The following is a 57671-nucleotide window of genomic DNA, read 5'->3' as shown; positions in this document are numbered from 1 at the left end:
AAGGGGTCCAGCAGTGCGCGAATATTCTGTGCCGGCGTCGTTCACCATTCCTGACGACGCATCCATGGCCGAAACCGTCTTCCGGTACGAGAAGGAATCGCCGAATCTCGTACCGTTCCAGCGACTCGTGAACGGCACCTGGACCGACGTGACGGCGGGCCAGTTCGCCCAGGAGGTCACCGCCGTCGCCAAGGGCCTGATCGCATCGGGCATCGAACTCGGTGACCGGGTCGCCATCCTCAGCGCGACGCGGTACGAGTGGGTCGTCTTCGACTACGCCATCTGGACCGCAGGCGGCTGCACCGTCGCGATCTACGAGACCTCCTCGGCCGATCAGGCCCAGTGGATTCTCGAGGACTCGGCGACGAAGATGCTCGTCGTCGAAACTGCGGCACATGCCTCGAACCTCAAGGAGGTCACCGAGGGTGCCCAGGATCTGCGCGAGGTGCTGCAGATCGACGCCGGGGCCATCGACGAGCTGACCACCCGTGGTGCGAGCGTCAGCGACGAGGACGTCCATGCCCGCCGACACCAGGTGACCGCGGCCTCGCCCGCCACCCTCATCTACACCTCGGGCACCACCGGACGCCCCAAGGGCGTGCAGTTGACCCACGCGAACTTCTACGCCGAAGTGCAGGCCACCCAGATCGCGCTGCACGACTCGATGAAGGAGGGCAATCGCACGTTGATGTTCCTCCCGATGGCGCACGTGTTCGCCCGCGCCGTGTCCTTCGGCTCCTTCGAGTCCAAGGTCACCGTCGGACACACTTCCGACGTGACGACGCTGGTGGACCAGTTCGCCGTCTTCAAGCCCGACTTCATCCTCTCGGTGCCGCGCGTGTTCGAAAAGGTCTACAACTCGGCCAAGCAGAAGGCGCACGACGGCGGCAAGGGCAGCATCTTCGACAAGGCCGCCGCGACGGCCATCGAGTGGAGCGAGGCCCAGGAGAAGGGCGGAGCCGGCCTGGCCCTCAAGCTCAAGCACACGGTGTTCGACAAGCTCGTCTACTCCAAGCTGCGCGCTGCTCTCGGCGGCAACTGCACTCGCGCAGTGTCCGGCGGCGGACCGCTCGGCGCGCGTCTGGGCCACTTCTTCCGCGGCGCAGGCGTCCCGGTCTACGAGGGCTACGGACTGACCGAGACCAGCGCGGCCGTCACCGTCAACACCACCAAGGAACAGCGCGTCGGTACCGTCGGCAAGCCCATCGACGGCCACTCGGTCAAGGTCGCCGAGGACGGCGAACTGCTGCTCAAGGGACCGGTTGTGTTCAGCGGATACTGGCACAACGAGAAGGCCACCGCCGAAGCCATCGTCGACGGCTGGTTCCACACCGGCGACCTCGGTGCCATCGACCAGGAAGGCTACGTCTCGATCACCGGCCGCAAGAAGGAAATCATCGTCACTGCGGGCGGCAAGAACGTCGCCCCCGCGGTACTCGAGGACGCCCTGCGCGCCAACGCGATCATCAGCCAGTGCCTCGTCGTCGGCGATGCCAAGCCGTTCATCGGTGCCCTGATCACCCTCGATCCCGAGGCGATGCCGGGCTGGCTCGAACGCCACAACCTCTCCAAGGACATCCCGTTCTCGGAGCTGTCGAAGAACGCCGACCTCGTCGCCGAGATCGACAAGGCCGTCGCCGAGGCCAACAAGAAGGTCTCGAACCCCGAGCAGATCAAGAAGTACACGATCCTCGAGAACGACTTCACCGTCGAGACCGGCGAGCTGACCCCGACGATGAAGCTCAAGCGCAACATCATCCACGCCGAGCGTGGCAGCGACATCGAGGCGATCTACTCGTAGATCGTTCGACGACAAAGGGCCCGGCGTGTACATCACGCCGGGCCCTTTCTCGATTCGCGAATCAGGCTCGGTTCACAAATCAGGACATGTGATCGTCGAGGAACTCCGCGACCGCCGTCGTCACCTGAAGGTGGATCTTCTCGTGCAGCAGGTCGTGGCCACCGTCGTCGAACTCGCGCAGGGACGCGTCGGGCACACTGCCGATCCACTCGCGCACCGCGTCGATGGGTGCCAAGCGGTCGTCGACACCGTGCACGGCGAGGATCGGAATCACGTTGTCGGAGAGGTCGTCGGACGCACCGGTCACGGACTTGGGGGTGCCGCACAGCACGGCGCACTGCACGGCCTGCGGATGGGCACCGAGTGCTGCGATGGCCGTCGCCGCACCGAGTGAGTGACCCATCAGCGCGAACGACAATTCGGGGTGCTCGGCCTCGGCGATGTCGAGCAGCTGCAGCGCATTCTGCGCGAGGCCCGGGATCTGAGCCGCGTCGGTCAACTCCCCTTCCGTCAAACCGTGACCGACATGATCGACCGCCCACACGTCCACTCCGCGTCCGTTCAGAACCCGGGCGAATCGGTGATAGTGACCGCTGTTCTGGCCGAGACCGTGCAGAAACACGAGACCGAAACGTGCGTCGGGAACGGTCCAGTTTCGGTAGTGGACCGCGCCGGTGGCTCCGTCGAAAAATGGCATTCGATCATTTTGCCTCCTCCCGTCGGCATCCGCGCGCAACGTGACCGGTGCCGCTGTCGTCGATGGCTAGGGTGGGCACTTGTGTTCCTCCTCGGCGACAGGGTCGTCTACAGCGCCAGCGACCTCGCAGCGGCGGCGGCCTGCGAATTCGCGCTGCTCCGCCGACTCGACGGATTGACCGGACTGGTCCCGCGCGCTGCTGCCGAACCGGACCCCATGCTCGACCGCACCTCCGCCCTCGGATTCGAGCACGAACGTCGCCAACTTCAGGCCTTCGAGCAGCGCTACCCCGGCGGCGTTCTGACCATGGATCGACCGGGACGCACCGCTCAGGAACTGGCGGACGCAGCCTGGGCAACTTTTACCGCGCTGACCGCGCGCACTCCGGTGGTGTACCAGGCAACCTTCTTCGACGGCCGGTTCCTGGGCTTCTGCGACTTTCTGGTGGCGGAAGGCAAGGGCTACGGCGTGTACGACACCAAGCTCTCGAGGCACGCGAAGGTGCCGGCCCTGCTGCAGTTGGCGGCGTACGCCGACGCTCTGAAAGCCGGCGGGGTGACACCGGCCGACCAGGTTCATCTGATGCTCGGCGACGGCAGCGACTCCGCGCACTCGCTCGCCGAGCTTCTTCCGGTCTATCGGCAGTCGCGCGCACATCTGCAGCACATTCTCGACGAGCACCAGGCGGAGGGCACCGTCGTCGATTGGTTCGATTCGCGATACTCCGGTTGCGGACAGTGCGAGGCCTGCACGGTCGAGGTGGAGCAGCACCGAGACCTGGTTCTCGTTGCCGGCATGCGTGCGAGCACCCGGGAGAAGCTACTCGACGCCGGCGTTTCCACGATCGACGAACTCGCGACATCGACAGTCCTCGTCGACGGCATGTCATCTCGCACGATGACGAACCTGCGGGCGCAAGCCGCACTCCAGGTTCGCCAGGAACAGAGTGGCGCAGCCGAATTCGAGATCTTCGACGCCGACGCTCTCGGGGTGATCCCCGAGCCCGACGAGGGCGACATCTTCTTCGACTTCGAGGGCGACCCGTTGTGGGCCGAGGCCGGAAGCACGGAATGGGGACTCGAGTACCTGTTCGGTGTCTACACCGCGGACGGCGACTTCCTGCCGTTCTGGGCGCACGATCGCGCGCAGGAACGACGTGCCCTGATCGACTTTCTCGACTACGTCTCCGCCCGCCGCGCCGCGTACCCGAACATGCACGTCTACCACTACGCGCCGTACGAGAAGACCGCGCTGCTGCGACTGGCCGGGCGGTACGGAGTGGGCGAGGACGCCGTCGACAATCTGTTGCGCGACAACGTGTTGGTGGACCTGCATCCCGTCGTGCGATCCGCCGTACGCATCGGGGCTCGGTCCTACAGCATCAAGAAGCTCGAACCGCTGTACATGCCGGCCGCCCGCGACGGGGACGTCACCGACGCCGCCGCGTCGATCGTCGAATACGCGAACTGGTGCGATCTGCGCGATCAGGGCCGAGACGTCGAGGCCGCCGCGCTCCTGGCGGACATTGCCGAGTACAACCGCACCGACTGCGAATCGACTCTGCGACTGCGTGATTGGTTGCTGGCACGAGCATCGGCCGCTGGTGTGACGCCGCGAGTGAACCCCGAGCTCGACCTCGACAAGAGCTCCTCCGACACCGCGAGTCCGCTCGAGCTCGAACTCGCCGAGTACGCCGGACTGCCCTGGGACCGCACCCCGACACAGCAGGCGGTCGCCCTGTTCTCGGGTTCGATCGGCTATCACCGACGCGAACGAAAGCCGTTCTGGTGGGCGCACTTCGATCGACTGACGCATCCGCTGGACGAGTGGCCCGATGCGGCGGACGTGCTTAAAGTCGAACGAGCCGAACTGGTGCACGACTGGATGAAAACCGCTCCCACCCAGCGAGTTCTACGCCGACAGCTCAAGCTCGTGGGACACCTGAGCAACGGCGTGCTCTCGGGCTCGAAAGTCAAGCTGCTCTACGGCGAACCGGGTCCGGACGGGCTGCCGAAACAGCAGCCCACCCACCGAGCGACCACGTCGGTCGAGATCGTGGCGGCGGGATACGAGGGCACCCTCGACATGGTGGTGGTGCAGGAGAACCTCCGCAAAGGTGTGGACGAATACCTCGATTTCCCCATCGCGACGGCGCCGGAACCACCGCCCGCGACGAAGTACCTCGAGGAGGCGATCGTCGCAGTTGCCACCGAGGTCTGCGCCGCGCTACCTCACCTGCCGCGAACGGCCGTCGCCGACCTGCTGACGCGCTCCGCACCCCGAACCCGCTCGGGCACAGGACTTCCCGCCGTGCGAGGCCACGACTATGCAACCGCCGTCACCGCAGCCCTGCTCGATCTGAGCAACTCCTATGTGGCCGTTCAGGGACCGCCGGGGACCGGGAAGACCTACACCGCTGCGCGGGTGATCGCCGAACTGATCGAGGTCCATCATTGGCGCATCGGCGTGGTGGGCCAGTCTCATCACGTGGTCAACAATCTCCTCGACACCATCGTGGCGGCCGGCGTGAGCCCCGCCCGGGTGGGCAAGAAGGCCCCAACCTCCCACACGATCGTGGAGCCCGCGGACTACGCCCGTTTCGTCACCGACGCCGAGGAGGGCTGCGTCATCGGCGGCACCGCGTGGGACTTCTCCAACCCCGGCCGCATCCCGCGCGGTGCCCTGGATCTGCTCGTTGTCGACGAGGCCGGGCAGTTCTCGCTGGCGAACACCATCGCCGTCTCGGTGTCCGCACGCAACCTGTTGCTGCTCGGCGACCCGGCCCAGCTGCCGCAGGTCAGCCAGGGCACCCACCCCGAACCCGTCGACGAATCGGCACTGGGCTGGATCACCGACGGCCACCCGACGCTCCCCACCGACCGCGGATACTTCCTGGCTACGACATGGCGGATGCATCCGGATCTGTGCACGCCGGTCTCGGCGCTGTCCTACGAGGGCAGACTGCAATCCAACAGCGCTGTGACGCAAGCGCGTTCGCTGTCAGGGCTGGATCCCGGCCTGCACGTCGTCTATCTGGACCATCACGGGAACTCGACCGACTCGACGGAGGAAGCCGACGAGGTCGTCGCGCGCGTGCAGGAACTCCTGGGCCGATCGTGGACCAACCCCGAGTCGTTCGACGGCGCGCGGCCGTTGGAGCAGTCCGACTTCCTGGTCGTTGCGGCCTACAACGCTCAGGTCGCCGTCATCCTCGAGCGGCTCGCAGCCGCCGGGCTCGGCGACGTCTCGGCGGGGACCGTCGACAAATTCCAGGGTCGGCAGGCACCGGTGGTGCTGATCTCCATGGCGGCATCGGCCATCGAGGACGTTCCCCGCGGCAGGGGGTTTCTGCTCTCGCGCAACCGACTCAACGTCGCCGTCTCGCGCGGTCAGTGGGCCGCCATCCTCATCCGATCGCGGGCACTGACTCGGTACCTGCCCTCGACACCCGCCGGGCTGGTCACACTGGGCACCTTCATGGCGTTGTGCGAGAACGGAATTCAGCCGAACGCCATGCCCTCGCCGCGGTAGGTGGGAACGGCCTCGACCGAGCCGTCGGCGTGCACCAGATGCAGGGTGTCGAATCGCTCGCAGAGCTCGCCCGCCTTGGCGTGTCGGAACCAGACGCGATCGCCGATGCGCACCTCGTCGGCCCCGCTCACCGGAGTCTGTACCTCACCGGCACCCTCGTTGCGCAACAGCTTCAACCCGGACGTCACCACTCCCGCGGCTCTTCTCGACCAGGCGACCGGCCGCGGGGACCTCGACCCGGACGCCGGACCCGACGCGATGTAGCCCCCTCCGAACAACGTTGCGATCTGCGGGGTGGGCTTGCGGACTGCAGGCAACGCGAAGAACAGCGACGGCTCGGCCGAGAACGAGCGGTAGCGATCGAACAGCGTGGGCGCGAACAGACCCGAGCCGGCGGTGACTTCCGTGACGACCGGATCAGCGGCCGAGAACTCGATCGACCCGGTGCCCCCACTGTTGACGATCTCGATGCAGCCCACCGCCTCGGTCACTGCCTCGACCACAGCCGTTCTGCGCGTGGAGATCTCACGGGCAGACAGCGATTTCATCCATTCCACCGCGGCGTTGAAATCGGGCACTCCGGCGATCTGCGCCTCGTAGAACATCAGGCCCACGACCCGGAACCCGCGCGACTGCGCCGACCGCGCGAAGGCGGCGACCTGCTCGGGATCGCGCAGCGGAGAACGCCTGACCCCGATGTGCAGCGGACCGAGGCGCAACGAGGCATCGACGTCGATGCAGATACGCGGCTTGAGAAGATCGCTGCGGGTGGCGTCGCGCACGATGTCCAACTGCGCGACGTCGTCGACCATCAACGTGATGCGACCCGACAGGACCCGGTCGTTGACGACCTCGGCGAGAGCGGTGCGGTCGACACTCGGATAGCCGAGGAGGATGTCCTCGACGCCGTGTCGCGCCAGCCACACCGCCTCACGCAGCGAGTACGCCATGACCCCGCTCACGCCGTCGGCCGCGAGCACCCGCTCGAGCACGGCCCGGCAGCGCACCGACTTGCTGGCGATCCTGATCGGCACCCCGTTCGCTCGCGCTCGCAGCGCCGCCGCATTGGCGTCGAGAGCAGCCGAATCGACTGCAGCCAAGGGAGATTCGAGTGTCTCGGTGGCTGCCGCGATACGGGACAGTGGTGTCGTGTCGGTGGTGGCGACACCGGCGATCGAACTCATACGTGCACATTCCTTCGTCGTCGTTGCCTGGCGCACACAGTCAAACACTCCGCAGCCGAGAAGTCCCGGCGAGCCCTCAGCGGTCCAGGGCCTTGCCCGCGATCAGACCCGACAGGTCGTCGATCTGCGCCAGCACCTCGAGGTCGTCACCGTCGACCAGCCACCGCAGGACCAGACCGTCCAGGGTCGCCATCGCGAAGCGGGCTATCGACTCCACCGGCTCGAGCCAGCGCGTCCCGGTGTGATCGGAACACTTCTCGAAGAACAACTGCGCCTCGGTATCCCGGATTCGGTACTGGCCGTTGGCAATCTCGGCGGCGGTGGCCGATCCCAGCGCGCGGTGCCGCAGTAGATAGGTCTTGATCTCGTACGCGAGCAGCTGCCGATCCGGCGACTTCTCGATCAACAACCACACCGCGCTCAGTCCGCCGTGTACCAGCTCGCGCAAACCCCGAACGCCAGGCAGTTCGCGCGTGTCGACGGCACTGTCCAACGCGGCGTGCAGTATCTCGGTGACGTCGACGATGAGGTGCTCCCCCATCGCGATCACCAGATCCTGCTTGGTCTCGAACTGGTACTGCACGATGCCCTTGGTGACGTCTCCGTACTCCGAGAGCGCACGCACTGTCAGGGACTCTATGCCGACCCGCTCGGCCACGTCGATCGCAGCCTGCACCAGTTGTGCGCGTCGCACATCAGCAGGCAGCCTCGATTGCATCACCCGATACTAGGGCGCGGTCGACATCTGTGCCGTGGATTGCCCCGCGGGAGCGAGCTGCGGGATAGTGATTCGATGGTCGAGCGGTCGTGGCGAAACTGGGCAGGCAACCAACATGCATTACCGGCGCATGTCGCCCAGCCCTCGTCGGTGGATGAGCTGAGCGCGATTCTGTGGGATGCCGCGGCACGGTCGCTGCCGGTTCGGTGTGTCGGGGCAGGACACTCGTTCACTCCGATAGCCGTTACCGATGGCGTCCAGATCGTCCTGGATACGCTGCGCGGGATCGAGTCCGTCGAACGCAACCACGATGGATCTGCCCAGGTGACGGTGCTGGCCGGCACTCGACTCCGCGAGCTGACCGCACGGCTGTGGGACCTCGGCCTGGCCATGACCAATCTGGGCGACATCGACGAGCAGTCCGTCGCCGGAGCCATCTCCACCGGCACCCACGGAACGGGAGTCCGCTTCGGTGGCATCGCCACTCAGGTGTCTGCCCTGGAACTGATGACCGCGGACGGGCAGTTGCTGCGGTGCTCTGGAAACGAGAACACAGAGCTGTTCGACGCCGCACGCGTCGGCCTGGGCGCGCTCGGCGTCATCACCCGGGTGACATTGAACTGCGTTGCAGCGTTCGCACTGCAGGCTGTCGAGATGCCGTCGACGCTGACGGCGACCTTGCGAGGTCTCGAGTCGACCGTCGCAGGCGTCGACCACTTCGAGTTCTACTGGTTTCCGCACACCGATCGGGTGCTCACCAAACGCAACACCCGCCTGCTTGGTGACTCGGTACTGAAGCCCTTGGGAAAGGTGCGCTCGTACCTCGACGACGAACTGCTGTCCAACACGGTCTTCGAAGGCCTCAACCGTGCGGTGACGCGAATGCCGGCCTTGATTCCCCGGCTGAACGCGGTCTCGGCCCGGGCGTTGTCGGCTCGCGAGTACACCGACCGCTCGTACCGGGTGTTCGCGTCGTCGCGGACGGTCAAGTTCGTCGAGATGGAGTACGCGGTGCCCGTTTCCGAGATCGCGTGGGTGCTGCGGGAGGTGGATCGCTGGCTCGAGCGATCCATGATCTCCGTCGCGTTCCCCGTCGAAGTGCGTTTCGCCGCGGGCGACGACATCTGGCTCTCCACCGCCTACGGACGCCCGACCGCGTACATCGCTGTGCACCAGTACCACCGACGCGATCACCGCGAGTACTTCGACGCGGTCGAAGCCATCTGCCGCAGCGTCGGCGGCAGGCCGCACTGGGGCAAGCTGCACTCCCTCGGCAGCGCCGAGCTGCGCGAGACCTATGAGCACTTCGACGACTTCCTACGTATTCGCGATTCGATGGACCCGACACGATTGTTCGACAGCGACTACCTCGACCACCTGCTGTCGTGAGCGGTAGCTCGTAGCAGGCTACGAAATACCGCGCACGACCGAATCGCTTACATTGGAGCGAGTGAGTACAGGAAAACGCGCGCTGTCCGGCATCATCGCCGCCGGAGTGGTCCTCGGCGTCGGTGAATTGATCGCCGTCCCGATCGGCCCGAACTCGTCGCCGCTGACCGCCGTCGGGTCCTCGGCCGTCGACAACAGCCCGGCCCCGGTGCGTGAATGGGCCATCGACACGTTCGGCACCTCCGACAAACTCGCCCTGTTCGTCGGCATGGCCGTCGTCATCGGTGCGATCGCGGCCGCAGCAGGCATCGCCCGCAAGCCGATCGGAGCAGTGGTGTTCGCCGCGCTGGGCGTGATCGGTGTACTCGCCGCAGTGACGCGACCCGACGCCACAGCCTTGTCCGCAGTTCCGACCATCGGCGGCGTCATCGTCGGCATAGTCGTGCTGCACGCCCTGATCGGTGCCGCCACTCCAGCCAGCGAAGGAATGAACCGACGCAGCTTCCTGACCCTCGCCGCCGGTGCCGCGGTATTAGGCGTCGTCGCCGGAACCGCCGGACGGATGCTGACCTCTGCTCGCGCCGTCACCGCCGACCGACTCGGCTTCATGCTGCCGACCCCGACGCCGCAAGCCCCCATTCCGGACGGCGCGGACCTGAAGATCGACGGCCTCGCGTCGTACATCACCCCGAACGAGGAGTTCTACCGCATCGACACCGCGCTCGTCGTGCCGCGCGTCGCGTCGGATACGTGGTCGTTGCGCATTCACGGCATGGTGGACCGCGAGATCGAGCTGACGTTCGCCGACCTCGCCGAGCGCCAGGCAGTGGAGAAGACGGTCACCCTGACCTGCGTGTCCAACATCGTCGGCGGCGACCTGGTGGGCAACGCGACGTGGATCGGCTACCCGCTCAAGGACATTCTCGAAGAAGCGGGCATCTCCCCCGACGCCGACATGGCCCTGTCGTCGAGCAGCGACGCCTTCACCGCGGGCACTCCCCTCGAAGTACTGCTCGACGGCCGGGACGCGCTACTGGCCGTCGGGATGAACGGCGCGCCGCTCCCCGTCGAGCACGGGTACCCGGCGCGGCTCGTCGTGCCCGGACTGTACGGATACGTCTCGGCGACCAAGTGGGTCACCGACATCGAGATCACCCGATTCGACCGCGTCACCGCGTACTGGACCGACCGGGGCTGGGGTGCGCTCGGGCCGATCAAGACCGCTTCACGGATAGACACTCCGCAGTCGGGCAGCTCCGTACCCGCTGGAAAGACCGTGTTCGCCGGCGTCGCCTGGGATCAGCACACCGGCATCGAGGCTGTGGAAGTACAAGTGGACGAGGGCAATTGGATGCCGGCAACCCTGTCGGAGGAGTACTCGGAGGACACGTGGCGGCAATGGGTGATCGAGCTCGATCTACCGGCCGGCCAACACGCGATCCGCGCCCGGGCTACCAACTCCACCGGGGAGCTGCAGACCAACAAGACTGCAGACACCGTCCCCGACGGAGCGACCGGCTACCCGAGGATCTCGGTGACGGCGAACTGATCTAGTTGATTGGGTCGTTCCTGCTGGCTCCACTCCTGCCAGTTGGGAAGCTGGCGCGAATCGAGTTCTCGGCCAATTGCTTTCGCTCGGTCGCGGTGAGACCCATGCCGGTTTCGAGGGCGGCAAAATTGTCGTCGACGTACCCGCCGAAGTAGGCTGGATCATCGGAATTGATCGACACCGACAAACCTCGCTCGAGCATCTGCCGTAGCGGCAACTGAGTGACGTCGTCGATCACCTTGAGCCGCACGTTGGACAACGGGCACACGGTGAGCGGAATCTGCTCGTCCACAAGCCGTTTCACCAGTGCCTCGTCTTCCAAGCAGCGCACCCCGTGGTCGATCCGCTCGACCTTCAGCAAATCCAACGCCTGCCAGATGTAGTCCGGCGGGCCCTCCTCACCTGCGTGGGCCACCACGTGCAAACCCTCGGCGCGGGCCTTGGCGAACACATCCACGAACAGTGACGGCGGGTAGCCGACCTCGGCGGAATCGAGGCCGAGGCCGATGATCGGCGCCTTCATCGCCAGCAGGTCGTCGAGCAATTGGTTCGCGTGCAACACCGGCTTGTCTCGCAGGATCGACGCGATCAACCCACTGGTGACCCCGAACTCTTGCTCACTCGACGCACAGGCGTCGGCCAATCCCTCGACGACGGCCTCGAGGGGTACCCCACGCTCGGTGTGCGCCTGTGGATCGAAGAAGATCTCCGCGTGCGTCACGCCGGCCTCCGCGGTGCGGCGGAAGTACGCGCGCGCCAGATCTCCAAAATCCTCGGCCGTGCGCAACACAGCCATGTTCGCGTAGTAGAGGTCGAGGAACGACTGCAGGTCGGTGAACTCGTACTTCGCCTGCAGTTCGTCGATATCCTTGTACGGCAACGTGATCGAGTTGCGCTCGGCAAGAGCGAAGATCAGCGGAGGCTCGAGCGACCCTTCGATGTGCAGGTGCAGTTCGGCCAGTTGGTCTTTACTCACTCATACGATGTTACTTGCCGGTGTACGTCGCCTTACCCGGGCCGACCTCGAGGAAGCTCTTCACCGCACCGCGCAGATCGTCGGTCTCGAACAACGCACCCGACACCTCCGACGTGATCTCGTCCGCGTGCGCCACGCCGCCCGAACGCCACGCTGCCACAATCTGTTTCGTCGCCGCATGCGCGACGGTGGGGCCGTCGGCCAGTCGGTGCGTCAGCGCGAGCGCCGCGGCGTCGACGTCGTCGTGGATCTGATTGACCACACCCCACTCCTTCAGCGTCTGGGCGTCGTAGAGATCTCCGGTCATGACGAGCTCACGGGCCCGACCCGAACCGGCCCGCTCGGCCAAACGCTGGGGTCCACCCATCGACGGCGTCAGCCCGACGACCGTCTCCACCAGACCGAACTTCGCCTTCGGCCCGGCGAGGATGATGTCGCAGGCCAGGGAGATCTCGAACGCCGCGGTGAGCGTCAGCCCGTGCGCGGCGTAGATCACCGGGCACGGCAGCGCCTCGAGTGGATGCGCGATGTCGGCGAACAGGCCTCGCCACAGATCGGCACCCTGGGCTGCGGTCAAGCCCTCGAAGACGTGGACGTCGACGCCTGCCGAGTTGACCTTGCCCTCGGACCGCAGCAGCACCGCTCGCGGCGGATTCGCGACCAGATCGGCGACGTTCGCGGCCACCGCATCGAACATGGCCTGATCGAAAAGGTTGAGCGGACCGTGATCGAAGGTGAGCACGGCGATCTCTGCGCCGGCATCGGTGGTGGATCGAACGAGCGAGGTGGGTGCGTCAGCCATGGTTCGCATAGTGCCACACGTGTTCCGAGACGTTGTTACCACCGAGTATTGTTCGCTCAACTAGCCGTTACCGAGAGGAACAAGTAAGTGAAGCGCAGCCTGTTCGAGTCCGACCACGACGACTTCCGCGCATCGGTACGCGAGTTCGTCACCAGGACCATAGCGCCGGTGGAAGAGAAGCTCGTCGAACAGCGATACATCGACCGCGACATCTGGCTCGAAGCCGGACGCAACGGATTCCTCGGGCTCGAAGTTCCGGAGGAATACGGCGGCAGCGGAGCCGAGGACTACCGGTTCAACGCCGTCCTCGCCGAGGAACTCGCCCGCTCGAGTGCCGCGGTGGCGTCGTGCTTCGGTATTCACGTCGATATCGTCGCGCCCTACCTCGTCAAGCTCACCACCGAGGAGCAGAAGAAGCGCTGGCTGCCCGGGTTCTGCAGCGGCGAGATCCTCACCGCGATCGCAATGACCGAGCCATCCGGCGGCTCGGACCTGGCTGCCCTGAAGACCACCGCAGTCAAGGACGGCGACGACTTCATCATCAACGGCTCCAAAACCTTCATCACCAACGGCAACTCCGCCGACCTCGTCATCGTCGCCACTCGCACGACGCCGGAGAAAAAGGCCAAGGGCATCACGCTCTTCGCCGTCGAGAACGGCACCGAAGGATTCTCCCGTGGCCGCAAGCTGGACAAGGTCGGCCAGCCCGAATCCGACACGGCCGAGCTGTTCTTCGAGAACGTACGCGTTCCGAGCTCGAACATGATCGGCGAATTCGACGGCGGCTTCATCCACATGATGCAGCTGCTCCCCCAGGAACGCATCAGTTGTTCGGTGGCCAACCTCGGACACGTCCGCCCCATCCTGGAAGAGACGCTGCAGTACGCCAAGGACCGCAAGGCCTTCGGCCAGCAGATCGGCTCACTGCAGTGGAACAAGTTCCTGCTCGCGGAGCTGGTTACGAAACTCGATGTGGCACAGGCCTACATCGACAACTGCATCGCCGCCCACGGCATCGGTGAGCTGACGGCTATCGACGCCGCCAAGGCCAAGTGGTGGAGTTCGCAGGTACAGAACGAGATCCTGGACCACTGCGTCCAGCTGCACGGCGGCTACGGATTCATGAACGAATACCGCGCCGCTCGCGCGTGGAAAGACGCTCGCGTGACCAAGATCTGGGCCGGCTCGAACGAAATCATGAAGGAACTGATCGGCCGGGATCTGGGGCTGTAGAGTGCGCTGCGCGCAGTGGTGTGGATAAGCGCCTCCCGCGGCACTTATCCACACCACTGCCGCAGGCACTTCGAACAGACGAAGGCCGGATACTCGGAATTTCTTCCGTGTATCCGGCCTTGTCACCGAGTTTCTGGTGGGGATTACTTCGAGACGGTCACTCCACCAGGAGAAGTCGGGTTACGAAGCTTGAATCAGATGGCGCGGACGCCGGTGGCCTGGGGGCCCTTCTGACCCTGGCCCACCTCGAACTCCACGCGCTGGCCCTCGTCGAGCGACTTGAAGCCGCTACCCTGAATCTCCGAGTAATGAACGAAAACGTCCGGTCCGCCACCATCCTGCTCGATGAAGCCGAAGCCCTTTTCGCCGTTGAACCACTTCACACTGCCCTGCGTCATTCTGTAAACCTTCTGTAAGCGAGCTAGATCTTCACGTCGAAGCTCTAATCTCGTTTGCGAGTCTGCCATCTATCGGCGCTGAGCGAAACACCGGGGGCAAAAAAGTTTCAAAGATTGCTTTTGCACCGTGAAACCGGAAAGTTGCCCAGGGGCGTGATGGCTAGTCTCGACGCGTGGATGTACCCCTCTTCGACATCGGCCGGTTCGACTCTCACAAACTCGACATCGTTCGCCTGGCCTGGTGTCGCCGGCTCGGACTGGACGACACAACCCTCGACACCGACGCGGACCGCGTCGACCATCTCGTCACGACCGATGACATCACCGTGCTGCACCTGGCCGGGACGACCGTGGTTGCGGGGCCGGACTGGGCGCTCGAGTCCTCTCGCTCCGTCCCAGGCATGCCGGGTACCGAACGCACCTGGCTGTCCGCACTGTTGGGCGATCGCTCCGAGCGCTACGAGATCGGCAGCCACACGCTTGCCTACGGCTCGGAGATCGGTCACTCCATCGATGTGCACGATCCGCTGATTTCTCACGATGCGGTGCACGCACGCAACCTGGCGGCGCAGTGCAGCGACGCCGACGTCGCCGAGGCATTCGGCGACGCGGTCTCGCGGGAATGGTTCACGCTCCTCGGCGACGACAGGCCCGCGGACTCGGCCCGATCCCTCGCCACCGCCGGCTACTCGGAGGAGCAGCTGATACTCGCCGACATGCGCGTGCTGACCGACCCGGATCATCGCCGACGGGGCCACGCTCAGGTGGTCGGCCGACTGGCGACCAACGACGCGATCGACGACGGCTTGATCCCGCAGTGGCGATCGCGCCCCGAGAATTCCATTGCCCGACGCCTCGCCGCGCGGCTGGGATACATCGAAATCGGCGCGTGCCACACAGCGGTGGCCCGAGCCTGATCCGGTTGAGGTGACTGCGAACTGGGTAGCGTCGGGAGACCGATCTATCTGAGGAGTTCGAGCATGGCCGACGATGCCGCATACGTGGAACCGGGCAAGGAATTCAAGCGCGATACCAACTACATACCGACGAGGATCACCGCCGACGGCCGAGACGGCTATCCGGTGGAGGCAGGACGGTATCGACTGATCGCTGCGCGCGCCTGCCCCTGGGCCCACCGGTCCATCATCGTTCGGCGACTGCTCGGCCTCGAAGATGTTCTGTCGCTCGGCATTCCAGGGCCCACCCACGATCAGCGCAGCTGGAACTTCCAGGAGGAGCCGGGCGGAGTCGATTCGGTTCTGAAGATCGAGAGGCTGCAGGACGCCTACTTCGCCCGATTCCCGGACTACGAGCGCGGCATCACCGTCCCCGCCATCGTCGACGTCCCGACCGGCGAGGTCGTGACCAACGACTACCCGCAGATCACCCTCGACCTCAGTACCGAGTGGACGCAGTACCACAGCGAGGGAGCCCCGGATCTGTACCCCGAGGCACTGCGACGCGAGATCGACGAAGTGGCCCAGTTGGTATTCGAGGACGTCAACAACGGCGTCTATCGCTGCGGGTTCGCCGGCTCTCAGGAGGCGTACGACAAGGCCTACGACCGACTTTTCGCCCGCCTCGACTGGCTCGTCGAGCGGCTGTCCACGCAGCGCTACCTCGTCGGAGACCACATCACCGAAGCCGACGTGCGCCTGTTCACCACCCTGGTGCGCTTCGATCCCGTCTATCACGGCCACTTCAAGTGCAATCGCAGCAAGCTCAGCGAGATGCCGGTGCTGTGGAACTACGCACGCGACCTCTTCCAGACCCCCGGCTTCGGCGACACGGTCGACTTCGACCACATCAAGCGGCACTACTACGAGGTGCACACCGACATCAATCCGTCGGGCATCGTGCCGAACGGCCCGGACCTACACGCCTGGCTCGAGCCGCACGGTCGGGAGTCACTGGGAGGATCACCCTTCGGTGACGGAACCGCTCCCCCGCCGCCGAAGCCGGACGAGCTCGTACCGACCGCTCACTGGGTGCACTGACTTACCGATCTCCCAAGAAAGAGGCACCGATGGCAGGCAAGAAGGACGACGCGCAGGTCGACATTTCCGAGGGCGGGAAGCTCGAACGCGCGCTGGTCAACATCCTCGACAACGCCAGCCGCCTGCAGGGGCCTGCCGTCGACAAGTACGTGGCGCATGTGCGTCGGGCACACCCGTACGACACCCCGGCCCAGATCATCGAACGGTTGGAAAAGCGATTTCTGCTCGCGGTGACCGGCAGCGGCTCGGCGGTGGGCGGCGCGGCGGCAATTCCCGGCGTCGGGACGGTCGCCTCGCTCGCCGCGGTGGGCGCCGAAACTGCGTTCTTCATCGAGTCCTCGGCCTTGCTGACGTTGTCGGTGGCGTCGGTACACGGCATTCCTGTCGAGAATCACCAGCAGCGACGCGCGTTGGTGCTGTCGGTGGCACTCGGCGAATCCGGCATGCAGATCGTGCAGCGCACGGTCGGCAAGACCGCCAAGAACTGGGGGCCGCTCATCACCTCCCGCATCCCCGGCGGCTCGATGGCGAGCATGAACAGGTCCCTGGTGAAGAAGTTCATCACCAAGTACCTCGCCAAGCGCAGCGCGCTGTTGGTCGGCAAGATGCTGCCTGCCGGAATCGGTGCAGCGATCGGCGGGGCCGGAAACCGCGCCGTCGGTAAGGGCGTCATCAAGAATGCCCGGGAGGCATTCGGTCCACCGCCCGCCCGTTTCCCGGAAAATCGCATCATCGAGCCGGACGAGTAGGAATCTTCGCGGCTGTGCTGCGTTGACTTCTGACATGACTTCCACACCTGAACTCGGCAAGTACGGCATCTGGCGAATGCACTCGGCGTTCACTCCGGAACTGTCGCGCGCCATCGAGTCCTTCGGCTACGGCACGATCTGGCTCGGCGGCTCGCCGCCCGCGGACCTGACCACCACCGAGGAGATTCTCGACGCCACCGAGACGGTCGTCGTCGCCACCGGCATCGTCAACATCTGGTCGGACGCCGCAGCCGACGTGGCCGCGTCGTACCACCGGTTGGAGAAGAAGCACCCGGGACGATTCGTCCTCGGGATCGGTGCCGGCCACCCGGAGGCGACGCAGGAATACACCAAGCCGTACGACGCTCTGGTGGCCTACCTCGACGCTCTGGATGACGCCGGAGTCCCGGTCGAGAGACGTGTGCTCGCTGCTCTCGGCCCGAAGGTGCTGGCGCTGGCCGCCGACCGCACCGCAGGTGCGCATCCGTACCTGACCACCCCGGAACACACCCGCGAGGCGCGAGAAAAACTGGGACCGAACAAGATCCTGGCACCTGAGCACAAGGTGGTCCTCGAGTCGGATCCGGAGAAAGCACGCTCGATCGGCCGGCCCCCGGTCAACAACCCTTACCTGCACCTACGCAACTACACCAACAACCTGAACCGACTCGGCTACTCCGACGAGGAGATCGGCGACGGCGGCAGCGACCGACTCATCGACGCGCTCGTCGCGCACGGCGATGCCGCCGCCATCGCTGCCCGGCTCGACGAGCACCTGGCCGCCGGTGCCTCGCACGTGACCCTGCATTCGCTTCCCGACGACTCCGATCCACTCGAGACGTACCGGGAAGTCGCCGCGGCACTGCATCGCTGAAACCGGGCTCGCCCGGCCGTCGGCCGCACCCCGTAACCTCGAGTACCGGTTGCCTCCGGAGCAACCGGCACACGAGGTGCACCGACGGCCAGGGAGGCACCGCACAGATGACCAGCTACTCGGCTCCGGCGCTGGAAGCGCAGGCGTTGACGAAACAGTTCGGCACCGTTCGCGCGGTATCGGACCTGAGCTTCGTCGTTCCGCGCGGAACCATCACCGGGTTCCTCGGACCGAACGGGTCGGGTAAGACCACCACACTGCGCATGCTGCTCGGGCTCGTGGCACCCACCTCGGGAATGGGCCTGGTGAACGGTGCTCCGTTCCGATCGGCGATACACCCGGCTCGTACCGTCGGTGCCGTCCTCGACTCGCTGAGCCTGCACCCCAAACGCACCGCTGCACACCATCTGAAGATCTACACCGCCGCGATCGGCGTGCCCGACAGCCGCGCGCTCGACGTTCTGCACCTGGTGGGACTTGCCGACGCCGCCGACCGCGCCGCAGGCGGCTTCTCCCTCGGCATGCGGCAACGCCTCACATTGGCGACGGCACTGCTGGGGGACCCGGACATTCTCGTGCTCGACGAACCCGCCAACGGTCTGGACCCCGAGGGAATCGCATGGCTCCGCGACTTCCTGAAGGCGTTCGCCGCGTCGGGGCGCACCGTGTTGGTATCGAGTCACATCCTGCGCGAGATCGAGCAGACCGTCGACAACCTGGTGATCGTGAGCGCAGGCACCCTGATGTACCAGGGGTCCATCGCGCAACTGCGATCGACGCGTCCGAGTCGCGTACTCGTGGCCGCATCGGACCCCGCGGCCCTTGCGCTCGCATTGGCATCGAACGGGTTCAACGACAGCCAACTGCTGCCCGACGGCCGCATCGGTGTTGCCGGTACCGACGCGGCCACGATAGCCCGCATCGCCGCCGACACGGGCGTCACGGTGTTCGGCACCACGAGCGAACACGTCGACCTCGAGCACGTGTTCCTGTCCATGACCGCCGGTCAGTACAGCGCAGTACCCGTACAACCCAGTGCCTACGGAACGCCCCCGGGTTACGGACCGCCGCCGGGTTACGGACCGCCCCCGGGTTACGGACCGCCGCAGAACTGGAACGGGGGGCCGAGATGAACGCGTTGCTGACGTCGGAGATCCGCAAGGTCACGACACTGAAGTTCTGGTGGGCACTGGCACTCGCACCGATCGTCGTCGGAGTTTTCGCATCCGTCATCACCTCGGTCATCGCGAACCAGCTGGGCGAATTCGAGGAGGACCTCGATATCTCGGGCGGGGTGGCCTCGATCGGCCTGTATGTGGCCGCCGGTGCCGCGATTCTGTTCGCCGGCATTTTCGGTGCCGTCAACGCCGGAACGGAGTTTCGCCACAAGACGCTCACCACCAGCTTCCTGACGGCTCGGGGCCGCGACGGGGTGATCGCAGCGAAACTCATCGTCACGGCCCTGTTCGGGCTCGGGTACGGCCTCGTCGTGCTCCTGGCCAGCCTGATCTGCCTCCTGATCTTCAACAGCCGAACGGTGCTGCTCGACGGCCCGTTCATCGGAGTGGTCGCCGCGTGCCTACTGGCAGTGGTGCTGTGGTCGATGATCGGGGCCGGCCTGGGTCTGCTGCTCAGATCTCCGACGTGGTCCGCCATCGTGCTCGTCGCGTGGCTGCCGTTCGGTGAGGGTCTGATCTCGCTGATCCTGTTCGGCGTGGGGCTGGGACCGGTTGCGACGGTGCTGCCGTCGAACCTGACACTGCCGACGATGGCCGCCACCCAGTTGGACGACGCGGGTGATCTGGCTACCTGGCCGTGGGCACCGCTCGGGCTCGCAGTGTGGGCCGCGATCCTCGTCGGCGGCGGCTGGTTTCTGGCCCGCACCCGCGACGTCGACTGAGGTCGTCACCGATACTCGCGATGGCCTGTCGGTGCTCGGGTCTACCTTGGTGAATCGATGGCACACAGTAATTCGGTGAGGAACCACGGCGCGGCAATCGACCGCGACGCGGCGAACATCGGCACCCTTGCCGAGCCGGTAGAGCCGGCTGATGTTGCCGCCCCGCGAGGCTGGATCCGACGGCTGACGGCGCAGTGCATGCTGCACCGGCGCACTGCGCTCGGCGCGTTGGGCGTGACGATGACCGCCGCGGTCATCGACATCTCGTTCCCGCTGCTCACCAGGGTGGCCATCGACGACGCGACTGCCGGCAAGGGCGAGGTGATCCTCACGATCGCCGTGGCCATCGCCCTGCTGGGTCTGGTGCGATTTGCGTGCCAATTCGGTAGGCGCATGCTCGCCGGCCGGCTCTCGATCGACGTTCAGCACGATCTCCGGCTGGATCTGCTGGCCTCGCTACAGCGGCTGGACGGTCGCAAGCAGGACGAAATTCGTACCGGACAAGTGGTGTCGAGATCGATCACCGACCTGCAGCTCGTACAGGGCCTACTGGCCATGGTGCCGCTGTCGGCCGGCGCGGTTCTGCAGTTCGTCCTCGCCCTGGCGGTGATGGCGTACCTGTCACCGGTGCTCACCGTCGTCGCGGTCCTCATCGTTCCCGCCGTCAGCATCGTCGTGTACCGCATTCGGCCGACGCTCTTCGCTGCCACCTGGTCGGCTCAACAACGCGCCGCCGATCTGGCGCAACATGTCGAGGAGACCGTCACCGGAGTCCGCGTGGTCAAGGGCTTCGGCCAGGAAGCCCGCGCGGTGGACCGCATCGAAACCCTCGGCCGCACACTGTTCGCCGAGCGCATGCGGTCGGCGCGGATCAATTCGCGGTTCGCACCATCGATGGCCACGATTCCTCAACTCGGTCTCGTCGGAGTCATCGCCCTCGGTGGGTGGCTCGCACTGCAGGGGCAGATCACCATCGGCACATTCCTGGCCTTCGCCACCTACGTCGCCACGCTGTCCGCCGTCACCCGGACGGTCTCGTCCGTCGTGATCATGGCCCAGCTCTCCCGCGCCGCCGTCGAACGTGTCTACGAAGTGATCGACACCGAACCGGTCGACCCGGAACCCGCGGTGCCCACGACACTGCCGGACGGCCCGCTGGGGGTACGAATCTCCGATGTGACCTTCGGCTTCGAGCCCGAACGAGACGTACTCACCGATCTGAACCTGACCATCGCGCCCGGGGAGACCGTTGCCGTCGTCGGGCATGCGGGCTCGGGTAAGACCGCGCTCGCCCTGCTGCTTCCTCGCTTCTACCGACCGTCCGCGGGCCGGATTGCGCTGACGTCGAGCGACTCGTCGATCGATATCGACGACCTCGACAGCACGGCGCTCCGCGAGGCAGTAGCGCTGGTGTTCGACGAGCCTTTCCTGTTCTCCGACACCATCGCCGCCAACATCGCCCTCGGCAGGCCGGACGCCTCGGCTGAGGACATCGAGCACGCCGCGAGCCTGGCGCAGGCCGCCACCTTCATCGAGGCCCTACCCGAGGGATACGACAGCCTGGTCGGCGAACGCGGACTCACCCTGTCCGGCGGCCAACGCCAGCGCATCGCCCTGGCACGCGCACTCCTCGTCGAACCACGAATACTGATCCTCGACGACGCAACCTCCGCCGTGGACGCAGAGACCGAAGCTGCAATATTCGACGCGTTGCGCGGCGTCCGAACTCGCGCGACGCTCGTTCTCGCACATCGCCGCTCCACCCTGACGCTGGCCGACCGCGTCGCAGTACTCGACAACGGGCGCATCGTCGACACCGGAACCGTCGACCAGCTCGATCGACGGTGTCCACTCTTCCGGGCGCTCCTGGCCGGGGGCGAGGACGAACCCGGCGGCTTCGCACCGAGCGGCAGCGAACCGGACCCGATCGCCGAGCCTTCGCCGGACGCTCTGTGGCCGGACACCACCCCGCGATCGCCGGGTGCGCCCGGTTCCGTTTCGTCGTCCGCGACCGGAGGCGGCGGCGGTCACGGAACTGCGATGGCGGGCGCATTCGGCGCGCTTGCACCCACACCGGCCATTTCCGCGGCCGTCGCGGCCTTGCCCGCGGCGACCGAGGACCCCGGCGCATCAGGATCCGAACTCCGTCGACCCGACCCTGGATTCCGGTTGTCGAGGTTGCTCGGTCCGGTCCGGATGTTGCTCGCCGCAGTCGTGGTGCTGCTCGCACTCGACTCTCTCGCGTCGATCGCTTTCCCCTCGCTCGTTCGGTACGCAGTGGACAGCGGGGTGGCACGTGGAGACTCGAACACCTTGTGGACAGCCACCTCGATCGGCGTCGCGTTGGCGGCAGCGAGCTGGTTCGTCGTCTGCGCGACGACGATCATCACCGCGCGGGCCGGCGAGCGCGTGTTGTTCGGTCTCCGAATCCGCAGCTACGCGCACATTCAGCGACTCGGCCTGGACTATTACGAGCGTGAGCTGTCGGGTCGGATCATGACGCGGATGACCACCGATGTCGACGCGCTCTCGTCGTTCATTCAGACCGGTGCCTCGACCGCGGTGGTGAGCGTACTGACCATCGTCGGCATCGCCGCCGCACTGCTCGTCACCGACGCCTCGCTCGGACTCGTGGCGCTGGCGGTTGTGCCGCCCCTGGCCGTGGCCACGGTGATCTTCCGGCGCATTTCTTCAGCGGCGTACTCCACGTCCCGCGAGCGCATCTCGATCGTCAACGCCGATTTCCAGGAAAACGTCACCGGCCTACGCGCCGCGCAGGCGTACCGGCGCGAGGAGTACGCGGCATCCCGGTTCGCTGAACGCTCGAACAGGTATCGGGCGAGCCGCATGCGATCGCAGACCGCGATCTCGGTGTTCTTCCCCCTCATCACCTTGCTGTCCGATATATCCCTTGCCGTCGTCGTGTTCGTCGGCGCACACCAGATCGCCACGGGAGCCACCACCGCGGGCACTCTGGTGGCTTTCGTGCTCTACCTCGGGTTGCTGTTCGGGCCGATTCAGCAGCTCTCGCAGGTGTTCGACGGCTATCAGCAGGCACGCGTCGGCATCGGTCGCATCGGCGACCTGCTGCGCACCACCAGTTCGATCGAAACCGCCACCACCACTGACACCACCCCGCTTCCCGGCGGACGCCTGCGCGCCGACATCGATCTCGTCGACGTGGGGTTTCGTTATGCCGGGGCTCACTCCGATGCGCTCAGTGAGGTATCTCTCACCATTCCCGCCGGTACCACGGTTGCGTTGGTCGGGCGCACCGGCGCGGGCAAATCGACAGTCGTGAAGCTACTGGCCCGGTTCTACGATCCGACGTCCGGATCGGTACGCGTCGGCGGCACCGATCTGCGCCAGTATCGACTGTCGGACTATCGGCAGCGGCTCGGCGTCGTACCGCAGGAAGCGCACCTGTTCACCGGAACCGTTGCGTCGAACATCGCCTACGGCAGGCCCGATGCCAGCCACGCCGACATCGAGAACGCGGCTCGCTCGGTAGGCGCTCTGAGCACCATCGCCGCACTTCGCGGCGGTATGAACCAACCCGTCGGCGAGCGCGGCCAGGGGCTGTCCGCCGGCCAACGGCAGCTGATCGCCCTCGCCCGAGCGGAACTGGTCGACCCCGATCTGCTGCTGCTCGACGAAGCCACCGCCACACTCGATCCGGCCACCGAACGCACCGTTCTCGCGGCCGGCAGCGCCGTTGCGCGCACCCGCACGGCAGTGGTGGTCGCGCACCGATTGGCGACCGCCGCGCGGGCAGATCTGATCGTCGTCGTCGACGGCGGACGTATCGTGGAAACCGGACGACATTCGGAGCTTCGCGCCCGGGGCGGTTTCTACGCTCAGTTGTGGACTGCAGCCGAAACGAACCGGGGCGATAATTCGATAGTCCAAGGAGTCATCGGCAACGAGGCCGATGGTTACCGGTGAGTACATATCACAGCTACGTCCCGGACGCACGCGCGCTCGGCCAGAGGTCTAGCCTGGACAAGTACGCGCGCTGAACGGGAACGAAGACAGAAACGAGGCGAACTACTGCCGTGAGCAGCAGCTCTACTACCCAATTCGGACAAAACCAATGGCTGGTCGACGAGATGTACCAGCGATTCAAGCAAGACCCGTCCTCCGTCGACGCGAGCTGGCACGAGTTCCTCACCGGTTACGACCCCGATGCCGCGAACGAAGAGAGTGCCGGCAGCTCGAACGGTGCGTCCGGTAACGGCAACGGCGGAGCCTCCAACGGTAGTTCGGCCAAGTCCGCTCCCCCCGCAGCACCCGCGCCCCCTGCCAAGCCTGCCGCCTCGGCTCCGCAGAAGGACAGTGCTCCCAAGGCAGCTGCTCCCAAGGCAGCTGCTCCCAAGGCGGAATCAGCCAAGCCTGCTGCCGCCGCAAAGCCTGCCGAGAAGAAGGCCGCTCCGGCGAAACCTGCTTCCGCGAAGCCCGCGGCGGCCGAGTTCGGCGAGGAGTCGAGCAAGGTTCTGCGCGGCGCAGCAGCAGCGGTAGCGAAGAACATGTCTGCTTCGTTGCAGATTCCCACCGCGACCAGTGTGCGTGCGATTCCGGCGAAGCTGATGGTGGACAACCGCCTCGTCATCAACAACCACCTCGCTCGTACTCGCGGCGGCAAGATTTCGTTCACTCACCTTCTCGGCTACGCCATCGTGCAGGCCGTCAAGGCGTTCCCGAACATGAACCGCCACTTCGCCGAGGTCGACGGCAAGCCGAACGCCATCACTCCGGCAGCGATCAACCTCGGCCTGGCGATCGACCTGCCCGGTAAGGACGGCAACCGTTCCCTCGTCGTCGCCGCGATCAAGAACACGCAGGACTTCACCTTCACGCAGTTCTACAACGCGTACGAGGACATCGTCCGACGCGCGCGCGACGGCAAGCTCACCGGTGAAGATTTTCAGGGCGTCACCATCTCGCTGACCAACCCCGGTGGAATCGGCACCGTGCACTCGGTGCCGCGTCTGATGAACGGCCAGGGAGCCATCATCGGTGCAGGTGCCATGGAGTACCCGGCCGAGTTCCAGGGTGCCAGCGACGAGCGTCTCGCCGAGTTCGGCGTCGGCAAGCTCATGACGCTGACCTCGACGTACGACCACCGCATCATTCAGGGTGCCGAGTCGGGCGACTTCCTCAAGACGATCCACAACCTGCTGATCAGCGACGAGTTCTACGACGAGCTGTTCCACTCGCTCAAGATTCCGTACGAGCCCATTCGCTGGCGCAAGGATCTGCCCGAGGGCACGGTCGACAAGAACACCCGCGTGCTCGAGCTCATCGCGGCGTACCGCAACCGCGGTCACCTGATGGCCGACACCGACCCGTTGCAGTTCACCAAGGACAAGTTCCGGATGCATCCGGACCTCGACGTGATCAGCCACGACCTCACGCTGTGGGACCTCGACCGCGAGTTCAAGGTCGGCGGATTCCACGGCAAGGACAAGATGAAGCTGCGGGACGTGCTCAGCGTTCTACGCGACTCGTACTGCCGCCACGTGGGCGTCGAGTACACCCACATCCTCGAGACCGAGCAGGTCTCGTGGCTGCAGGAGCGCGTCGAGGCCAAGCACGTCAAACCAACTGTGGCGCAACAGAAGTACATCCTGAGCAAGCTCAACGCTGCCGAGGCATTCGAGACGTTCCTGCAGACCAAGTACGTCGGCCAGAAGCGCTTCTCGCTCGAAGGTGCCGAGTCGGTCATCCCGATGATGGATTCGGTCATCGACCAGAGCGCCGAGTACGCCCTCGACGAGGTCGTCATCGGTATGCCACACCGCGGCCGCCTGAACGTACTGGCCAACATCGTCGGCAAGCCCTACTCAAAGATCTTCACCGAGTTCGAGGGCAACATGAACCCGGCCGCCGCACACGGCTCCGGCGACGTGAAGTACCACCTCGGTGCCGAGGGCACGTACATCCAGATGTTCGGCGACAACGACATCAAGGTCTCGCTCACGGCGAACCCGTCGCACCTCGAAGCCGTCGACCCCGTTCTCGAAGGCCTCGTCCGCGCCAAGCAGGACCTGCTGGACAAGGGCACCGGCCAGGGCGGCTACTCCGTTCTGCCGCTGATGCTCCACGGTGACGCAGCTTTCGCCGGCCAGGGTGTCGTCGCGGAAACGCTGAACCTGTCCGATCTGCGCGGCTACCGCACCGGCGGAACTGTCCACATCGTCGTCAACAACCAGGTCGGCTTCACCACGTCACCGGAGTTCTCGCGTTCGTCCGAGTACTGCACCGACGTGGCCAAGATGATCGCTGCGCCGATCTTCCACGTCAACGGCGACGACCCCGAGGCCTGCGCCTGGGTTGCTCAGCTGGCGGTGGACTTCCGTCAGAAGTTCCACAAGGACGTCGTCATCGACATGATCTGCTACCGCCGTCGAGGACACAACGAGGGCGACGACCCCTCGATGACGCAGCCGGCGATGTACGACGTGATCGACACCAAGCGCAGCGTCCGCAAGAGCTACACCGAATCGCTGATCGGCCGCGGCGACATCTCGCTCAAGGAAGCCGAAGATGCCCTCCGCGACTACCAGGGGCAGCTCGAACGGGTCTTCAACGAAGTACGCGAACTCGAGAAGTACACCCCGGAGCCCAGCGAGTCGGTCGAACTCGACCAGCAGTTGCCCGCCAAGCTCACCACGGCCGTCGACAAGGCCGTGCTGCACCGCATCGGCGATGCACACCTCGACGTTCCCGACGGCTTCAACGTGCACCCGCGCGTCAAGCCGGTGCTCGAGAAGCGTCGCGAGATGGCGCACGAGGGCAAGGTCGATTGGGCCTTCGGCGAGCTGTTGGCACTGGGATCGTTGGTGGACGAGGGACGCAACATCCGTTTCTCCGGCCAGGACACGCGCCGCGGCACGTTCACCCAGCGCCACTCGGTGATCATCGACCGCAAGACCGGTGCCGAATACACCCCGCTGCAGAACATCGGCAGCGACAACCCCGGCAAGTTCATGGTCTACGACTCCGCGCTGAGCGAGTTCGCAGCCGTCGGCTTCGAGTACGGCTACTCCGTGGGCAACCCGGAGGCACTGGTGATGTGGGAAGCGCAGTTCGGCGACTTCGTCAACGGCGCGCAGTCCATCATCGACGAGTTCATCTCGTCCGGTGAAGCCAAGTGGGGTCAGCTCTCCGACGTCGTGCTGCTGCTGCCGCACGGCCACGAGGGCCAGGGTCCCGACCACACGTCCGGACGCATCGAACGCTTCCTGACGCTGTGCGCCGAGGGCTCGATGACCGTCGCACTCCCCTCGACCCCCGCGAACTACTTCCACCTGCTGCGCAGGCACGCGCGTGACGGCATTCGTCGCCCGCTGATCGTCTTCACCCCGAAGTCGATGCTGCGCAACAAGGCTGCAGTGAGCAACATCGAGGACTTCACCGACGGCAAGTTCCACTCGGTGTTCGACGAGCCCACCTACGACACCGGTACCGGCGACCGAAGCGCAGTCAAGCGCGTACTGATGGTCAGCGGCAAGCTCTACTACGAGCTCCTCGCGCGCAAGCAGAAGGAAAACCGCGACGACGTCGCCATCGTTCGCGTCGAGCAGCTCTACCCCGTGCCGGTCCGCCGGATCCGGGAAGCACTCGAGAGCTACCCGAACGCAACGGAATTCCGCTGGGTTCAGGAAGAGCCTGCGAACCAGGGTGCCTGGCCGTTCTTCGGTCTCGCACTGCCCGAGCTCATGCCCGAGAAGCTGGTCGGCATCAAGCGCATCTCCCGTCGCGCCATGTCCGCCCCGTCGTCGGGCTCGAGCAAGGTGCACGCCGTTGAGCAGCTCGAAATCATCGACGAGGCCTTCAAGGCAGTCGGCGAAGACTGAAACCTCGACAGCGAAAGCGGCCCACTCCTTCGGGGGTGGGCCGCTTTCGTCGTTTCCGGGTGCCGTCCCCCGTTCCGCGTCAATGGACCACTACATTGCACTGGACCCCGTGGGTTGGACTGGTTTATGGAAATCCTAGGCCGCGAGGGCCTGGGCTCGGTATCGCACCGGGCTCAGGCCGTCGAGACGTAGCGAGATGCGGTCGTTGTTGAACCAGTCGATGTAGTCCTCGATCGCGGTGTGCAAGGCGTCGAGGTTCAGGTATCGGACGTGATGAAACATCTCCTCTTTGAGGTGACCGAAGAAGTTCTCGATGATCGCATTGTCGTAACAGTTCGCTTTGCGGGACATCGATTGGATCGCTCCCGCATCGGCCAGCAACCGCCGCCACGACGAGTGCTGATAGTGAAATCCTTGATCCGAGTGCACAATTGGGCACTCGTGTTCGCCGAGGGTAGCCAACGCGGCCCGCAGGGAACGGTTGGTGAACTCCGTCGTCGGGGACCGACCGATCGAATACGAGATGATCTGACGATCGAACAGATCCATCACCGGCGACAGGTACAACTTCGCATCCCCGACCCGGAACTCGGTGACATCGGTGACCCACTTCTCGTTCGGGGCCGTAGCTGTGAACTGGCGGTCGAGGATGTTCGCCGCGACCGCCCCGACCTGACCCTGATACGAGGCATACCGTCGACGGCGCCGCACACGGCACGCCAACCCGAGCTCACGCATCACCGCGAGCACCGTCTTCTTCGCCACCCGCCACCCCGCGTCGACGAGGACTCGGTGCACGCGTCGATGCCCGTAGCGTCGGTGGCTTTCCTCGAACGCCCTGGTCACCGCCGCTTTCAACGCAGCCTTCGGATCGGGCCTGCGTAACTGCGCCTGACGGTAGAAAAACGTCGACCGAGCCAAGCCGGCGACGTCGAGCAACACATCGAGTCGGTACTGCGCCTTGAGGGCGATGACAGCGAGAACCTTCACCGTCGTCCCTGTTCCCTCAAGGCCCGCAATTTTCCCAGGTACGCCACCTGTGTCCGCAGCCGCTCGTTCTCCTCCCGGAGGCGGTCCAGTTCGCTGGCCTCCCCTGGATCGACTCCCGGTGCCGGTCGACGTCCCGCCCGCTTCGGTCGTAGCGCCTCGTCGCCGTCGCGGCGGTATCCGCGGACCCAGGGCTCGATGATTTTCGCCGACGACAGTCCGTACTCGCGAGCGAGCTCGATCTTGTTCTCGCCAGCCAAAACACGTTGCACTACAGCAAGTTTGAACTCGAACGAGAAGTGTTGTCGATCCGGTTTCTCCACCAACGCATTCCTCCCTCGAACCCGCCACCGGTCGTAGAGCAAGATCACTGGGCCTGCCCCGCCACCGACCTTCGCAGCAGCCGAGACGGCACCCACACCATCCTCGAACAACGCTACCGCCGCGACCCGCTGATCCTCGGTAAGTGAACTTCGTGCACGCATACAAAACTCCCCGGTAGTTGGAACTGAATTACTCAGTCCAACTTCCGGGGAGCGGTGCACATGCGTCTGGGCAGTACAACGGTCCATTGACGCACGGCCCCGACCTGGGTGAATGGACCCTTGCATACGTCTGAGCGGTGTGCAACGGTCCATTGACGCGGCGGGGAGGCGGGAGCGGACGGGGAGGCGGGAGCGGACGGGGAGGCGGGAGCGGACGGGGAGGCGGGAGCGGACGGGGAGGCGGGGGCGGACGGGGGGCGGGGGGCGTAAGAGCTCAGGCGTCCGCTTCGGCTCCGAGCAGTGCGGTGATCATGCCAGGGGCAAGTGCGACGGCAGGCAGGGCGTTGACGTTGAGGTCGATGAGTTCGTCGCGGCTGATGTGTGGGTTCCGGAGCCAGGTGATGGTTGCTTCTTCCACGAAGGCGATCCACCCGCGTACGGCGAGGTCGATGGTGGGCGTCACGTCCATGTCGAGGTCGGCGAGTTGGACGAGGGTCCGCTCGGCCATGGTGGTGCGGGTCTGCTCGAAGACCTCACGCATCAGGGGGTCGCCGCTCGCGGTTCCGCGGAGCAACGAGATGAACGTGTTTCGCTTCTCGGTGACGTAGTCGACGTAGTTGGCGATGGAGTCGCGCAGGATCTCGAAGGGTTCGAGGCTCGGATCGGGGGCCGTGCGCTCGATCATGGATCGGGAGGCCTCCCGGACGATTTCCAGATGAAAGTCCTGCTTGGAAGAAAAATAGTGGAACAGTAGACCGCGAGAGACACCTGCTTGGTCTGCGATGTCCTCGACGGAGATCTGTTCGAGGGGTCGTTCGGCCAGCATCTCGGTGCCGAGCTCGATCAACTGAGCGCGGCGTTGCTCGGGACTGAGTCTGGTCCTCTTGGTCGTCGATGCGCCCGGGCTGTTCACGTACGCCATGCAATCACCCTACTGAATATTAGTCAATAACTATTGACTCACACTCAGTAAGCTTCTACGCTTCCCTACATGAGTCTTCCCGTAACAGATACTTCGGACCGTGCAACGACGCCGCGTCACGTCGATACGTTGATCATCGGCAGCGGATTCGCCGGCCTCGGTGCCGCGATCAAGCTGACGAAGGCAGGCAAGAAGGACTTCGTCGTCATCGAGCGCGGCCACGACGTCGGCGGCACCTGGCGCGACAACACCTACCCCGGTGCCGCATGCGATGTGCCGTCGCACCTGTACTCGTACTCGTTCGCTCTGAACCCCGACTGGACCCGGTCGTTCTCCACCCAGCCCGAGATCCAGAAGTACATCGCCGGGGTGGCGCGCAAGTACGGCGTCATGGAGAAGCATGTGTTCGGTACCGATGTGACGTCGGCTCGCTGGAACTCCGAGACCAGCCGCTGGGACGTCGAGACCACCTCGGGCAACTACACCGCGAAGATCGTCGTCTCGGCGGTCGGCGCGCTGTGTGAGCCGAATCTGCCGGACATCAAGGGCATCCACGACTTCGAGGGGGACGTCTTCCACTCGGCACAGTGGAACCACGACGTCTCGCTCGCCGGCAAGCGCGTCGCCGTCATCGGCACCGGCGCATCGGCAATCCAGATCGTGCCCGCCATCGCCGGCCAGGTGGAGCACCTCGACGTGTACCAGCGCACCGCGCCGTGGATCCTCCCCCGCGCCGATCGCCCATACACGAAGCTCGAGCGCTTCGCCTTCAAGCACGTTCCCGGCTTCCAGCGTCTTTCGCGCGCCGGAATCTATGCGATGCGTGAGACCCAGGTCGTCGGACTGGCCAAGGCTCAGGCCTTCATGAAGCCCTTGCAGTGGGCGGCGGAGAACCACCTGCGCACCCAGATCAAGGACAAGGCGCTGCGCGCGAAGGTGACGCCGAACTTCCGCATCGGCTGCAAGCGCATGCTGATCTCGAACGCGTACTACCCTGCTCTCGCCCAGAGCAACGTCGATCTCGTGACGGACGGGATCGAGGAGGTCCGCGCCGGATCGATCGTGACCAAGGACGGCACCGAGCGGCCGATCGACGCGCTCGTCGTCGCCACCGGCTTCCACGTCACCGACTCCCCTGCGTACCAGGGAATCACCGGCAAGGACGGTCGTACGCTGGCCGAGACGTTCGAGGACGGCGGTCAGCAGGGCTACAAGGGCGCAGCTGTGGCCAACTTCCCCAACATGTTCTTCCTGGTGGGGCCCAACACCGGCCTGGGACACACCTCCATGGTCTTCATGATCGAATCTCAGATCAACTACCTGGTCGACGCGTTGAACACCATCGACAAGCACGACATCGGCACCATCGAGGTGCGCAAGGACGTGCAGGACGAGTACAACGTCACCCTGCAGGATCAGCTGTCCAAGAGCGTCTGGATGAACGGCGGGTGCGCCAGCTGGTACCTCGACAAGCACGGCAACAACACGACCCTGTGGCCGGGCTTCACTTTCGAGTTCCGCAGAATGACCAAGCAGTTCGATCTCGATGCGTACCGTAGCGTCGCCACAGCAGACCTCACTTCCGGAACTTCGGCGAACGCCGGCAACAACACAGACAGGGTGGCCGCTCGATGAGCACATTCACAGGCAAGGTAGCCGTCGTCACCGGCGCAGGATCGGGAATCGGCCGCGCGTTGGCCCTCGAACTGGCCGGACGCGGAGCGAAGTTGGCACTGTCCGACGTCGACACCAACGGGCTCGACGAGACCGTCCGACGCGTCGAAGCTCTGGGTGCCGAGGTCAAGTCGGATTTCCTGGATGTCTCCCAGCGCGAGACCGTACTCGACTACGCCGAAGCTGTGGTCGCGCACTTCGGCAAGGTCAACCAGATCTACAACAACGCGGGCATCGCTTACCACGGTGACGTGGAGAAGTCCTCGTTCAAGGACATCGAGCGCATCGTCGACGTCGATTTCTGGGGAGTCGTCAACGGCACCAAGGCTTTTCTGCCGCACATCCAGGCCTCCGGCGACGGCCACATCATCAACATCTCCAGCCTCTTCGGTTTGCTGGCCATGCCGTCGCAGTCCGCGTACAACGCTGCGAAGTTCGCCGTGCGCGGGTTCAGTGAATCGCTGCGGATGGAAATGCTGATCTCCAAGGCTCCGGTGAAGGTGACCGTCGTTCACCCCGGCGGCATCAAGACCGCCATCGCCCGCAATGCCACCGTCGCCGAGAACTTCGACCAGGCCGACGTGGCCAAGTTCTTCGACAGCAAGCTCGCCAAGACCACCCCGATCGATGCGGCCAAGACCATCCTCAAGGGTGTCGAGAAGGGCAGAGGCCGAGTGCTCATCGGATCCGACGCGATCGCGCTCGATCTGCTGCAGCGCATCACCGGTTCGCGATACCAGGGCCTGATCGCCGCGGTGTCCAAGCGTGCGCTGCCGCGCACGAAGAAGTAGACGGGCACCGATCATGAAGTCTTTCTACGTTCCCCTGCCGATCGTGGCGGCCGCACTGAAGCCGTTCTACCGCCTCGCGCTCAATCCGCGTCTCTCTTTCCGCGCGCAGCGGGCCCTTCTCGAGGCCGCGGCTCCGGCGCAAACCCTTCCGCACGGAACCGTCGCGCAGAAGTTGACGCTCGCGGGCCGCAAAGCCGAGCGTGTCACCGTCGGTGCCACCGAACGCGACACTGCGATTCTGTACCTGCACGGCGGCGCGTACACGATCGGATCCATCAACACGCACCGGTCGCTGGCCGCACACCTGGCCCGGGAATCGGCCAGCGCCGTCTACGTACTCGACTACCGGTTGGCTCCGGAAGATCCGTTCCCGGCCGGTTTGGACGACGCGGTCTCGGCGTTCCGCGAGTTGGTCCGCATTCACGGCTTCTCCGCGGACCGTATCGCCATCGCCGGCGATTCTGCCGGTGGCGGTCTCACGGTCGCCACCGCCCGGCGGTTGGTGGACGACGGCACCAGCCCGGCCGCCCTCGGACTGATCTCGCCGTGGGTCGACCCCGGAGCCCGAGACGCGGTCAAGGACCGCGACATGGTGGTCAACACCGGGTGGTCCTACAGCTCGGCCGACGCGTATCTGGGCGCGGGCGATCCTCTGGACCAGGGCTTCGCTCCGCTGCTGGGAAACCTGGACGGCCTGCCGCCGATCGTGATGCACGTCGGCACCGAGGAAGTTCTGTACAACCAGATCACCGCGTTCGCGGACAAGCTACGCCTGTCGGGCGTGGAGCTCGAGCACGTGGAATACAAGAAGCTCTGGCACGTGGCCCATCTACAGGCCTCGATCCTGCGAGAGGCGGCTCAGGCCGTCCACCACATGGGCTCGTACCTGGGCCGCAAGGTCAGGGCCTCGACGAACGACGCCTCACAGGTTGCGCTCACCGAGCCAGCGGCCAGCGACATCGCCTGACGACGCTCCACCGCGGACCTCGCCGATCATGTCGGCGAGGTCCGCCGTCGTCAGCTCCCCCGCCACCACCGCGAACGACTCGAGGGCGTTCTCGCTCAGAACCCCGTTGCGATAGAGCGGAACGACGTTCTGCGCGGGATACACACTGTCGTCGTCGGGCAGAGTCGTGAGGTCTTTGGCGAGTGGTCCGAACGACGCGGTGCGAATGGCCAATACGTCGACCTCCCCTGCGTTCAACCCGTCGACGGCGGCTTGCGCGTCGGCATACGGGACGACTTCGGTGAACGACGCCCCGGTGAACGTGGGACTCGCCGTACCCTGCGCAAGAACATCCATCGGGTCGACCTGGCCGTCCACGATTCCCACCGTTCTTTCCTCACGATCGAGGAAATCCGTCACCGTCTCGTCGCCCACCTCGCTGCCCGACGCCACCGCGATGGCAAGTCGATCCTCGGCCGTCGCGTAGTCCCCCACCGACAATCCGGCGGGCAGCGACCGGTTGAGTTCGGTGTACACATCCTCCGCCTCGGTGGCCGCGGCCGAGCTGTCGAAGGTGCGCAGTAGGTCGCCGGTGAGCTCGGGAACCATCGTCACCTCACCGCGGTCCAGCGCCGCGAGGTAGTCGGCCCGATCGGCCAGGCCCTCTCTCACCGAGACGACCGCTCCCGTCGAGCGCAGTCCCCCGGCGTAGATGGACGCGAGCAACCGCGAGATATCCGAGTTGCCCGATCCGACGACGATGGGCCCGGCGGCAGGCTCGGTCGGGGTACTGCAACCGCCGAGGAGTCCGGCGATCGAGATCACCGCGACCGTGGCCAGAACCGACGAACGCACTGTAGTTTCTCCTGTTCACTGCCCATGGGGTTTACCGATCTCGACCGCGGGGCACTAGTGCGAACGAGACGGTAGTCGAACCAACCTTATGGGCACGCTGAATTCGACTACCATGCCGAGCAACCCGAGTCCTGGTTTCGGGCGGTGCCCCCGCAGCCCGGGTGGTGTTCGCCGGAGATGGGTAGGACTGTGCCCGAACCGATGGAAGGACACCATGACCACCTCCCGAATCACGCGTGCGTTCTCCGCTCCGAGAGCGGTAGCAGCTGCCGCCGCACTGGCTCTCTCGGTCACCGCCCTGACCGCCTGCGGCGGTAATTCGGATCCACTGTCCAGCGGTGGCGGCGAGAGCAACACCGACACGAACTCGATCATCATCGGCTCCGCCAACTTCCCCGAGTCCGAGACCGTCGCGAACATCTACGCCGAGGCGCTGCGTGCCAATGGTTTCGAGGTGAGCACCAAGCTCAATATCGGCAGCCGCGAGGCCTACATCCCCGCAGTGCGTGACGGGTCGATCGACATGATTCCCGATTACACCGGCAACCTGTTGCAGTACTTGGACGAGTCCGCGACCGCAACCTCTTCGGAGGACGTGCTGGCTGCGCTTCCCGCCGCACTGGGTGACGATCTCACCGTGACGGCGCAGGCTCCCGGCGAGGACAAGGATGCCGTCGTCGTCACTCGCCAGACCGCCACCGAGCGCAACCTCACCACCATCGGCGACCTCGCTCCGTTCTCGTCCGAGGTCACCTTCGCCGGTACCCCGGAATTCCAGGAGCGCACCGGCGGCCTGCCCGGTCTGCGCGAGAAGTACGGTCTGGACATCGCGCCCGGCAACTACATCCCGATCTCCGACGGCGGCGGCCCGGCCACGGTCGAGGCGCTGGTCTCCGGGCAGGTCGTCGCAGCGGACATCTTCACCACCGCGCCCTCGATCGCAGAGAACGATCTTGTCGTTCTCGAGGATCCGGAAAACAACTTCGCCGCGCAGAACATCATCCCGGTGCTGCGCACGTCCAAGCAGTCGGACAAGCTCACCGAGGTTCTCGACGCCGTGTCGGCTCAGATCACCACCGAGGAGCTGATTGCGCTGAACACGCGGGTGTCCGGTGACGAGAAGGCCGAACCGGCGGCAGCAGCAGCGGACTGGGTCGCAGACAAGGGTCTGGACCAGCCGGTCAGCTGATGATCACTTTCGAGCAGATCAACAAGACGTACCCGGATGGCACCACGGCGGTCGACTCCCTCGACCTGGTGATCGAGCCGCACTCGTTCACCGTGTTCGTGGGGCCGTCCGGCTGCGGCAAGACCACCTCGATGCGGATGATCAACCGCATGATCACCCCCACGTCGGGAACGATCACGGTGGACGGTCGCAACATCGCGGACATCGATGCCGTGAAATTACGCCGGGGTATCGGGTACGTCATCCAGAGTGCCGGGTTGCTGCCGCATCGCACCGTCGTCGACAACGTCGCCACGGTGCCGGTACTCAACGGCGAGTCTCGTCGCGCAGCTCGCAAGGCTGCGCTCGATGTCCTCGAGCGAGTCGGTCTGGACCCGGCGTTCGCCACGCGCTATCCGGCGCAGCTGTCCGGTGGGCAGCAGCAACGGGTGGGCGTGGCGCGAGCGTTGGCCGCCGACCCGCCCATCCTGTTGATGGACGAGCCTTTCAGCGCGGTTGACCCGGTGGTTCGTGAAGAACTGCAGACGGAGATGCTGCGTCTGCAGGCCGATCTGAAGAAGACCATCGTCTTCGTCACCCACGACATCGACGAAGCCGTCCGACTCGGTGATCACATCGCGGTGTTCGGACCACAGGGCCGACTACAGCAGTACGACAAGCCCGAGACCGTACTCGCGGCCCCTGCCACTCCGTTCGTGGCCGGTTTCGTCGGTCGCGACCGCGGCTACCGAGGGCTGCAATTCCGCTCGGCGCAATCGGTGACGATGCACCCGATCGAGACGGCCACGCAGGACGAGGTGAGCGGTCTTCGGCTCGACCAGGGTCAGTGGGTTCTGGTGGTCGATTCGCAGCGACGTCCACTCGGGTGGATCGATGCGACCGGCGTCGAGAAGGTGCGCGGCGGGCAAAGCATCGACGACAGCACAGCTGCAGGCGGGTCGTTGTTCCTCGAGGGCGGCGACCTGCGGCAGGCACTCGATTCCGCGATCTCGTCGCCGTCGGGCATCGGCGTTGCGGTCGATTCGTCCGGGGCGGCCGTGGGCAGTGTCGACGGCGCAGAGATACTCGAAAACCTTGCAGTACAACGCAAGTCCGAGGACTCCGAGCGCAATCGGCACCACTTCCGCACGGCCGGGGACGCAGACCGGTGACCTGGCTGTTCGACAATTTCGATGTCGTTCTCGGCTACACGAAGACACACCTCTACCTCTCGCTGGTCCCACTGTTCGTCGGGCTGCTGATCGCCATCCCTCTGGGAACCGTCATTCGCAACACTCGCTGGGTTCGTCGAATCACGTTGACGGTGGCCAGTATTGCGTTCACCCTTCCGTCGTTGGCACTGTTCGTCACCATCCCCGCAGTGGTCGGTCTCCCTGTTCTCGATCCCCTGAACGTCGTGATCGCTCTGGCCGTGTATTCGACCGCGCTGTTGGTACGCGCAGTACCCGAGGCTCTCGACTCGGTGCCGTTCGCAGTGGTCGACTCTGCTCAGGCGATGGGCTACTCGACGTTGCGCCGCGCCGTGACCGTCGAACTGCCACTGGCACTTCCGGTGCTCATCGCCAACATCAGAGTCGTCGCGGTCACGAACATCTCACTGGTCTCGGTGGGTTCGGTGATCGGCATCGGCGGTCTCGGTCAGCTTTTCACCCAGGGCTATCAGCGTGACTATCCCGACCAGATATTCGCGGGCATAATCTCGATCGTATTCCTGGCGTTGGTGTTCGACGCGGCCCTGTTTCTATTGGGCCGTCGACTCACCCCGTGGACGCGACTCGACAGCGGCTCGTCGAAGAAGAAGGCACGCTCATGAACCTGTTCTCGGAGGCCTTCTCGTACATCCTCGACAGCGGAAACTGGTCCGGGCCGACAGGAATCGGTGCCCGGCTGATCGAGCACATGTGGTACAGCCTGCTGGCGGTGTTGATCTCTGCCGCGATCGCGGTTCCCGTCGGCCTGCTGATCGGTCATCTACGACGCGGTGAGGCCGTGATCGTCGGCCTCGTCAACGCACTACGCTCGCTGCCGACCCTCGGCATCCTGGTGTTTCTGGTGCTCGTGATCGGGTTGGGGCTGATTCCGCCGATCATCGCACTGGTGCTGCTCGGCATTCCGCCGTTGCTCGCCGGTACCTACTCCGGAATCGCCAATGTCGACTCCCACGTGGTGGACGCCGCCCGCGCCATGGGTATGACCGAAACCCAGGTGTTGTTCCGCGTCGAGATTCCGAACGCCCTTCCCCTGATCCTCGGCGGCCTGCGCAACACCACTCTCCAGATCATTGCCACCGCGACGATCGCCGCCTACGTCAACCTCGGCGGACTCGGCCGCTACATCTTCGACGGCCTCGCGCTGTACGACTACCAACGGGTTCTGGTCGGCGCGATTCTGGTGGCCGTGCTGACGCTCGTCGTCGACGGACTGCTCGCCCTCGCAGTATGGACTTCCGTCCCGGGAACCGGCCGGCTGCGCCGCATGCCGACCGGACTGGCGAAGGTCTGACCCGGCTCCACGGAATTACCTTTCGAACGAAAGACACCGGCGAACCTCCGGCCCGGGTAGGGCTGGGTTCGCCGGTGCTTCTTTCCGTTCTCCTACGCGACGCCCTCGGCTCGCGCTGCTGCCGCAACTGCGTCCGCAACGGCCGGGGCGACACGAGGATCGAGTGGGCTGGGCACGATCTTGTCCGCAGCCAACTCGTCGCCGAGAACCGAGAGGATTGCCTCGGCAGCGGCGAGCTTCATGCCTTCGGTGATGCGACGCGCGCCGGCGTCGAGCGCACCCTTGAACACACCGGGGAAGGCGAGAACATTGTTGATCTGATTCGGGAAGTCACTGCGTCCGGTCGCGACGATGGCGGCATACTTCCGCGCCACCTCCGGGTGGATCTCCGGATCGGGGTTCGACAGTGCGAACACGATGGCCTGCGGTGCCATCGAGGCGATGTAGGCCTCGTCGACCTTGCCCGCCGACAGACCGAGGAACACATCGGCACCGGCCAGAGCGTCGGCCGCTCCGCCGGACAGTGCACGAGGGTTGGTACGCGCTGCGAGATCGGTCTTGACGCTGGTGAGGTCCAGGCGATCCGAGGAGACGATGCCCTTCGAGTCCAACACCACCACGTCCTCGATGCCGGCCAGCAAGAGCATGTTGGCACACGCCACGCCCGCTGCCCCGGCGCCGGAGATGACGACCTTCAGCGTCGAGGTGTCGCGGCCCTGAACCTTCGCGGCCCCGTTCAGCGCGGCGAGGACGACGATGGCGGTTCCATGTTGATCGTCGTGCATGACCGGGCACTCGAGCGCGTCGACGACGCGGCGTTCGATCTCGAAACAGCGCGGAGCCGAGATGTCCTCGAGGTTGACCGCACCGAAACTGTGCCGCAGCCGCACGATGGTGTCGACGATCTCGTCGACGTCGTGGGTGTCGAGAACGATCGGAATGGAGTCCAGACCGGCGAACTTCTTGAACAGCGCCGCCTTGCCTTCCATCACCGGCAACGACGCCCGGGGGCCGATGTCGCCGAGGCCGAGCACCGCGGAACCGTCGGAGATGACGGCAACGAGACGATCGGTCCAGGTGTACCGCTTGGCCAGCGCAGGTTCGGCGGCGATAGCGCGGCTGACCTGGGCCACTCCGGGGGTGTACGCGATGGACAGATCACGCTGGGTCTCGAGCGGTGCAGCCAACTCGACCGACAGCTTTCCGCCGAGATGTCCCGCGAAGATCTCCTCGTCGGTGATCGCGGCCGGCGTTGCCGGTGCCGATTCTGCTGCTGTGGTGTCTTCGACTGCCGTCACGGTGAAAGCTCCTCGCACTGTCGACCTCGACCAGCAAGGCGACGCATGTCAACGAAGTGAGTGATTCTGGGAATGAGCTGTCCCGGAGTGCGCCAGTGCTGGCTGCAGACTGCCGAGAACGTCTCTCGCACGTGCGGTGGGTGTTCCGACACGATCAACGATGGGCTGTAGCCCGATCGGTGGCCCCAGTGTGCCACACCGCCCGGCCAACTGACCACAGAGTCAGAAGTGCCTCACTGCCACCATTGCGTCCACAGCACCAAGCCCGTGACGACGAAGACCACGAGTGCACCGACGGACGCCGAGAACCCGCGCCGATGATCTGCGACGCGCTGGGCGACGACGGCCACCACGGCGGCCGCGATGTGCGCACCGACCGAAAGCACCCCTGGCCCCGGGAAGCCGCGGGAGTGCCCCAGATACTGCGCGACGGCGACCCCGATCGCGAGAACCACCAGACCTGCGGTGACGACACCGCTGAGCCCGCGCAGGAAGCGCAGTCCCGCGCTCGCCCCGGCCCCGGTCATCCGCCGGCCACGAATCCGCGGACCGAGTCCGCAATCAGTTGCACCGCGATGGCGGCGAGCAACAGGCCTGCAATGCGCGCCAGCAACGAGATGCCACCTTCGCCGAGAAGGCGAATCAATACCGTCGAGAATCGCAGAACCAAGAAGAAGAGGACATGGATGGTGACGATGCCCAGCGCAATGGTCAGCAGCGAGCCGACATACCCGTCGGCCTGGCTGACGTAGACGATCACCGCAGCGATGGCACCGGGGCCGGCCATCAGCGGAGTGCCGAGCGGCACGAGTGCGACGTTGACGTCCTCCGCGGCGGTATCTCCGCCCGCACCCTTACCGGTGAGCAGCGACAGTGCGATGAGCAGAAGGAGCAACCCTCCCGCACCCTGCAGTGCCGGAATGCCGATGTGCAGGTAGCTCAGAATGGCCTGGCCGCCGATGGCGAACACCGAGATGACGGTGAACGAGACGGCCGGGGCCTGCCACGCGGCCTTGTTTCGGGCCTCCTTGCTCTTGCGGCCGACCAGGGACAGGAAGACCGGGATCGCGCCGGGCGGGTCCATGATCACGAACAGCGTGATCAGAACGGTCAGGTAGAGCGTCACATCGAAGGTCATGGGCGAGCCGCCGCAACGATTCGATCGTATTGCTCTGGGGCAGTGGTGTATTCGCCCAACTTCACCGTCTTGTTGGTCCCGTGGTAGTCGGAGGACCCCGTGACGATCAGATCCAGTTCGGCGGCGAGATCCGCCATCACGGCAGTGTCCTCGGGCGAATGATCCATGTGATGCACCTCGACTCCGTTCAGCCCCAACGGAGTCAGTTCCCGAATTTGGTCCAGGTCGAGAATGCGACCACGCGCGCGGGCCCGAGCATGCGCGAGCACGCTCACCCCGCCCGCCGCTGCAATCATCTGCACTGCGAGCTCGAGCGGAGTATCGGCCTTCTCGACGTAGTACTTGCCGCTCGTCGCCAACGGCCCGGCGAACGCCGCGTTCATGTCCGGGACGTATCCGGCGTCGATCAGCGCCCGGCCCAGATGTGGTCGTCCGGCGGCGTCCCCGGCCGAGGCCAGCACCGCGTCGGGATCGATCGGTAGACCGTCGGCCGCCATCTTCTCGGCGATCGAACGCAACCGGGTCACCCGTTCGCCTCGCAGCCGCGCACGCTCGGCCGCGAACGCCTCGTCCGCGGGGTCGAACAGGTACGCGAGCAGGTGAACAGGAACCGGGGTGCCGTCCTCACCGCGCCCGGTGCACGACAGTTCCATACCGGGCACCAGCGTCAGACCGGGAGGAGCGGCCGCAGCCGCTTCGTCCCAGCCCGACGTGGTGTCGTGGTCGGTCAGCGCCACCACCGACAGGCCCGCCGTCGACGCTGCACGGACCAGCTCGGCCGGGCTGTCGGTACCGTCGGACGCCGTCGAGTGGGTATGGAGATCGATGAGCACCTCGACAGTGTTCCAGGCTCGCCGTCTCGTCGTTTTGCTGGCGTACGATTGCCCGCCATGCCGTCCCTTCCACCTCGACCGTCGCTACCGTCGCTGCACCGCCGAGGACCCAAGGCCGAGCACGATCCGGGCCCGAGAGTTCCGGTGCCCACCGCTCGCGCCATCGTCGACTGCGCGGTCTACGTGGACGGCTCTCGGTTGCCCGGTAGGTTCACCCACACCTCGGCCATCGCGGAGGTCCGTGCGCGCGGCGAGGGGTTCGTGTGGGTCGGTCTGCATGCGCCCGACGACCGTCAGATGAGCGCGATCGCGCAGTGCTACGACCTACACGAATTGATGGTCGAGGACACCGTCCACGCACACCAGAGACCGAAACTCGAGCGCTACGACGACGTCGCATTTCTGGTGCTGCGCACGGTGAAGTACGTCGAGCACGAGTCGGTGACGACCGCCAACGAGATAGTCGAGAGCGGCGAGATCATGGTGATGGTCGGGAGCGACTTCGTCATCACCGTCCGGCACGGCGAGCATTCGGGTTTGGCCGGAGTGCGGCAGCGTCTCGAGGCGAACCCGGAACAGCTGGGGCTCGGACCGTCGGCGGTGCTACACGCGGTGGCCGACCACGTCGTCGACGAATATCTGGCGGTGACCGAATCGATCGAGCGGGACGTCGACGGTATGGAAGAGGAAGTGTTCTCCCCGCACCACCACGTGCCCATCGAGAACATCTACCTGCTCAAGCGGGAGGTCGTCGAGCTACGCCGATCGGTGACGCCGCTGTCGACGCCGCTGGCGCGTCTGGTGCAGGAGCCGAGTGTGCCGAAGGCCGTGCGGCGATACCTGCGCGACGTACAGGACCACCACACCACCGTCGCCGAGCGAATCTCCGAGTACGACGAGGTACTCAGTTCGCTGGTCGACGCCGCACTCGCCCGGGTGACGATGCAGCAGAACCTGGACATGCGCAAGATCTCGGCATGGGTGGCGATCGCCGCCGTGCCCACCATGGTCGCGGGCATCTACGGGATGAACTTCGACAACATGCCCGAGCTGCACTGGACCTACGGCTACCACCTGGTCGCCGCGATCGTTGCCTGCGTGTGCATCGGATTGTGGCGCACGTTCCACAAGAACGACTGGCTGTAGCTGACGCGCACGACGTTGGACTTCGTCCAACTGCGCACGACGTTGGACTTCGTCCAACGTCAGGCCGACGGTCGCTGGTGATTACCCCGACCCCAGCCTGGTGATGTACCCACCTGTTGCCACCGGATGAGACTGCAGTAGCCCCGCTGTGTCCTTCGGAAGGGATCGATGAAAATCCGCTTGCTGGTATCGGCCGTTGCCACCGCCGTGATCTGCTCGTCCGCCCCGTGGACCGTGTCGGCTCAGCCGGTTCTCGACGATGCCGTCGGACCGCCGCTGACCGTCACGCAGGCCGCTCTCGACGAGGCCCTCACCTGCACAACCGATCTGCACGACGCCACCCGCGATCCGGTGCTGCTCACTCCGGCCTTCGCCACCGATCAGCAGTCCTTCGGCTGGAACTACCTGCAATCCCTGCCTGCCATCGGAATCCCGGTGTGCAGCCTGTCGTTTCCCGACGAGGGCTACGGAGACCTACAGATCTCGGCAGAGTACGTCGTACACGCAGTCCGGACGATGGCCGCCGACAGTGGCCGCAAGGTCGTCATGATGGGCCACCAGCACGGCCCCCTGAACGAACTCTGGGCGTTGACGTTCTGGCCGGATCTGCCTGCACTGGTGTCGGATGTCATCTCGCTCGCCACCCCGTACAACGGGACCGATTCGGCCCGAAACGGGTGTGACGACTCGCAGGAGTGCCCGCCGGCGAACTGGCAGATCGCCACCGGGTCGAACTTCCTGACCGCATTGGCCGCCCGCCCCCTACCCGTGGGCCCCAGCTACACCTCGATCTTCACGAAATTCGACCAGCTCATCTACCCGCAGCCTCGCGCCAGCACCCTCACCGGAGCCGCGAACATCGCAGTACAGGACATCTGTCCGCTGCGACCGGTCGAACACTTCGGCATCCTCGGTGACAACGTTGCGTACAACATCGTTGTCGACGCACTCGAGCACGACGGACCTGCAGTCCGCAAGCGTATTTCGCGCAATCTGTGCTTCACGTTCACCATGCCGAACCTGCGCCTCACCCGGGGTTCGGACACCACCGGTTCGAACTATTTCACCGATATACGACGCCACTTCGAAGAAGATTCGGTTGCTGCAGAACCGGAGTTGGCGTCCTACGCGCGGTGAAGATCAGAGACTGGCGGCGGAGCGATTCGGATCGCGGACGTCGATTCCCGCTTCCGTCCAGGCCTCGCGCAGCGCATCCGCTCCTCGTAACCGAACCCAGGCGGCCTCGGTACCGGTCAACGGCACCGCAGCGAGAAACCGAACCGGATCGTAGGGCTCGGGCAATATCAGGTCTGCGATATCGCTCGCCCCGAGCAACACGGCCGTGAACGGCGCGTTGGTCCACAGCGGCTCGCTCAGATCGAGCAATGCATCCTCTACGAGGACGACGCCTTCCACCGCAGGCGAGGCCGCCAGTACCGCGAGGCTCTTGTGCACGCCCGACGCCACGCCGGCACCGCCTCGCAGCGTCAACACCAGTTCGGCTCGGGGACCCCGCGACGGATCGGCGACCATGTCGTTCGGGTCGGCCATCGGATGACGCGAACAGCCGAGGCTGACGTACCGGACCACCTCGGAATCCGCGCCGAACCTCAGCACGTCCAGCGGCTCGAGGCCGAGGAACGTCACCGACGCCGACGACGGGCTGTCGTCACCGATCTCGGTCTGCAGATGTGCGCGGACCGCTGTAATCACACTGTCGCTCACATATCCCATCCAACACCACCGATGCCCGAGAAGTCCGTTCGGAGGTGCCACCGGACCGGAGATGGGTACCGTCGTACCCGTGGTCTCCGTTCTCGCAGTGTCCGACGAAACGATCGAATCCCTGTGGAGTTCGCAGGTGAAGTCGCTCGGAGTGGATCTGATTCTCGGCGCGGGCGACCTACCGTTCGACTACCTCGAGTACCTCACCGATGCGCTGAATGCACCGTGCGTGTTCGTTCCGGGCAACCACGACGCGGACCTCACCGGCTACTCGGCCGGACGTGCGGGATGGATGCGCGCAGGGCTCCCCACCACCTGGCCCGGTCCTGTCGGTGCCGTCAACGCCGATCGCCGGATCGTCTCCGCGGCAGGCCTGCGAATCGCCGGCCTCGGCGGTTCCATCCGCTACAACGGCGGGCCCAACCAGTGGACCCAGCGGCAGCAGCGTCGGCGTTCGCGCACTTTGACGCGGACGTTCGCGTGGCATCGAACCGTCCGAAAGGATCTTCGGCCCCTGGATATTCTGCTCACCCACAGTCCTCCGCTCGGCGTCGGTGACGACACCGACCCCGCGCATATCGGTTTCGACTGCCTCGCCGAGGTGACGCGTCGGTTGACCCCACAGTTGTTGCTGCACGGCCATATTCATCCACACGGCCACACTCCGGACGATCTGACGCTGCACGGCGCGGCGGTGATCAACACCGTCGGCTACACCCTGCTCGAGATCGAACCGGGTGGGCGACGAGAAGAGGTCGAAGCACCGAGGATCGTGAGGCGCAGACATGGCACGTGACACCGGATTTCCGGCCGCCGATGCGGAGAACGACTTCACCCGCCAACGCCGACGCGCCGACGTGGCCCGCCTGGTGGGGTGGCTTCGGCGGCAACCCGACGACGTCAACACCATTCTGCCGTTCGACGAGGTGGTCGCGGCCCTCGGCAAGGTGGGCGAACGGCACCTGGGTCTGCAGGTCATTCGCGTCGACACCATCGTCGGCAGCGTCGATCGCACCCGAGACTTCGACCGCTTCTTCCGGCCGACGTCGGCGCGTATCCGCGAACGGTGGCAGCGATTGGCGGCCGCGCAACGACGGGGCGAAGCGATGCCCCCGATCCAGGTCTATCGCATCGGCGGGATGCACTTCGTCGTCGACGGTCATCATCGGGTGTCGATCGCGTTCGCCATGCACCGAACCTCCATCGACGCCGTCGTCACCGAGATCATCACGCGCATCTCCCCCGAGGGCATCACCCGACGCGGCGACCTACTCATCAAGGATCACCGGCGCATCTTCCTCAGCCGGGTCCCGCTGGTGGGAAAAGCACGCGAGGCCGTCAAGGTCACCGACCCGTTCGACTACGCCCAGCTCAGCGAATCGGTCGAAGCGTGGGGATTTCGACTGATGCAGGAAGTCGGCGAATTCGTCGACCGCGGCACCGTCGCTCGGCGCTGGTTCGGCGAAGAATATCTGCCGGTGGTGCGTATGGTGCGCGCCGCGGAAATACTCGAAGATCGCACCGACGCGGAGGCCTACCTCTGGATGAGCCGGGAACGCTACCGCCTGGTGCGCGAGCACGTCTGGAACGACGAGATCGTCAGCGAACTGCGACAGAAAGCACTGGGTAAGCCCAACCGGCCGCAGTGAGGCCCGGGCGACGCCCGCTTCCCTGCAGCACGGGTATCTGATAGTTACTTAGATGCGTTCATCATTCTAATTTTGTGGATTCGCCGCGTAGTCGATTCGTAATGAGGTCGTTCCTTCCATGTCCACCCGCCGCATACTGCTGCCCGGACTCTGTTTCATCGTCATGACCCTCGCCGTCCTGCAGACGATGGTCGTGCCCATCGTGTTGACCATCGGCAACCAACTCGGGGTCGGCACCACCGCCGCCGGATGGGTACTGACGGCCAATCTCCTCGCCGCGGTGATCGCGACTCCGGTCATCGGCAGGCTCGCCGACCTGCACGGCAAGCGTCCGGTACTGATCGGTGTGCTCACCGTCGTCCTCGCCGGATCTCTGCTCGCGGCCCTGACCGACTCGTTGCTGTGGTTGATCGTCGGCCGGGTGTTGCAAGGAGTGTCCTACGCCCTGTTCCCCATCGCGCTTGCCGTCCTGCGGGACGAGATGCCTCCCCGTAAGCTCGTCGGCTCGATGGCCGTCCTATCCGGCACCCTGGGCGTCGGCGGCGGGTTCGGACTGGTGCTGACCGGACTGCTCACCGCCAACGGTGCCGACTACCACCGGGTGTTCTGGCTCACGGTCGCGTTCGTCGTGGTCGCCCTCGCGATCGCCTGGTTCGGTGTGCCGGCGCGCCCGAGAACCGGCCGCGGCACCGTCGACTGGTGGGGAGCCGTCCTACTCGCGGTGACGCTGCTCCTGCTGTTCCTCGCCCTGACCCAAGGCCGCACCTGGGGGTGGGGTTCGATCGCCACGATCGGCTGCGCCGTCGTCGGCGTGTTCACCGGTGCCGTCTGGTGGATCTTCGAGAAGCGCACCGACGAGCCGCTCGTCGCACCACGCATGCTCACCCACGGTCCGTTGCTCGCCACCAACGTCGCCACCCTGTTCGTGGGTATCGGAATGTTCGTCAACTTCCTGGCCTGCTCGTACTTCGTGCAGACCCCTCGGGCCGTGGCCGGCTACGGCTTCACCGCCAACGTTTTCGAAGCGAGCGTGGTGTACCTGCTGCCCGGTGCGGCCGTGGGTGTGGTCGCCGCAGTGATCAGTGGGCGTCTCATCCGATCGTTCGGTCCGCGCCGGGTCCTGGTTGCCGGTGCCGTGATCGGGCTCGTCGGATTCGTGTTCGTCGCCCTGGCCCACGATCACACCTGGCAGCTCATCACCGCCGGCATCGTCATCAATACATTCGTCAGCCTGGCGTTCGCGTCACTGCCCAACCTGCTGATGGCCGAGGTCAGTGCAGCGGACACGGGCGTGGCCAACAGCGTCAATTCGATCGTCAGAACCGTCGGAACCTCGATCGCCAGCGCTGCGCTGTCCACCGTGCTTGCCATGTTCACCATCGAGGGGACGGTCGTCGCCCGCGAAAGCGTCTACATCGCAGCCTTTTTCGCGGGCGCAGTGGCATGCCTCGCCGTCGTGCTCGCGGCGTCGGCCATCAAGAGCACCCCGGCGGCAGTGCTGCGCAGTGGTGCGATTGAGCGCCCCCAAGGGCACTTGACCACACCACTGCCGTAGGCACTACAACGTCAGGTTGGCACCCGAGGCTTGGTCGAACACCGAGATCTTCGCCGGGTCGAACCACAGTTCCACCTGACCACCCTCGGCGGCCTTGGACTCGGCGGCGAGGCGCGCAACCACCTGTGCACCACCGAGGTCGGCGATGCCGGCGTCGGCTGCGAGTTCCTGCAGTTCGCTGGACTCGACCTTCGCACCCTTCAACGTGAAGTACACGTACTTGTCGCTACCCATCGACTCGAGCACGTCGACGGTGGCCGTGAAGGTGGCACCGCTCATCTTCTGATAACCGTCGATCAGCGCCGCGTCCTCGAAGTGCTCGGGACGGATACCGACGACCACCTCGCGGCCCGGGTTCCTGGCCTTGATCGCATCCATTCGCTCGAGTGGGATGTCGATCTCACCGAGTGCGGTGGACACTCCATTCGAGGTGAGCTGTCCGGGAACGAAATTCATCGAGGGCGATCCGATGAAGCCGCCCACGAACAGGTTTCGCGGCTTGTCGTAGAGCTCCTGCGGTGACCCGATCTGCTGCACCAGACCGCCGCGCAACACCACGACGCGATCGCCGAGCGTCATGGCCTCGGTCTGATCGTGCGTGACATAGACGGTGGTGGTGCCCAGCCGCTTCTGCAGTCGCGAGATCTCGGCGCGTGTCTGCACGCGCAGCTTCGCGTCGAGGTTCGACAGCGGCTCGTCCATCAGGAAGGCCTTGGGCGTACGAACGATGGCGCGGCCCATGGCAACTCGCTGTCGCTGACCACCGGAGAGGTTCGACGGCTTGCGATCGAGGTGCTGACTGAGGTCGAGGATGCCCGCTGCTTCCTCGACCTTGCTGTTGATGTCGGACTTCGAAAGCTTCGCCAGCGTCAGCGGGAACGCGATGTTCTCTCGCACCGTCATGTGCGGGTACAGCGCGTAGGACTGGAACACCATGGCGATGTCGCGGTCCTTCGGAGCCTTCTCGTTGACGCGCTCCCCCGCGATGCGCAGCTCACCCGAGGAGATGTCTTCGAGACCGGCGATCATGTTGAGAGTGGTGGACTTTCCGCAACCGGACGGTCCGACGAGGATGATGAACTCGCCGTCGGCGATGGTGATGTCGACGTCGCTGACGGCAGCCGCGCCATCGGGGTAGAGCTTGGTGACTTTGTCGAGAACGATTTCGGCCATGACGGTTATCCCTTCACTGCGCCGGACGTCAAGCCCGCCACGATACGTCGTTGGAAGAAGAGCACGAAAATGATGATCGGGATCGTGATGACGACTGCTGCCGCCGCGATCGATCCCGTGGGCTCCTCGAACTGAGAGCTACCGGTGAACTGCGAGATGGCCGCCGGGACGGTGACCGAACGTTCCGTTGCCGTCAACGAGATGGCGAGCAGCAGGTCGTTCCAGGCGAAGATGAACACCAGAATGGCGGCCGTGACGATGCCCGGTGCGGCCAGCGGGGCGATGACCTTGCGAAACGCCTGTGCGGGCGTCGCGCCGTCCATCTTCGCTGCCTTTTCGAGCTCCCACGGAATCTCGCGGAAGAACGCCGAGAGGGTGTAGATCGCCAACGGCAGGGCGAAGGTGATGTACGGAATGATCAGTCCCGGCCAGGTGTCGAACAGTCCCAGCGAGCGGGAGATGTCGAACAGTGGTGTCACCAGGGAGATCTGAGGAAACATCGCGATGAGCAATGCCGCGCCGACGAGTGCCTTCTTGCCCGGGAAGTCCAGGCGGGCAACGGCATACGCGGCCATCGTGCCGATCACCACCGCGATCACCGTGGTGATCAGTCCGATGCCGATCGAGTTCACCAGAGCCGAGGTGAACTGGTTGGTATCGAAGATGCCCTTGTAATTGTCGAATGTGAACGACTGCGGGATGAACCTGCCGTCGGCGATGGTGGCGGTCGACTTGAACGAGAGGCTGATGATCCACAGCAGTGGTATCAGCGCGTAGAGCAGGACGAGGACGTTGACGACAGTCCAACCGACCTTCTTGCGAGGCGTAACAGTGGTCATTACTTGCGGCCTCCGTCGTCGGATCCCGGTGCCGAGGCACCGAACAACTTGATGAACACGAACGCGATGATCGCGACGCAGAAGAAGATCAAAATGCTGATCGCCGACCCGAGCCCGAGGTTGAACGCACCGAACAGGTTGTTGTAACCCAGGATCGAGACCGAACCGGTTTCGTTGCTACCTCGGGTGAGGACGTAGATGTTGTCGAAGATGCGGAAGGCGTCGAGGGTGCGGAAGAGCACCGCCACCAGGATCGCCGGCTTCATCAACGGGATCGTGATTCGCATCAGCCTGGTCCACGCACCCGCTCCGTCGACCTCGGCAGCCTTGAGCAGATCGTCGGGCACGAGCGCCAGACCCGCCAGCAACAGCAGCGCCATGAACGGGGTCGTCTTCCATACCTCGGCCAGAACCACGATCGCGAGCGACGGGAATTGCTCGGTAAGTGGAGCACTACCGTCCGGCAACAGATTTGCGAGGTAGCCCGTGCCGGGGGTCCAGGCGTAGTACCAGCTGTACGCCGCGGCGACGGTCACGATGCCGTACGGGATGAGCACCACGGTGCGCACCAGACCGCGACCGAAGATGGTGCGGTGCATGACCAGAGCCACCGCGAGGCCGAGGACGAACTCGATGATCACCGAGATGATGGTGATGCCGGCCGTCACGCTGAAGGCCGTCCACCAGTACCCGTCCGACAGCACGGTCACGTAATTGGAAATTCCGACGAATTCCCGATCCTCGGGGAACGCGAGGTTGTACTTCTGCAGGCTGAGCCAGAACGCGTAGATGATCGGATATCCGGTCACCGCGATCATCAACAGTGCGGCCGGGGCGACGAGCAGCAGCCCCAGCCGACGTTCGGCCTTCTTACCGTCGGAGACGTTCTTCAGGGCAGCCTGCTTGTCGGCAGGTTGCGAGGCGGGGTGCGACTCGGTGGTGGCGCTCATGGAATCAACCCTTCGGAATTGACGGCCTTGGAGACCAGATCTGCGAGCTTGTCCACGTCGGCTACCGGGTCGATGTTCTGCGGCGGATTGAGGGCATCGGTCAGCAGGATCGAAATACTTTGGTAGGCAGGCGAAACCGGACGTACGGCCGCCGACTCGATGGATCCGAGCACCCCTTCCCATGCGGGATAGACGGCCTGGAACTCCGGATCGTCGTACAGACGTGCAAGCACCGGCGGCACACCACCGTTGACGGCGTTGTTGCGCTGGTTCTCCTCGTTGGTGAGGCACTCGACGGCATCCCACGCGAGGTCCTCGTACTGGGTGGTCTTCGCAACGCCGATATTGAAGCCACCGATGGTGACCTTCGCGGGCTCATCCGGGGTTACCCGAGGATAAGGGGCACTGCGGAAGACCTCGGTGATCCGCGCGTCCTGCTGATCGGCAGGCACACCGGACAGATCGAGGAACGAGACCGCGCCTGCCGCGGCGTTCTCTTTCAGACCGGGCAACACGAACGGGTAGTTGACCTGGAAGGCCATCCGTCCCGCTTCCATCCCGAGCCGGGCAGTTCCCTCGTCGCTCTGCGAGACCGACGGATCGCTGCCGTCGGCGGTAGCGACCCGCTTGATGATCTCGAGGGCCTTTTCGGTGGCGGCTCGATGCTCGGGAGTGTCGTTCAGAGTCACCGTCGTTCCGTCTTCGCCGACGACAGATCCACCCGCGCTCTCGAGCAGCGTGTTGAACCAGACCATGAAGCCCTCGTACTGCTTGGCCTGAACGCCGATCTCCGAGGGCTCACCCGCCGCTGCGTTGGCCTCGGCTATGTCGATCAGCTGGTCCCAGGTCTGCGGAGGTTCCCCGTTCGGAACCACGTCCGGTCGGTACCACAGCAACTGCGTGTTGGAGTTCAACGGAACCGCGTACAGCTGGTCCTGCCATTCGGCGGTGGCGAGGGGTCCCTCGAGAGTGGAGCCGTCGCGCAGCTTCTCGGACAGGTCGTCCGGCACGGGCAATGCCCATCCGGCTTCGGCGAATTCGGCAGTCCACACGACGTCGAGGGTCATCAGATCCAGTGTTCGGTCATTACCGGCGAGACGACGCGCGAGCTGGAGACGCTGATCGTTCGCGCTCTTGGGCAGTGTTCGCTGCTCCACCCGGTAGCGACCGTTCGAGGCGTCCGAACACACCTGTGCCGCAGCGGCGTACTGCTCTGCGCCGTCTGCGGCAGTGTAGAAACTCAAGACCGGAATGGAACTATCGGACGAACCACACGCTGCGAGCAGCGGACTCGTCACCAGAGCCGCTGCCGCCAACACCCCAATTCTCGTCGCTTTTCCCCGCCTACGACCACGATGTCTCGGCACTTTCCGCCTCCGTACGTTCAGTTACTCGCGCAGCACACTGTGTGGGACTGCCGTGCACGAAAGAAACGTAACCGAACTCACTGGCATCGAGGGCGATTTGGGGCTATTCCGTTACCTGTCGGTTGCCTGGTCGTCCAACCGTTGTGATCAGATCGACAGTTTGGCGAGTAGGTCGCGTGCTTTTTCTGCTGTGCGAGGCTCGCAGATGACGTCGTAGCGACCCGCGACCAACTGCATGCTCGACGCGAAATCTCGCTGCCCCTTGGTCGCCGCGTACGGAATGGACGCCGAGATGAGCCCGAAGATGATGCCGCCGCCGACACCGATGAGCAGAGCCCCGAAGATGTTCTCGCTGAAGATGCCGAGCACCAGGCCGAGGAAAACTCCCAGCCATGCTCCCGAAACTATGCCCCCGCCAATGACTTTGGGCCAGGTGAGGCGCCCGAGGACGCGTTCGACCTGCATCAGGTCGACGCCGACGATGGTGACGTCCTGTACCGAGAACTCTTCGTCGGAGAGGAAGTCGACGGCGCGCTGCGCCTCGGCATAGGTGGGGTAGGAACCGATGGGCCAACCAGACGGTGGCGTCGGCAGTCCTTGTCCTGGGCGGCCTGGCTGAGAGAGGGGATTGGTCATGACTCCATTGTGCCCCGAAACGGACTCTTCTGGTCGCTTCTGCATGCTCCGCTCCGGCACGGTCACACCCATCCTTCGGTCCGGAAACGACCGCCCCGGATCAGGAGCTGGGTGGCTCGAACGCCGTCGTGCGCGTCATCCCTGCGGCCCGCCCCTTCGCCGAGACGACGAGCGCCATCTTTCGGCTCGCCTCGTCGATCATCTCGTCGCCCAGCATGACCGCTCCGAGACCGCCGCCCGCCGCGGAGGTGTGGAACTCGTACGCGTCGAGAATCATCTCGGCCTTGTCGTAGTCGGCCTGACGCGGCGCGAAGATCTCGTTGGCCGCCTCGATCTGCGTCGGGTGCAGCACCCACTTGCCGTCGAATCCGAGGCCGGCGGTCCGTCCCGCAGCCCGGCGGAACGCCTCCAGATCGCGTATCTGCAGGTACGGGCCGTCGATGGCCTGCACTCCGTGCGTCCGAGCGGCAAGCAGGATCGTCATCAGAATGTGGTGATAGGCGTCGCCGGTGTCGTAGCCCACCGGCTGTTCGCCGACGACGAGGGTGCGCATGTTCACACTGGCCATCATGTCGGCCGGTCCGAACACCAAGCTCTGCACTCGGGGGCTCGCGGTCGCGATCTCGTCGATGTTGCGCAGACTGCGCGCGCTCTCGATCTGCGCCTCGATTCCGATGCCGCCGACGTCGAGACCGTGCTCCTTCTCGAGCTGAGTGAGAAGAAGATCCAACGCCTGTACGTGCGCGGCGCACTCGACCTTCGGCAGCAGAATGGCGTCGAGCATGCGGCCCGCGCCCGAGACGACGTCGATGACATCGCCGTACGTCCACTGCGTCGTCCAGTCGTTGACACGCACGACCTTGAGCTGCTCGCCCCAGCCACCGGAGTTCAGAGCGTCGACGATGCGCGCGCGAGCCTCGACCTTGGCGATGGGGGCGACGGCATCTTCGAGATCGAGGAAGATCGCGTCGGCAGGCAGGCCCTTCGCCTTCGCGATCATCTTGTCCGAACTACCCGGAACGGCAAGGACCGATCGCCGTACGCCCGACGCATTCACCGCAGCACAACCCCTGTCTGATTCAAGCTCTGTATTGCCAGGCCTCTAACCTTGCCATCATGGCAGCACTGAGCAAGGTATTCGCGGCCAGGCTTGCGGGCCTGGGCGTCCTGGGCCCCGATGGCGAATCGATCGGCCGGGTTCGCGACGTGGTCATTTCGATGCGTGTCGGCCGAGCACAACCGAGAGTCCTCGGCCTGGTCGTCGAATTGGCAACTCGCCGAAGGATTTTCGTTCCGATGCTGCGCGTCACCAGCATCGAGCCCAATTCCGTTCAGCTCACGACCGGCAACGTGAGTCTGCGCCGATTCACCCAGCGCGCGAACGAGATTCTGGTGTTCGCTCAGATCCTCGACTCCAAGGTACGCGTCGACGATCCCGAACTCGACGAGCTGCACGACGCCGATTCGATCGTCGTCGACCTCGGTATCGAGCTCACCCGAACGCGGGACTGGGTGGTCGCACGAGTGGCCGTGCGCAAGCAGCGGCAGCGCCTCGCGCGCCGCGGTGCCATCCACGTCGTGGATTGGCAGCACGTGCAGGGGCTCACCCAGAACGAGCTGTCGATGCCCGATCAGGGGGTGGCGCAGCTGCTCATGCAGTTCGAGGATCTACGCGCGGCCGATGTGGCGAACGCGATGCGCGAGCTACCCGTCAAGCGCCGCATGGAGGTGGCCCGGGCTCTCGACGACGAGCGGCTCGCCGACGTCGTTCAGGAGCTGCCCGACGACGATCAGGTGGAGCTGATGCACTACCTCGGCGTCGACCGCGGCGCCGACGTGCTCGAGGCCATGGACCCCGACGACGCCGCCGACCTCTTGGGCGAGCTGCCCGAGACCGAGGCGGAATCGCTTCTGCGACTGATGGATCCGGAGGATTCCGCGCCCGTCCGCCGGTTGCTCGAACACTCCCCCGACACCGCGGGTGGTCTGATGACCCCGGAACCCGTCGTACTCACCGCGTCGACGACGGTGGCCGAGGCCCTGGCCCGAGTACGCAACCCCGACCTGACGCCTGCGCTGGCTTCACTGGTGTTCGTGGTGCGACCCCCCACCGCTACACCGACGGGGCCGTACCTCGGCTGCGTCCATCTGCAACAACTGTTGCGAGAACCTCCGGCGAGCCTGGTCGGCGGGGTGGTCGACAGCGCGCTGCCGCGCTTGTCCCCCGACGACAGCCTCACCGCCGTGACGCGATACTTCGCGACGTACAACCTCGTCTGCGGCCCCGTGGTCGACGACGAGGACCACCTGGTCGGGGCCGTGACCGTGGACGACGTCCTCGATCACCTACTGCCCGAGGACTGGCGAGATCAGGAAGTGGCCGGACAGTGAAAGAAACAGCACGCCAGAGAATGGACACCCCGCGCGGGTCGCGGATGTTCAACGTCAACGTCGATTTCGACCTGGGAAAGTCCGGCGAGAAGGCGGCGCGGTTCCTCGGTACCGGCCGCTATCTGGCAATCCAGACGGGCATCGTGATCGTCTGGATCTTCCTCAACGTCGTGGCGGTCAACCTCCGGTGGGACCCGTATCCCTTCATCCTGCTCAACCTGGCGTTCTCGACCCAGGCCGCGTACGCCGCTCCGCTGATCCTGCTGGCCCAGAATCGGCAGGACGACCGCGACCGCGTCTCCCTCGAGGAGGATCGCTCCCGCGCCCAGCAGACCAAGGCCGACACCGAATTTCTGGCCCGCGAACTCGCGGCGCTGCGCATCGCGGTTGGTGAGGTCGCCACTCGTGATTACCTGCGCCGCGAACTGGACGAAATCAAGGCACTGCTCGAACAGGCCACGGGTCAGCCGGTGAGCACTCCGAAGAAAGCACGCAAGAAAGCTGCCGCGCGGGTGCAGGACGACGCCGCGGCGACGGACGCGTCGGAACACGATCAGTCGTCCTGATCGGGCGTATTTCTGCTGATAACAGCCCGGTAACGGAACAGTCTCGAATCAGGTACCCTCGATCCCGGTCATCAGGTCGGGCCCCGGTTGTCATCCGGGGAAATCAGGAGGTACAGCACGCGTGGGTCGTCACAGAAAAGCATCGACTTCCAAGGTGCGACGGAATTCGGTGATTGCTCTGGCAGGTCTCGTCCCCGCAGGACTCGTCACCGCCGCCACCAGCGCCGGAGCCACGGAATACATGCCGTTCGTCAGCGCCGAGACCTCGCCTGCCGCGCAGGAATCGAACTCCGTCGTCGAGACTCCGCAGCCGATTGCCCACGATCAGCAGGCGCAGCCGGTGGCTGCGGCCGAGCAGCCGGTACCCGCTGCGGTCCCCGCCCCCGCGCCCGTCCCCGAGATTCCGCCCACACCGGAGCTCCCCACCAACCTGGCCGTGAGCCCCATCGCGATTCCGGTCGTCAACGTCTCCGCATACAAGAACGCAGAGCGGATCCTCGCCGAGCAGCAGCCCGGCTGCGGCATCGGTTGGACCGTCATCGCCGGCATCGGCCGCGTCGAATCCACCCACGCCAACAACGGCAAGGTCGACGACGCGGGCGAGTTGCACGAGCCCATCCTCGGACCGCGCCTGAACGGCACCCTGGCCGGCAACCAGGTGATTCGCGACACCGACGGTGGTGCACTCGACGGTGACGCCGAGTACGACCGCGCAGTGGGACCGATGCAGTTCCTGCCTTCGACGTGGAATCTCTACAGCGCCGACGGCAACGGCGACGGAGTCTCCGACCCACAGAATCTGTTCGACGCGGCCCTGGCCACCGGTATGTACCTGTGCGACAACGACACCAACATGCGCGACCTGGGATCGACCACCACAGCGATCCTGCGCTACAACAATTCGATGGCCTATGTGGCGAACGTGCTGGCCTGGTCGGCCGGATACGCCACCGGCATCGTCCCCACCTCGGACCAGCTGCCGCGGATTCATTAGATCGAGCTGCCCTGCTGTTCATCGGCAGTCCGCGCACCGCCTAGCATGAAGCAATGGCTGTATTGACCGAATCCGACGTTCGGACCGCGCTCACGAAGGTGATCGACCCGGAGATCCGCAAACCCATCACCGACCTCGGGATGGTCAAGAGCATCGACATCTCCGACGACGGAGCCGTCGGTGTCGGCATCTACCTCACCACCTCCGGCTGCCCGATGAAGACCGAGATCAGCGATCGCGTGAAAAGCGCCGTCGCCGACGTCGCCGGTGTGGGCACCGTGACGGTCGAACTCGACGTCATGAACGACGAGCAGCGCACCGAACTGCGCAAGTCTCTGCGAGGCGATTCCGCCGAGCCGATCATCCCGTTCGCGCAACCCGGATCCCTGACCCGCGTGTACGCGGTGGCGTCGGGCAAGGGCGGCGTGGGCAAGTCCAGTGTGACGGTCAATCTGGCGGCGTCACTGACTGCTCGTGGGCTGTCGGTGGGAGTGCTCGACGCCGACATCTACGGCCATTCCGTGCCCCGGATGCTCGGCAACGACGCCAAGCCCACGCAGGTCGAGAAGATGATCATGCCGCCGCAGGCACACGGGGTGAAGTTCATCTCGATCGCTCAGTTCACCCAGGGCAACACTCCGGTCGTGTGGCGCGGGCCGATGCTGCACCGCGCATTACAGCAGTTCCTGGCCGACGTCTTCTGGGGCGACCTGGATGTACTTCTGCTCGACCTTCCGCCCGGCACCGGAGACGTCGCAATATCGGTCGCCCAGCTCATCCCGAGTGCCGAGATTCTGGTGGTCACCACTCCGCAGCAGGCCGCTGCCGAGGTGGCCGAGCGAGCGGGAGCGATTGCCCTTCAGACCCGCCAGCGCGTCGCGGGCGTCGTGGAGAACATGTCGTGGCTCGAACTGCCCGACGGCACCCGCATGGACATTTTCGGATCCGGTGGCGGGCAGGATGTATCGGACCGGCTGACCAAGGCCGTGGGGGCCAGCGTTCCCCTGCTGGGCCAGATCCCCCTCGACACCGCCGTCCGAGAGGGCGGTGACGCCGGTACGCCGATCGTGCTGAGCAACCCGGAATCGCCCGCAGCGCAGGCATTGGAGGCAGTCGCCGGGAAACTCGCCGTGCGCGAGCGCGGCCTGGTGGGAATGTCACTCGGAATCGATACGGCCCGCAAGCTCTAGCCGGGCGGCGCTTGTCTGCCCACTTCCCCGCCGCGTCAATGGACCATTGCACACTGCCCAGACGCATGTAATGGTCCATTGACGCCGCACCGTGGTGTGCGTGAATGGACCATCACAGTGCACTGGACCCCGCGGGTTGGACTGCTAATGCAAATCCTAGGCTGCGAGGGCCTGGGCTCGGTATCGCACCGGGCTCAGGCCGTCGAGGCGTAG

At 65.1% G+C, this 57671-nt stretch carries 50 protein-coding genes; 29 read left to right on the top strand and 21 right to left on the bottom strand.

Annotated elements, in window-relative coordinates:
• Window positions 1-13 precede the first annotated feature (13 nt).
• Window positions 14-1801 carry an AMP-dependent synthetase/ligase gene (locus tag ACIGGF_RS20695; RefSeq protein WP_397523032.1) on the top strand — a complete coding sequence of 596 codons (1788 nt, stop codon included), beginning with the start codon at window positions 14-16 and terminating at the stop codon, window positions 1799-1801.
• Between the two features lie 79 nt (window positions 1802-1880).
• Here the strand turns inward: ACIGGF_RS20695 and ACIGGF_RS20690 are convergent, their stop codons facing one another.
• Window positions 1881-2498, bottom strand: coding sequence for an alpha/beta hydrolase (locus ACIGGF_RS20690; protein ID WP_397523031.1), 618 nt, complete (start codon window positions 2496-2498; stop codon window positions 1881-1883).
• An 81-nt stretch (window positions 2499-2579) separates the two neighbouring features.
• On the opposite strand from ACIGGF_RS20690, the gene ACIGGF_RS20685 reads away from it, so the two are divergent.
• Window positions 2580-6029, top strand: coding sequence for a TM0106 family RecB-like putative nuclease (locus ACIGGF_RS20685; RefSeq protein ID WP_397523030.1), 3450 nt, complete (start codon window positions 2580-2582; stop codon window positions 6027-6029).
• Here ACIGGF_RS20685 and ACIGGF_RS20680 read toward each other — a convergent pair.
• The gene (locus ACIGGF_RS20680; protein ID WP_397523029.1) at window positions 5999-7213 is read right to left on the bottom strand and encodes an alanine racemase; all 1215 of its coding nucleotides are present in this window, start codon (window positions 7211-7213) and stop codon (window positions 5999-6001) included. The two genes, ACIGGF_RS20685 and ACIGGF_RS20680, sit on opposite strands and share 31 nt — an antisense overlap.
• A 76-nt stretch (window positions 7214-7289) precedes the next feature.
• Window positions 7290-7931, bottom strand: a complete 642-nt coding sequence (locus tag ACIGGF_RS20675; RefSeq protein ID WP_397523028.1) for a TetR/AcrR family transcriptional regulator — start codon at window positions 7929-7931, stop codon at window positions 7290-7292.
• A gap of 75 nt (window positions 7932-8006) precedes the next feature.
• On the opposite strand from ACIGGF_RS20675, the gene ACIGGF_RS20670 reads away from it, so the two are divergent.
• Both ACIGGF_RS20670 and ACIGGF_RS20665 read left to right on the top strand, forming a co-directional pair.
• Window positions 8007-9320 carry a D-arabinono-1,4-lactone oxidase gene (locus ACIGGF_RS20670; protein ID WP_397523027.1) on the top strand — a complete coding sequence of 438 codons (1314 nt, stop codon included), beginning with the start codon at window positions 8007-8009 and terminating at the stop codon, window positions 9318-9320.
• A 61-nt stretch (window positions 9321-9381) separates the two neighbouring features.
• Complete coding sequence (locus ACIGGF_RS20665) at window positions 9382-10869, top strand: molybdopterin-dependent oxidoreductase (protein ID WP_397523026.1); 1488 nt, start codon at window positions 9382-9384, stop codon at window positions 10867-10869.
• Window position 10870: 1 nt separating this feature from the next.
• Here ACIGGF_RS20665 and ACIGGF_RS20660 read toward each other — a convergent pair whose 3' ends face one another.
• Both ACIGGF_RS20660 and ACIGGF_RS20655 read right to left on the bottom strand, forming a co-directional pair.
• A complete protein-coding gene (locus ACIGGF_RS20660) occupies window positions 10871-11845 on the bottom strand; it encodes an adenosine deaminase (protein ID WP_397523025.1) in 975 nt (324 codons plus the stop codon).
• A 10-nt stretch (window positions 11846-11855) separates the two neighbouring features.
• On the bottom strand, window positions 11856-12647 hold the full coding sequence (locus ACIGGF_RS20655; protein WP_397523024.1) for an enoyl-CoA hydratase/isomerase family protein: 792 nt from the start codon (window positions 12645-12647) through the stop codon (window positions 11856-11858).
• A gap of 87 nt (window positions 12648-12734) precedes the next feature.
• Here ACIGGF_RS20655 and ACIGGF_RS20650 point away from each other — a divergent pair, with 87 nt between their 5' ends.
• On the top strand, window positions 12735-13880 hold the full coding sequence (locus tag ACIGGF_RS20650; RefSeq protein ID WP_397523023.1) for an acyl-CoA dehydrogenase family protein: 1146 nt from the start codon (window positions 12735-12737) through the stop codon (window positions 13878-13880).
• A 194-nt stretch (window positions 13881-14074) separates the two neighbouring features.
• Here the strand turns inward: ACIGGF_RS20650 and ACIGGF_RS20645 are convergent, their stop codons facing one another.
• A complete protein-coding gene (locus tag ACIGGF_RS20645; RefSeq protein WP_008714360.1) occupies window positions 14075-14278 on the bottom strand; it encodes a cold-shock protein in 204 nt (67 codons plus the stop codon).
• 173 nt (window positions 14279-14451) lie between these two features.
• Between ACIGGF_RS20645 and ACIGGF_RS20640 the strand changes: the two genes are divergently transcribed.
• The 8 genes from ACIGGF_RS20640 (at window position 14452) to ACIGGF_RS20605 (ending at window position 27657) form a co-directional block, all read left to right on the top strand.
• Complete coding sequence (locus ACIGGF_RS20640; RefSeq protein ID WP_397523022.1) at window positions 14452-15195, top strand: GNAT family N-acetyltransferase; 744 nt, start codon at window positions 14452-14454, stop codon at window positions 15193-15195.
• Window positions 15196-15258: 63 nt separating this feature from the next.
• On the top strand, window positions 15259-16275 hold the full coding sequence (locus tag ACIGGF_RS20635) for a glutathione S-transferase family protein (protein WP_397523021.1): 1017 nt from the start codon (window positions 15259-15261) through the stop codon (window positions 16273-16275).
• 29 nt (window positions 16276-16304) lie between these two features.
• Entirely contained in the window at window positions 16305-17024 is a 720-nt protein-coding gene (locus ACIGGF_RS20630; protein WP_397523020.1) for a hypothetical protein, read from the top strand.
• A gap of 34 nt (window positions 17025-17058) precedes the next feature.
• On the top strand, window positions 17059-17898 hold the full coding sequence (locus ACIGGF_RS20625) for an LLM class F420-dependent oxidoreductase (protein ID WP_397523019.1): 840 nt from the start codon (window positions 17059-17061) through the stop codon (window positions 17896-17898).
• Window positions 17899-18005: 107 nt separating this feature from the next.
• Complete coding sequence (locus tag ACIGGF_RS20620; protein ID WP_397523018.1) at window positions 18006-19031, top strand: ABC transporter ATP-binding protein; 1026 nt, start codon at window positions 18006-18008, stop codon at window positions 19029-19031.
• Window positions 19028-19798 (top strand): ABC transporter permease, encoded by a 771-nt coding sequence (locus ACIGGF_RS20615; protein ID WP_397523017.1) that lies wholly within the window; start codon window positions 19028-19030, stop codon window positions 19796-19798. The genes ACIGGF_RS20620 and ACIGGF_RS20615 overlap by 4 nt, the downstream gene beginning before the upstream one ends.
• Before the next feature lie 198 nt (window positions 19799-19996).
• The gene (locus ACIGGF_RS20610) at window positions 19997-23743 is read left to right on the top strand and encodes an ABC transporter ATP-binding protein (RefSeq protein ID WP_397523054.1); all 3747 of its coding nucleotides are present in this window, start codon (window positions 19997-19999) and stop codon (window positions 23741-23743) included.
• 110 nt (window positions 23744-23853) lie between these two features.
• On the top strand, window positions 23854-27657 hold the full coding sequence (locus tag ACIGGF_RS20605) for a multifunctional oxoglutarate decarboxylase/oxoglutarate dehydrogenase thiamine pyrophosphate-binding subunit/dihydrolipoyllysine-residue succinyltransferase subunit (protein ID WP_397523016.1): 3804 nt from the start codon (window positions 23854-23856) through the stop codon (window positions 27655-27657).
• Window positions 27658-27792: 135 nt separating this feature from the next.
• On the opposite strand, the gene ACIGGF_RS20600 is transcribed toward ACIGGF_RS20605, so the two are convergent.
• From ACIGGF_RS20600 to ACIGGF_RS20590, 3 genes are all read right to left on the bottom strand, one after another.
• The gene (locus ACIGGF_RS20600) at window positions 27793-28647 is read right to left on the bottom strand and encodes an IS3 family transposase (RefSeq protein WP_397523015.1); all 855 of its coding nucleotides are present in this window, start codon (window positions 28645-28647) and stop codon (window positions 27793-27795) included.
• The gene (locus tag ACIGGF_RS20595) at window positions 28644-29129 is read right to left on the bottom strand and encodes a helix-turn-helix domain-containing protein (protein WP_032373665.1); all 486 of its coding nucleotides are present in this window, start codon (window positions 29127-29129) and stop codon (window positions 28644-28646) included. The genes ACIGGF_RS20600 and ACIGGF_RS20595 overlap by 4 nt, the downstream gene beginning before the upstream one ends.
• A gap of 274 nt (window positions 29130-29403) precedes the next feature.
• Complete coding sequence (locus tag ACIGGF_RS20590) at window positions 29404-30051, bottom strand: TetR/AcrR family transcriptional regulator (protein WP_397523014.1); 648 nt, start codon at window positions 30049-30051, stop codon at window positions 29404-29406.
• Between the two features lie 69 nt (window positions 30052-30120).
• Between ACIGGF_RS20590 and ACIGGF_RS20585 the strand changes: the two genes are divergently transcribed.
• The 3 genes from ACIGGF_RS20585 to ACIGGF_RS20575 are packed head-to-tail and all read left to right on the top strand — an operon-like array spanning window position 30121 to window position 33483.
• On the top strand, window positions 30121-31686 hold the full coding sequence (locus tag ACIGGF_RS20585; protein ID WP_397523013.1) for a flavin-containing monooxygenase: 1566 nt from the start codon (window positions 30121-30123) through the stop codon (window positions 31684-31686).
• The gene (locus tag ACIGGF_RS20580) at window positions 31683-32516 is read left to right on the top strand and encodes an SDR family NAD(P)-dependent oxidoreductase (RefSeq protein ID WP_397523012.1); all 834 of its coding nucleotides are present in this window, start codon (window positions 31683-31685) and stop codon (window positions 32514-32516) included. The genes ACIGGF_RS20585 and ACIGGF_RS20580 overlap by 4 nt, the downstream gene beginning before the upstream one ends.
• A 13-nt stretch (window positions 32517-32529) precedes the next feature.
• Complete coding sequence (locus tag ACIGGF_RS20575; RefSeq protein ID WP_397523011.1) at window positions 32530-33483, top strand: alpha/beta hydrolase; 954 nt, start codon at window positions 32530-32532, stop codon at window positions 33481-33483.
• Here ACIGGF_RS20575 and ACIGGF_RS20570 read toward each other — a convergent pair.
• Window positions 33439-34317: a glycine betaine ABC transporter substrate-binding protein gene (locus tag ACIGGF_RS20570; RefSeq protein WP_397523010.1), complete on the bottom strand. Its 879-nt coding sequence runs from the start codon at window positions 34315-34317 to the stop codon at window positions 33439-33441. The two genes, ACIGGF_RS20575 and ACIGGF_RS20570, sit on opposite strands and share 45 nt — an antisense overlap.
• Window positions 34318-34531: 214 nt before the next feature.
• Between ACIGGF_RS20570 and ACIGGF_RS20565 the strand changes: the two genes are divergently transcribed.
• Genes ACIGGF_RS20565 through ACIGGF_RS20550 form a run of 4 tightly spaced genes read left to right on the top strand, consistent with a single transcriptional unit; the run spans window position 34532 to window position 38008 of the window.
• Window positions 34532-35506, top strand: a complete 975-nt coding sequence (locus ACIGGF_RS20565; protein ID WP_397523009.1) for an ABC transporter substrate-binding protein — start codon at window positions 34532-34534, stop codon at window positions 35504-35506.
• Window positions 35506-36657 (top strand): ABC transporter ATP-binding protein, encoded by a 1152-nt coding sequence (locus tag ACIGGF_RS20560; RefSeq protein WP_397523008.1) that lies wholly within the window; start codon window positions 35506-35508, stop codon window positions 36655-36657. The genes ACIGGF_RS20565 and ACIGGF_RS20560 overlap by 1 nt, the downstream gene beginning before the upstream one ends.
• A complete protein-coding gene (locus ACIGGF_RS20555) occupies window positions 36654-37319 on the top strand; it encodes an ABC transporter permease (protein WP_397523007.1) in 666 nt (221 codons plus the stop codon). Before ACIGGF_RS20560 ends, ACIGGF_RS20555 begins: the two co-directional genes overlap by 4 nt.
• Complete coding sequence (locus ACIGGF_RS20550) at window positions 37316-38008, top strand: ABC transporter permease (protein ID WP_397523006.1); 693 nt, start codon at window positions 37316-37318, stop codon at window positions 38006-38008. The genes ACIGGF_RS20555 and ACIGGF_RS20550 overlap by 4 nt, the downstream gene beginning before the upstream one ends.
• Before the next feature lie 92 nt (window positions 38009-38100).
• On the opposite strand, the gene ACIGGF_RS20545 is transcribed toward ACIGGF_RS20550, so the two are convergent.
• The 4 genes from ACIGGF_RS20545 to ACIGGF_RS20530 form a co-directional block, all read right to left on the bottom strand.
• Entirely contained in the window at window positions 38101-39306 is a 1206-nt protein-coding gene (locus tag ACIGGF_RS20545; protein ID WP_397523005.1) for an NADP-dependent malic enzyme, read from the bottom strand.
• A 233-nt stretch (window positions 39307-39539) separates the two neighbouring features.
• Window positions 39540-39833 carry a hypothetical protein gene (locus ACIGGF_RS20540; protein ID WP_397523004.1) on the bottom strand — a complete coding sequence of 98 codons (294 nt, stop codon included), beginning with the start codon at window positions 39831-39833 and terminating at the stop codon, window positions 39540-39542.
• Complete coding sequence (locus tag ACIGGF_RS20535; RefSeq protein ID WP_397523003.1) at window positions 39830-40444, bottom strand: MarC family protein; 615 nt, start codon at window positions 40442-40444, stop codon at window positions 39830-39832. The genes ACIGGF_RS20540 and ACIGGF_RS20535 overlap by 4 nt, the downstream gene beginning before the upstream one ends.
• Complete coding sequence (locus tag ACIGGF_RS20530) at window positions 40441-41277, bottom strand: PHP domain-containing protein (protein ID WP_397523002.1); 837 nt, start codon at window positions 41275-41277, stop codon at window positions 40441-40443. The genes ACIGGF_RS20535 and ACIGGF_RS20530 overlap by 4 nt, the downstream gene beginning before the upstream one ends.
• Before the next feature lie 57 nt (window positions 41278-41334).
• On the opposite strand from ACIGGF_RS20530, the gene ACIGGF_RS20525 reads away from it, so the two are divergent.
• Entirely contained in the window at window positions 41335-42423 is a 1089-nt protein-coding gene (locus ACIGGF_RS20525; RefSeq protein ID WP_397523001.1) for a magnesium and cobalt transport protein CorA, read from the top strand.
• 168 nt (window positions 42424-42591) lie between these two features.
• Complete coding sequence (locus ACIGGF_RS20520) at window positions 42592-43560, top strand: esterase/lipase family protein (RefSeq protein ID WP_397523000.1); 969 nt, start codon at window positions 42592-42594, stop codon at window positions 43558-43560.
• A gap of 3 nt (window positions 43561-43563) precedes the next feature.
• Here the strand turns inward: ACIGGF_RS20520 and ACIGGF_RS20515 are convergent, their stop codons facing one another.
• The gene (locus ACIGGF_RS20515; RefSeq protein WP_397522999.1) at window positions 43564-44157 is read right to left on the bottom strand and encodes a suppressor of fused domain protein; all 594 of its coding nucleotides are present in this window, start codon (window positions 44155-44157) and stop codon (window positions 43564-43566) included.
• A 70-nt stretch (window positions 44158-44227) separates the two neighbouring features.
• Between ACIGGF_RS20515 and ACIGGF_RS20510 the strand changes: the two genes are divergently transcribed.
• The 3 genes from ACIGGF_RS20510 (at window position 44228) to ACIGGF_RS20500 (ending at window position 47352) form a co-directional block, all read left to right on the top strand.
• The gene (locus ACIGGF_RS20510) at window positions 44228-44944 is read left to right on the top strand and encodes a metallophosphoesterase (protein WP_397522998.1); all 717 of its coding nucleotides are present in this window, start codon (window positions 44228-44230) and stop codon (window positions 44942-44944) included.
• A complete protein-coding gene (locus ACIGGF_RS20505; RefSeq protein WP_397522997.1) occupies window positions 44934-45797 on the top strand; it encodes a chromosome partitioning protein ParB in 864 nt (287 codons plus the stop codon). Before ACIGGF_RS20510 ends, ACIGGF_RS20505 begins: the two co-directional genes overlap by 11 nt.
• A 118-nt stretch (window positions 45798-45915) precedes the next feature.
• Window positions 45916-47352 carry an MFS transporter gene (locus ACIGGF_RS20500; RefSeq protein WP_397522996.1) on the top strand — a complete coding sequence of 479 codons (1437 nt, stop codon included), beginning with the start codon at window positions 45916-45918 and terminating at the stop codon, window positions 47350-47352.
• Between the two features lie 3 nt (window positions 47353-47355).
• Here ACIGGF_RS20500 and ACIGGF_RS20495 read toward each other — a convergent pair whose 3' ends face one another.
• The 6 genes from ACIGGF_RS20495 to ACIGGF_RS20470 all read right to left on the bottom strand — a co-directional run bounded on the left by ACIGGF_RS20495 (window position 47356) and on the right by ACIGGF_RS20470 (window position 53374).
• Entirely contained in the window at window positions 47356-48525 is a 1170-nt protein-coding gene (locus tag ACIGGF_RS20495; RefSeq protein WP_397522995.1) for an ABC transporter ATP-binding protein, read from the bottom strand.
• A gap of 5 nt (window positions 48526-48530) precedes the next feature.
• Window positions 48531-49364 carry a carbohydrate ABC transporter permease gene (locus ACIGGF_RS20490; protein WP_397522994.1) on the bottom strand — a complete coding sequence of 278 codons (834 nt, stop codon included), beginning with the start codon at window positions 49362-49364 and terminating at the stop codon, window positions 48531-48533.
• The gene (locus tag ACIGGF_RS20485; RefSeq protein ID WP_397522993.1) at window positions 49364-50314 is read right to left on the bottom strand and encodes a carbohydrate ABC transporter permease; all 951 of its coding nucleotides are present in this window, start codon (window positions 50312-50314) and stop codon (window positions 49364-49366) included. Before ACIGGF_RS20485 ends, ACIGGF_RS20490 begins: the two co-directional genes overlap by 1 nt.
• Window positions 50311-51633: an ABC transporter substrate-binding protein gene (locus ACIGGF_RS20480; RefSeq protein ID WP_397522992.1), complete on the bottom strand. Its 1323-nt coding sequence runs from the start codon at window positions 51631-51633 to the stop codon at window positions 50311-50313. Before ACIGGF_RS20480 ends, ACIGGF_RS20485 begins: the two co-directional genes overlap by 4 nt.
• Before the next feature lie 195 nt (window positions 51634-51828).
• Window positions 51829-52317 (bottom strand): general stress protein, encoded by a 489-nt coding sequence (locus tag ACIGGF_RS20475; protein WP_027498040.1) that lies wholly within the window; start codon window positions 52315-52317, stop codon window positions 51829-51831.
• A 100-nt stretch (window positions 52318-52417) separates the two neighbouring features.
• Window positions 52418-53374 carry an HpcH/HpaI aldolase/citrate lyase family protein gene (locus ACIGGF_RS20470; protein ID WP_397522991.1) on the bottom strand — a complete coding sequence of 319 codons (957 nt, stop codon included), beginning with the start codon at window positions 53372-53374 and terminating at the stop codon, window positions 52418-52420.
• 59 nt (window positions 53375-53433) lie between these two features.
• Between ACIGGF_RS20470 and ACIGGF_RS20465 the strand changes: the two genes are divergently transcribed.
• The 4 genes from ACIGGF_RS20465 to ACIGGF_RS20450 all read left to right on the top strand — a co-directional run bounded on the left by ACIGGF_RS20465 (window position 53434) and on the right by ACIGGF_RS20450 (window position 57458).
• Complete coding sequence (locus tag ACIGGF_RS20465; protein ID WP_032375920.1) at window positions 53434-54708, top strand: magnesium transporter MgtE N-terminal domain-containing protein; 1275 nt, start codon at window positions 53434-53436, stop codon at window positions 54706-54708.
• A 20-nt stretch (window positions 54709-54728) separates the two neighbouring features.
• A complete protein-coding gene (locus ACIGGF_RS20460) occupies window positions 54729-55274 on the top strand; it encodes a DUF1003 domain-containing protein (RefSeq protein ID WP_397523053.1) in 546 nt (181 codons plus the stop codon).
• A 121-nt stretch (window positions 55275-55395) separates the two neighbouring features.
• Window positions 55396-56268 (top strand): lytic transglycosylase domain-containing protein, encoded by an 873-nt coding sequence (locus ACIGGF_RS20455; protein ID WP_397522990.1) that lies wholly within the window; start codon window positions 55396-55398, stop codon window positions 56266-56268.
• A gap of 53 nt (window positions 56269-56321) precedes the next feature.
• Window positions 56322-57458: an Mrp/NBP35 family ATP-binding protein gene (locus ACIGGF_RS20450; protein ID WP_397522989.1), complete on the top strand. Its 1137-nt coding sequence runs from the start codon at window positions 56322-56324 to the stop codon at window positions 57456-57458.
• The last annotated feature ends 213 nt before the right edge of the window (window positions 57459-57671 follow it).

Origin of the sequence: Rhodococcus sp. NPDC078407, assembly GCF_044542515.1 — a bacterium.
In the GTDB taxonomy this organism is placed as follows: Bacteria; Actinomycetota; Actinomycetes; order Mycobacteriales; family Mycobacteriaceae; genus Rhodococcoides.
Note: the sequence above shows the minus strand (reverse complement) of the source record. Positions and strands in the feature narration are given on the sequence as shown.

Bases quoted from the DNA above. Each gene is read 5' to 3' on its own strand.
- ACIGGF_RS20690 (WP_397523031.1), bottom strand. From the start codon at position 2,498: ATGCCATTTTTCGACGGAGCCACCGGCGCGGTCCACTACCGAAACTGG.
- ACIGGF_RS20680 (WP_397523029.1), bottom strand. From the start codon at position 7,213: ATGAGTTCGATCGCCGGTGTCGCCACCACCGACACGACACCACTGTCC.
- ACIGGF_RS20675 (WP_397523028.1), bottom strand. From the start codon at position 7,931: ATGCAATCGAGGCTGCCTGCTGATGTGCGACGCGCACAACTGGTGCAG.
- ACIGGF_RS20670 (WP_397523027.1), top strand. From the start codon at position 8,007: ATGGTCGAGCGGTCGTGGCGAAACTGGGCAGGCAACCAACATGCATTA.
- ACIGGF_RS20655 (WP_397523024.1), bottom strand. From the start codon at position 12,647: ATGGCTGACGCACCCACCTCGCTCGTTCGATCCACCACCGATGCCGGC.
- ACIGGF_RS20645 (WP_008714360.1), bottom strand. From the start codon at position 14,278: ATGACGCAGGGCAGTGTGAAGTGGTTCAACGGCGAAAAGGGCTTCGGC.
- ACIGGF_RS20635 (WP_397523021.1), top strand. From the start codon at position 15,259: ATGGCCGACGATGCCGCATACGTGGAACCGGGCAAGGAATTCAAGCGC.
- ACIGGF_RS20630 (WP_397523020.1), top strand. From the start codon at position 16,305: ATGGCAGGCAAGAAGGACGACGCGCAGGTCGACATTTCCGAGGGCGGG.
- ACIGGF_RS20625 (WP_397523019.1), top strand. From the start codon at position 17,059: ATGACTTCCACACCTGAACTCGGCAAGTACGGCATCTGGCGAATGCAC.
- ACIGGF_RS20620 (WP_397523018.1), top strand. From the start codon at position 18,006: ATGACCAGCTACTCGGCTCCGGCGCTGGAAGCGCAGGCGTTGACGAAA.
- ACIGGF_RS20615 (WP_397523017.1), top strand. From the start codon at position 19,028: ATGAACGCGTTGCTGACGTCGGAGATCCGCAAGGTCACGACACTGAAG.
- ACIGGF_RS20610 (WP_397523054.1), top strand. From the start codon at position 19,997: ATGCTGCACCGGCGCACTGCGCTCGGCGCGTTGGGCGTGACGATGACC.
- ACIGGF_RS20595 (WP_032373665.1), bottom strand. From the start codon at position 29,129: ATGCGTGCACGAAGTTCACTTACCGAGGATCAGCGGGTCGCGGCGGTA.
- ACIGGF_RS20590 (WP_397523014.1), bottom strand. From the start codon at position 30,051: ATGGCGTACGTGAACAGCCCGGGCGCATCGACGACCAAGAGGACCAGA.
- ACIGGF_RS20585 (WP_397523013.1), top strand. From the start codon at position 30,121: ATGAGTCTTCCCGTAACAGATACTTCGGACCGTGCAACGACGCCGCGT.
- ACIGGF_RS20580 (WP_397523012.1), top strand. From the start codon at position 31,683: ATGAGCACATTCACAGGCAAGGTAGCCGTCGTCACCGGCGCAGGATCG.
- ACIGGF_RS20575 (WP_397523011.1), top strand. From the start codon at position 32,530: ATGAAGTCTTTCTACGTTCCCCTGCCGATCGTGGCGGCCGCACTGAAG.
- ACIGGF_RS20565 (WP_397523009.1), top strand. From the start codon at position 34,532: ATGACCACCTCCCGAATCACGCGTGCGTTCTCCGCTCCGAGAGCGGTA.
- ACIGGF_RS20560 (WP_397523008.1), top strand. From the start codon at position 35,506: ATGATCACTTTCGAGCAGATCAACAAGACGTACCCGGATGGCACCACG.
- ACIGGF_RS20550 (WP_397523006.1), top strand. From the start codon at position 37,316: ATGAACCTGTTCTCGGAGGCCTTCTCGTACATCCTCGACAGCGGAAAC.
- ACIGGF_RS20540 (WP_397523004.1), bottom strand. From the start codon at position 39,833: ATGACCGGGGCCGGGGCGAGCGCGGGACTGCGCTTCCTGCGCGGGCTC.
- ACIGGF_RS20535 (WP_397523003.1), bottom strand. From the start codon at position 40,444: ATGACCTTCGATGTGACGCTCTACCTGACCGTTCTGATCACGCTGTTC.
- ACIGGF_RS20525 (WP_397523001.1), top strand. From the start codon at position 41,335: ATGCCGTCCCTTCCACCTCGACCGTCGCTACCGTCGCTGCACCGCCGA.
- ACIGGF_RS20520 (WP_397523000.1), top strand. From the start codon at position 42,592: ATGAAAATCCGCTTGCTGGTATCGGCCGTTGCCACCGCCGTGATCTGC.
- ACIGGF_RS20515 (WP_397522999.1), bottom strand. From the start codon at position 44,157: ATGGGATATGTGAGCGACAGTGTGATTACAGCGGTCCGCGCACATCTG.
- ACIGGF_RS20505 (WP_397522997.1), top strand. From the start codon at position 44,934: ATGGCACGTGACACCGGATTTCCGGCCGCCGATGCGGAGAACGACTTC.
- ACIGGF_RS20500 (WP_397522996.1), top strand. From the start codon at position 45,916: ATGTCCACCCGCCGCATACTGCTGCCCGGACTCTGTTTCATCGTCATG.
- ACIGGF_RS20495 (WP_397522995.1), bottom strand. From the start codon at position 48,525: ATGGCCGAAATCGTTCTCGACAAAGTCACCAAGCTCTACCCCGATGGC.
- ACIGGF_RS20490 (WP_397522994.1), bottom strand. From the start codon at position 49,364: ATGACCACTGTTACGCCTCGCAAGAAGGTCGGTTGGACTGTCGTCAAC.
- ACIGGF_RS20485 (WP_397522993.1), bottom strand. From the start codon at position 50,314: ATGAGCGCCACCACCGAGTCGCACCCCGCCTCGCAACCTGCCGACAAG.
- ACIGGF_RS20475 (WP_027498040.1), bottom strand. From the start codon at position 52,317: ATGACCAATCCCCTCTCTCAGCCAGGCCGCCCAGGACAAGGACTGCCG.
- ACIGGF_RS20465 (WP_032375920.1), top strand. From the start codon at position 53,434: ATGGCAGCACTGAGCAAGGTATTCGCGGCCAGGCTTGCGGGCCTGGGC.
- ACIGGF_RS20460 (WP_397523053.1), top strand. From the start codon at position 54,729: ATGGACACCCCGCGCGGGTCGCGGATGTTCAACGTCAACGTCGATTTC.
- ACIGGF_RS20450 (WP_397522989.1), top strand. From the start codon at position 56,322: ATGGCTGTATTGACCGAATCCGACGTTCGGACCGCGCTCACGAAGGTG.